The sequence below is a fragment of the Micromonospora sp. NPDC049257 genome, from assembly GCF_040678915.1.
Classification (GTDB): domain Bacteria; phylum Actinomycetota; class Actinomycetes; order Mycobacteriales; family Micromonosporaceae; genus Micromonospora; species Micromonospora antibiotica.
The window spans coordinates 81,308-138,978 of the sequence record NZ_JBFAQU010000013.1; the positions used below are offsets into that span (position 1 = coordinate 81,308).

53 protein-coding genes and 2 pseudogenes (2 of these 55 running past the window's edge) are annotated in these 57,671 nt (G+C 66.8%); 32 read left to right on the top strand and 23 right to left on the bottom strand.

Annotated features, from left to right (window positions below; all coding sequences use genetic code 11):
• A protein-coding gene (locus tag AB0K25_RS19880) for a DUF6545 domain-containing protein (protein WP_363821686.1) crosses the window boundary here: on the top strand, positions 1–543 show its 3' portion. Its footprint begins 312 nt before the window's first position; 543 of the gene's 855 nt are visible here — the last part of the coding sequence; its start codon lies beyond the left edge, outside the window; the stop codon is at positions 541–543.
• Between the two features lie 22 nt (positions 544–565).
• Here the strand turns inward: AB0K25_RS19880 and AB0K25_RS19885 are convergent, their stop codons facing one another.
• Positions 566–2,641 (bottom strand): bifunctional diguanylate cyclase/phosphodiesterase, encoded by a 2,076-nt coding sequence (locus tag AB0K25_RS19885; RefSeq protein ID WP_363821688.1) that lies wholly within the window; start codon positions 2,639–2,641, stop codon positions 566–568.
• Here AB0K25_RS19885 and AB0K25_RS19890 point away from each other — a divergent pair.
• Positions 2,634–2,882 carry a hypothetical protein gene (locus AB0K25_RS19890; protein ID WP_363821689.1) on the top strand — a complete coding sequence of 83 codons (249 nt, stop codon included), beginning with the start codon at positions 2,634–2,636 and terminating at the stop codon, positions 2,880–2,882. The genes AB0K25_RS19885 and AB0K25_RS19890 overlap by 8 nt on opposite strands.
• Before the next feature lie 751 nt (positions 2,883–3,633).
• Here the strand turns inward: AB0K25_RS19890 and AB0K25_RS19895 are convergent.
• The 13 genes from AB0K25_RS19895 to AB0K25_RS19955 all read right to left on the bottom strand — a co-directional run bounded on the left by AB0K25_RS19895 (position 3,634) and on the right by AB0K25_RS19955 (position 17,122).
• On the bottom strand, positions 3,634–4,758 hold the full coding sequence (locus tag AB0K25_RS19895; RefSeq protein WP_363821692.1) for a tetratricopeptide repeat protein: 1,125 nt from the start codon (positions 4,756–4,758) through the stop codon (positions 3,634–3,636).
• A gap of 133 nt (positions 4,759–4,891) precedes the next feature.
• The gene (locus AB0K25_RS19900) at positions 4,892–5,386 is read right to left on the bottom strand and encodes a hypothetical protein (protein ID WP_363821694.1); all 495 of its coding nucleotides are present in this window, start codon (positions 5,384–5,386) and stop codon (positions 4,892–4,894) included.
• Positions 5,387–5,560: 174 nt separating this feature from the next.
• Entirely contained in the window at positions 5,561–6,559 is a 999-nt protein-coding gene (locus tag AB0K25_RS19905) for a hypothetical protein (protein WP_363821696.1), read from the bottom strand.
• Positions 6,560–6,697: 138 nt separating this feature from the next.
• Positions 6,698–7,459: a class I SAM-dependent methyltransferase gene (locus tag AB0K25_RS19910; protein ID WP_363821698.1), complete on the bottom strand. Its 762-nt coding sequence runs from the start codon at positions 7,457–7,459 to the stop codon at positions 6,698–6,700.
• Between the two features lie 40 nt (positions 7,460–7,499).
• Positions 7,500–7,943 (bottom strand): hypothetical protein, encoded by a 444-nt coding sequence (locus AB0K25_RS19915; RefSeq protein WP_363821701.1) that lies wholly within the window; start codon positions 7,941–7,943, stop codon positions 7,500–7,502.
• A 131-nt stretch (positions 7,944–8,074) separates the two neighbouring features.
• The gene (locus AB0K25_RS19920) at positions 8,075–9,583 is read right to left on the bottom strand and encodes an ATP-binding cassette domain-containing protein (protein WP_363821704.1); all 1,509 of its coding nucleotides are present in this window, start codon (positions 9,581–9,583) and stop codon (positions 8,075–8,077) included.
• Entirely contained in the window at positions 9,580–10,473 is an 894-nt protein-coding gene (locus AB0K25_RS19925) for a branched-chain amino acid ABC transporter permease (protein WP_363821707.1), read from the bottom strand. Before AB0K25_RS19925 ends, AB0K25_RS19920 begins: the two co-directional genes overlap by 4 nt.
• Before the next feature lie 98 nt (positions 10,474–10,571).
• On the bottom strand, positions 10,572–11,450 hold the full coding sequence (locus tag AB0K25_RS19930) for a branched-chain amino acid ABC transporter permease (protein ID WP_363821710.1): 879 nt from the start codon (positions 11,448–11,450) through the stop codon (positions 10,572–10,574).
• A 28-nt stretch (positions 11,451–11,478) separates the two neighbouring features.
• Positions 11,479–12,294, bottom strand: a complete 816-nt coding sequence (locus tag AB0K25_RS19935) for a methyltransferase domain-containing protein (protein ID WP_363821712.1) — start codon at positions 12,292–12,294, stop codon at positions 11,479–11,481.
• 14 nt (positions 12,295–12,308) lie between these two features.
• The gene (locus tag AB0K25_RS19940) at positions 12,309–13,655 is read right to left on the bottom strand and encodes an ABC transporter substrate-binding protein (protein WP_363821714.1); all 1,347 of its coding nucleotides are present in this window, start codon (positions 13,653–13,655) and stop codon (positions 12,309–12,311) included.
• Positions 13,656–13,733: 78 nt separating this feature from the next.
• Positions 13,734–14,213, bottom strand: coding sequence for a hypothetical protein (locus AB0K25_RS19945; RefSeq protein WP_363821716.1), 480 nt, complete (start codon positions 14,211–14,213; stop codon positions 13,734–13,736).
• 21 nt (positions 14,214–14,234) lie between these two features.
• A complete protein-coding gene (locus AB0K25_RS19950) occupies positions 14,235–14,645 on the bottom strand; it encodes a roadblock/LC7 domain-containing protein (protein WP_363821719.1) in 411 nt (136 codons plus the stop codon).
• A complete protein-coding gene (locus tag AB0K25_RS19955; RefSeq protein WP_363821722.1) occupies positions 14,645–17,122 on the bottom strand; it encodes a nitrate- and nitrite sensing domain-containing protein in 2,478 nt (825 codons plus the stop codon). Before AB0K25_RS19955 ends, AB0K25_RS19950 begins: the two co-directional genes overlap by 1 nt.
• Positions 17,123–17,789: 667 nt before the next feature.
• On the opposite strand from AB0K25_RS19955, the gene AB0K25_RS19960 reads away from it, so the two are divergent.
• A complete protein-coding gene (locus tag AB0K25_RS19960) occupies positions 17,790–18,107 on the top strand; it encodes a hypothetical protein (RefSeq protein ID WP_363821931.1) in 318 nt (105 codons plus the stop codon).
• Positions 18,108–18,153: 46 nt separating this feature from the next.
• On the opposite strand, the gene AB0K25_RS19965 is transcribed toward AB0K25_RS19960, so the two are convergent.
• Entirely contained in the window at positions 18,154–18,636 is a 483-nt protein-coding gene (locus AB0K25_RS19965; RefSeq protein ID WP_363821725.1) for a hypothetical protein, read from the bottom strand.
• Between the two features lie 913 nt (positions 18,637–19,549).
• Between AB0K25_RS19965 and AB0K25_RS19970 the strand changes: the two genes are divergently transcribed.
• From AB0K25_RS19970 to AB0K25_RS19980, 3 genes and pseudogenes are all read left to right on the top strand, one after another.
• Positions 19,550–22,522, top strand: a complete 2,973-nt coding sequence (locus AB0K25_RS19970; protein WP_363821727.1) for a tetratricopeptide repeat protein — start codon at positions 19,550–19,552, stop codon at positions 22,520–22,522.
• Positions 22,523–22,650: 128 nt separating this feature from the next.
• Positions 22,651–22,901 (top strand): annotated as a pseudogene (locus AB0K25_RS19975) (transposase family protein); the annotation flags it as partial.
• Positions 22,901–23,328: pseudogene (locus AB0K25_RS19980) on the top strand (transposase); the annotation flags it as partial. The pseudogenes AB0K25_RS19975 and AB0K25_RS19980, both read left to right, overlap by 1 nt.
• Before the next feature lie 147 nt (positions 23,329–23,475).
• On the opposite strand, the gene AB0K25_RS19985 reads toward AB0K25_RS19980, so the two are convergent.
• Positions 23,476–23,772: a hypothetical protein gene (locus AB0K25_RS19985; protein ID WP_363821729.1), complete on the bottom strand. Its 297-nt coding sequence runs from the start codon at positions 23,770–23,772 to the stop codon at positions 23,476–23,478.
• Positions 23,773–23,889: 117 nt separating this feature from the next.
• Here AB0K25_RS19985 and AB0K25_RS19990 point away from each other — a divergent pair, with 117 nt between their 5' ends.
• Positions 23,890–25,107 carry a hypothetical protein gene (locus AB0K25_RS19990; RefSeq protein ID WP_363821732.1) on the top strand — a complete coding sequence of 406 codons (1,218 nt, stop codon included), beginning with the start codon at positions 23,890–23,892 and terminating at the stop codon, positions 25,105–25,107.
• Here AB0K25_RS19990 and AB0K25_RS19995 read toward each other — a convergent pair.
• Positions 25,104–25,748, bottom strand: a complete 645-nt coding sequence (locus AB0K25_RS19995) for an HAD family hydrolase (protein ID WP_363821735.1) — start codon at positions 25,746–25,748, stop codon at positions 25,104–25,106. The two genes, AB0K25_RS19990 and AB0K25_RS19995, sit on opposite strands and share 4 nt — an antisense overlap.
• A 373-nt stretch (positions 25,749–26,121) precedes the next feature.
• Between AB0K25_RS19995 and AB0K25_RS20000 the strand changes: the two genes are divergently transcribed.
• The 15 genes from AB0K25_RS20000 to AB0K25_RS20070 all read left to right on the top strand — a co-directional run bounded on the left by AB0K25_RS20000 (position 26,122) and on the right by AB0K25_RS20070 (position 38,359).
• Positions 26,122–26,379, top strand: a complete 258-nt coding sequence (locus AB0K25_RS20000) for a hypothetical protein (protein WP_363821738.1) — start codon at positions 26,122–26,124, stop codon at positions 26,377–26,379.
• A 958-nt stretch (positions 26,380–27,337) separates the two neighbouring features.
• Entirely contained in the window at positions 27,338–28,045 is a 708-nt protein-coding gene (locus AB0K25_RS20005; protein ID WP_363821741.1) for a GNAT family N-acetyltransferase, read from the top strand.
• Positions 28,046–28,143: 98 nt separating this feature from the next.
• Entirely contained in the window at positions 28,144–28,848 is a 705-nt protein-coding gene (locus AB0K25_RS20010; RefSeq protein ID WP_363821744.1) for an RNA polymerase sigma factor, read from the top strand.
• A gap of 199 nt (positions 28,849–29,047) precedes the next feature.
• Positions 29,048–29,458 (top strand): 6-carboxytetrahydropterin synthase, encoded by a 411-nt coding sequence (locus tag AB0K25_RS20015; RefSeq protein WP_363821747.1) that lies wholly within the window; start codon positions 29,048–29,050, stop codon positions 29,456–29,458.
• Positions 29,459–29,461: 3 nt separating this feature from the next.
• Positions 29,462–30,202, top strand: a complete 741-nt coding sequence (locus AB0K25_RS20020; protein ID WP_363821750.1) for a 7-carboxy-7-deazaguanine synthase QueE — start codon at positions 29,462–29,464, stop codon at positions 30,200–30,202.
• Positions 30,203–30,248: 46 nt separating this feature from the next.
• Positions 30,249–30,884 (top strand): GTP cyclohydrolase I FolE, encoded by a 636-nt coding sequence (gene folE / locus AB0K25_RS20025; protein ID WP_363821753.1) that lies wholly within the window; start codon positions 30,249–30,251, stop codon positions 30,882–30,884.
• Positions 30,885–30,898: 14 nt separating this feature from the next.
• Positions 30,899–31,555 (top strand): phosphoribosyltransferase domain-containing protein, encoded by a 657-nt coding sequence (locus tag AB0K25_RS20030; RefSeq protein WP_363821756.1) that lies wholly within the window; start codon positions 30,899–30,901, stop codon positions 31,553–31,555.
• Positions 31,552–32,373: a class I SAM-dependent methyltransferase gene (locus tag AB0K25_RS20035; RefSeq protein WP_363821759.1), complete on the top strand. Its 822-nt coding sequence runs from the start codon at positions 31,552–31,554 to the stop codon at positions 32,371–32,373. The genes AB0K25_RS20030 and AB0K25_RS20035 overlap by 4 nt, the downstream gene beginning before the upstream one ends.
• 35 nt (positions 32,374–32,408) lie before the next feature.
• Positions 32,409–33,062: a hypothetical protein gene (locus AB0K25_RS20040; protein WP_363821762.1), complete on the top strand. Its 654-nt coding sequence runs from the start codon at positions 32,409–32,411 to the stop codon at positions 33,060–33,062.
• Entirely contained in the window at positions 33,052–34,089 is a 1,038-nt protein-coding gene (locus AB0K25_RS20045) for a radical SAM protein (RefSeq protein WP_363821765.1), read from the top strand. The genes AB0K25_RS20040 and AB0K25_RS20045 overlap by 11 nt, the downstream gene beginning before the upstream one ends.
• The gene (locus tag AB0K25_RS20050; RefSeq protein ID WP_363821767.1) at positions 34,086–35,192 is read left to right on the top strand and encodes an aminotransferase class I/II-fold pyridoxal phosphate-dependent enzyme; all 1,107 of its coding nucleotides are present in this window, start codon (positions 34,086–34,088) and stop codon (positions 35,190–35,192) included. Before AB0K25_RS20045 ends, AB0K25_RS20050 begins: the two co-directional genes overlap by 4 nt.
• A 41-nt stretch (positions 35,193–35,233) precedes the next feature.
• The gene (locus AB0K25_RS20055) at positions 35,234–36,016 is read left to right on the top strand and encodes a hypothetical protein (RefSeq protein ID WP_363821770.1); all 783 of its coding nucleotides are present in this window, start codon (positions 35,234–35,236) and stop codon (positions 36,014–36,016) included.
• A complete protein-coding gene (locus AB0K25_RS20060) occupies positions 36,013–36,978 on the top strand; it encodes a phosphoribosylaminoimidazolesuccinocarboxamide synthase (protein ID WP_363821773.1) in 966 nt (321 codons plus the stop codon). The genes AB0K25_RS20055 and AB0K25_RS20060 overlap by 4 nt, the downstream gene beginning before the upstream one ends.
• Positions 36,979–37,043: 65 nt before the next feature.
• Complete coding sequence (locus AB0K25_RS20065; protein WP_363821776.1) at positions 37,044–37,703, top strand: 3'-5' exonuclease; 660 nt, start codon at positions 37,044–37,046, stop codon at positions 37,701–37,703.
• A gap of 38 nt (positions 37,704–37,741) precedes the next feature.
• Positions 37,742–38,359 (top strand): DsbA family protein, encoded by a 618-nt coding sequence (locus tag AB0K25_RS20070; RefSeq protein ID WP_363821933.1) that lies wholly within the window; start codon positions 37,742–37,744, stop codon positions 38,357–38,359.
• 53 nt (positions 38,360–38,412) lie between these two features.
• Here the strand turns inward: AB0K25_RS20070 and AB0K25_RS20075 are convergent, their stop codons facing one another.
• A complete protein-coding gene (locus AB0K25_RS20075; RefSeq protein WP_363821779.1) occupies positions 38,413–38,970 on the bottom strand; it encodes an NUDIX domain-containing protein in 558 nt (185 codons plus the stop codon).
• A gap of 737 nt (positions 38,971–39,707) precedes the next feature.
• Here AB0K25_RS20075 and lexA point away from each other — a divergent pair.
• On the top strand, positions 39,708–40,352 hold the full coding sequence (lexA, locus tag AB0K25_RS20080) for a transcriptional repressor LexA (RefSeq protein ID WP_363821782.1): 645 nt from the start codon (positions 39,708–39,710) through the stop codon (positions 40,350–40,352).
• 522 nt (positions 40,353–40,874) lie between these two features.
• Here the strand turns inward: lexA and AB0K25_RS20085 are convergent.
• The 4 genes from AB0K25_RS20085 to AB0K25_RS20100 form a co-directional block, all read right to left on the bottom strand.
• Positions 40,875–42,383: a hypothetical protein gene (locus tag AB0K25_RS20085; protein WP_363821785.1), complete on the bottom strand. Its 1,509-nt coding sequence runs from the start codon at positions 42,381–42,383 to the stop codon at positions 40,875–40,877.
• A 600-nt stretch (positions 42,384–42,983) separates the two neighbouring features.
• On the bottom strand, positions 42,984–43,184 hold the full coding sequence (locus AB0K25_RS20090) for a hypothetical protein (RefSeq protein WP_363821788.1): 201 nt from the start codon (positions 43,182–43,184) through the stop codon (positions 42,984–42,986).
• Between the two features lie 229 nt (positions 43,185–43,413).
• Positions 43,414–44,589, bottom strand: a complete 1,176-nt coding sequence (locus tag AB0K25_RS20095; RefSeq protein WP_363821791.1) for a hypothetical protein — start codon at positions 44,587–44,589, stop codon at positions 43,414–43,416.
• A gap of 2,455 nt (positions 44,590–47,044) precedes the next feature.
• Positions 47,045–47,416 (bottom strand): hypothetical protein, encoded by a 372-nt coding sequence (locus tag AB0K25_RS20100; RefSeq protein ID WP_363821794.1) that lies wholly within the window; start codon positions 47,414–47,416, stop codon positions 47,045–47,047.
• 323 nt (positions 47,417–47,739) lie between these two features.
• Here AB0K25_RS20100 and AB0K25_RS20105 point away from each other — a divergent pair, with 323 nt between their 5' ends.
• From AB0K25_RS20105 to AB0K25_RS20140, 8 genes are all read left to right on the top strand, one after another.
• Positions 47,740–49,440: a ParB N-terminal domain-containing protein gene (locus AB0K25_RS20105; RefSeq protein ID WP_363821797.1), complete on the top strand. Its 1,701-nt coding sequence runs from the start codon at positions 47,740–47,742 to the stop codon at positions 49,438–49,440.
• Positions 49,441–49,904: 464 nt separating this feature from the next.
• Positions 49,905–50,648, top strand: a complete 744-nt coding sequence (locus tag AB0K25_RS20110; protein ID WP_363821800.1) for a winged helix-turn-helix domain-containing protein — start codon at positions 49,905–49,907, stop codon at positions 50,646–50,648.
• A 656-nt stretch (positions 50,649–51,304) separates the two neighbouring features.
• Positions 51,305–52,519, top strand: coding sequence for a DUF932 domain-containing protein (locus tag AB0K25_RS20115; protein WP_363821803.1), 1,215 nt, complete (start codon positions 51,305–51,307; stop codon positions 52,517–52,519).
• A 134-nt stretch (positions 52,520–52,653) separates the two neighbouring features.
• Positions 52,654–53,157, top strand: a complete 504-nt coding sequence (locus tag AB0K25_RS20120; protein WP_363821805.1) for a hypothetical protein — start codon at positions 52,654–52,656, stop codon at positions 53,155–53,157.
• 83 nt (positions 53,158–53,240) lie between these two features.
• On the top strand, positions 53,241–53,465 hold the full coding sequence (locus AB0K25_RS20125) for a hypothetical protein (protein ID WP_363821808.1): 225 nt from the start codon (positions 53,241–53,243) through the stop codon (positions 53,463–53,465).
• Between the two features lie 341 nt (positions 53,466–53,806).
• The gene (locus AB0K25_RS20130) at positions 53,807–54,232 is read left to right on the top strand and encodes a hypothetical protein (protein ID WP_363821811.1); all 426 of its coding nucleotides are present in this window, start codon (positions 53,807–53,809) and stop codon (positions 54,230–54,232) included.
• Between the two features lie 123 nt (positions 54,233–54,355).
• Entirely contained in the window at positions 54,356–54,997 is a 642-nt protein-coding gene (locus AB0K25_RS20135) for a GGDEF domain-containing protein (RefSeq protein WP_363821814.1), read from the top strand.
• A 344-nt stretch (positions 54,998–55,341) separates the two neighbouring features.
• Positions 55,342–56,013: a hypothetical protein gene (locus AB0K25_RS20140; protein WP_363821817.1), complete on the top strand. Its 672-nt coding sequence runs from the start codon at positions 55,342–55,344 to the stop codon at positions 56,011–56,013.
• A gap of 60 nt (positions 56,014–56,073) precedes the next feature.
• Here the strand turns inward: AB0K25_RS20140 and AB0K25_RS20145 are convergent, their stop codons facing one another.
• Positions 56,074–56,502 carry a hypothetical protein gene (locus AB0K25_RS20145; RefSeq protein WP_363821820.1) on the bottom strand — a complete coding sequence of 143 codons (429 nt, stop codon included), beginning with the start codon at positions 56,500–56,502 and terminating at the stop codon, positions 56,074–56,076.
• A 234-nt stretch (positions 56,503–56,736) separates the two neighbouring features.
• Here AB0K25_RS20145 and mobF point away from each other — a divergent pair, with 234 nt between their 5' ends.
• Positions 56,737–57,671: the start of a MobF family relaxase gene (gene mobF / locus AB0K25_RS20150; RefSeq protein WP_363821823.1), read on the top strand. 3,334 nt of this gene lie beyond the right edge of the window; only the first 935 of its 4,269 coding nucleotides appear in the window; it begins with the start codon at positions 56,737–56,739; its stop codon lies off the right edge, out of view.

A 57,671-nucleotide genomic window follows, 5' to 3' on the forward strand; every position in this document is an offset into this window, starting at 1 on the left:
GCGTGGTGGGCGGATCGTCGTGCGGACTGGCACGTCAACCAGTTGTGGGTCAAACTGCGTACCGGAATGCCCGACGCGACGATCGTCAGCACGACCACGGGTGTCCCCCTCCCGGTAGAGGTCGGCGGTAGCCGGCACCGCCACCGCCGAGTCATCGAGGTTCACGACGCTCTGCGGCTACTACGTCCCTGGTGCAGCAGGCGGGTGCACGCCAGCGCGCAGCGACGAGCGCATCGCTATCGCCTGGACACCGCTACCGCCGCCGCGGTCGCGGGCGCCGTCACCTTCGCCGTCGCGCTGCGCCGGCGCCAAGCCGCGCTGCCCGTCGTCGATGACCCGCTCGATACGACACCACCTGTCGACATGTCTGATGTGCGAGGGGAGACCCGGCGCCTCGCACGCATCTCCTGCGCGTGGCACGACTCCCCCGTGGTGGCGGCCGAGGTCGCTCGCTGGGCCTCCCTGGTCGCGGCCATCCACCCGAACGACATGCCACGCCACCCGCATCTCGCGCCGGTACTGACGGGCGGCACTACTGCCTGAGGGCATCACCCCGCCCGGCCGGTCAGCCCGAACGGTGTAGCCGCAGCGCTCTCGCCTGGCCGGGTAGAACCTGCGGCTGCCACAGCCGCGCGTGGTTTCTCAACTGGCTGGGGAACATCGCGCCGCCGAACAGGGAGCCACTGCCCATAGCGCAGCCGAGGGCAGCCAACTCTTCCCGCTCGCCTTCTCTGGCGATTCCGGGAGCGATGACCGCGAAGCCCAGGTCCATGGAAAGGTCGACCGCCGCCCGGGTCACGGAGCGCGCCGGCCGCCAGCCGGCGTCCAACGCATAGGCCGGATGCAGGCGCAGGAAGCTCCAGTCAGCGGTGTTCAGTGCCTCGAAACTGTTCTGGTCGCTGCCGTAATTCGCCAGCAGGAGCCGTACTCCGTAGTGCCGCAACTGCTCGACGGTGTTCTGATCATGCATCGCGGTAGCCTCCGCGACTTCCAGCACGAGCGATGACGCGGCCACGCCATAGGCGCTCAGCATCTCGCGCAGAGAGTCAGCGAGGTGGGGGGTCAGCGCACGTGCCGGCACCGGCACGATCATCGTTGTCCGAGGCAGTGCCTCCCGCCACGTGGTCGCCGCCGACATCGAGCGCGAGATCATCTTGCGCGCGAGGTGCTGCAAGGCTTCCTCATCGTCGATGAGTTGGTAGATGTCCTCGTCGGCGGCGAATACGTCGTGTCGGGAGTAGAGGAAGCGCGGCGTGGACTGCACCATGACGATGCGGCCGGTGGTGAGGTCCACGATTGGCTCGCATGAGATCGACATGCGCGCGTCCAGCAGTTCTCGGGCCAGTGAGTTTCTGGGCACGGGGGGCGCCTGGTAGGACACCAACCGGTCCTGTCCCGCGCGAACCGCCCGCCACATCACCCGCTCTGCGGCATCCAGCAGGTCGTGTGCCTGAGCTGCCGGGCCCGACGTCATGCCGGCGCTCGCCCGCACGCTCAGCGGGCCCTGCTCGTCGGTGACCAGTCGACGCAGCGCCGCCACCGCCCAGCAGGCCCGCTGGTAGGCGGTGTCCTGGGACAGGTTCCACATAACCAGCGCGAATTCCGCGTCGCCGATGCGACCGACAACGGAAGCCGCGTCTCGCGCCGCCTGACGCAGCCGGATGGCGAGTTCGTTGAGGATCCTCAGCGCGCGATCCCTGCCGACCGCGTCGGCCAGGAACTGGTAGTTCTCCAAGCGGATGACCACTACGTGACATGTTCCGGTCGCCTTCGCCGTCACCTGAGACAGCAGCGCCGTCCGATTCGGCAGACGGGTGTCCGGATCCTGGGTGGCTGCCAGCTCGTGTCGGTGCGCATCTTCTGCCAGCAGCCGGTAGGCGTGGACGCCGTCCAAGCTGGTCGACAGGTTCGCGGCGAAAGCCCGCAGTGTTGCCTGCTCACGCACTGACAGCGCATCGCGCCGGCCCGTCAGGTACAGCCGCACCACGCCCTGCGACCCGGTCGCATCGCGTCGGATCTCATGCCGCACCACAGTCCGAGCGCCGGTCAAGGTGGGAACCTCGGACGCAGGGCCGTCGTACAGGACCCCCGCCTCCCCTGCTGCGCTGTCGGCGCGCACTAGCCGCTCGCCGCCGTGAATCTCAATATCGGCCGCCCGGGCGCCGAACAGTCCGACCGCTCCGACTGCGGCAGTAGTCAGGACGGTGTGCAAGTCGCGGGCCGACAGCGCGTCGGTCAGCGCCGCCAGGTGCTCCCAGGCGCGCCGCTCCTCGCGAATGCGCAGCCGGTACGTCACTGCCAGGTGCAGAACGAGCATCACCGCGGGCAGGGCGATCATGGCCCGCTGGTCGAGTCCGATAACGACCGCGAACAGGCCGGCAGTGACGATCTCGCCGACCGCGACGATCAGACGGGTGCGCCACAGGGTGCGCAGCACCAGCGTGAACGGCTTACTGGTCGCCAACATCACTGCGGTGCCCGTGATCAACTCCTCGATGGCGAACACGACGACCGCCGCCACCAGGAGACCTGCCCCGAGCCGTGCGAGACCTGACGTTTCCATCTCGGCCTCGACGAAGCCGGGCCGGACCCCGAAGACATACAAGACTGCCGCTGCGGCAGCAGCCGCAACGATGTCCATGCTGGTGTTCTGGATTGCCTTCTGCAGGCCCGACGCCCGGGGGTACCGCGTCACCATCCGTGCCACCGCCACGCCGACGGCCGCGGACAAGATCACCCAAGGCGCCGGCAACGCCGCGGCACAGACCAACGACGCGGTGGGCGTCAGAGTGATCCGAATTGGCATCCGTTGCGGCAGTGGCGCCGAGCAGATCGCGCCCACCGCCATCAGCGCCACACCCATCAGCGGATACACGAAGTAGTAACGCGCCGGTTGCCCCGCATGGGTTACCGCCCACAGGAGGCACGCCGACGCAAGAATACAAATTAAGGTTGTCAACGCGACCAGCGCCCATCTTCCGCGCTGGGTTGGCATCAGTCAGGCCCCCGTGATCATCAACCCTGCCCTCTCGTGCAAGTCGTCCACAGTAGCAGCTCATCGCCGGTTTTTTAGCCCCACTCGACGCCTTTGCGCATGCCCCCACCTCCCTAGGTTTGATCGAGATCAGTGGAAACGTATGCCATCACATAGGCTTCAATCAACGCCAAAAGGTCTTTTTGGTCACCACCCACGCACTACGGCGCTCTCCGACGGCAAGGCAAGAGCGAAGTGGGTGGATACGCACTACCGGCGCTAGAGAGAATCTGCCGGGCTAGTGCCGGTTCAAGGCACCAGAATGACCACAAGGGGTGTCCACACGCGGCGAGCAACCGACCCCCGCCTGCTGGTCACGGTTGACGGTTGAGGCGGCCGGGACATCGTCGGCAAGCCGGCGATGCGGCAACCCCGGCCGCCGCTCTTCAACCAACACCTCATCCGCGCCTGTACACCCCGCTAAGGCTTCGAGCGCGACCGAAGTGCCGGCGATTCTACCAGCGGCATCATTCCGGTCGTCCGGACGATCGCCTGCCCGCCTCCTGCTGCTACCCGCGTAGGAGCGGCTTTCCGGCCGAGGCGGATGTCGCGTCGTTGTCGGTCCACTCTCATGTCGTCTCCCGCCACGTCCGGGACCGTCATGCCTGCACTAGGGCAGGAAGGCCCATTGATGCTTCTGGACCGCTGTTGCGGCAGGTCGCGTGGTTCTGCAGTTGGTCGAGGTGCTCGGCCATGCGGTGGGTGGCGGGGTGTCCGGGGTGGGTGCGGCGGTGGTGGGTGATGGTGTCGGCGAGCAGGGTGCGGGCGGCGTCGTGGTGGCCGAGGTCGTTGAGGACGAGGGCGGTGGTGACTCTTACGGCGAGGGTGGGGTGCGCGTCGGGGCCGGCGGTGGTGGCCAGGTGGTCGGCGAGTTGCTGGTAGAGGCGCAGGGCGCGTTGGTGGTGGCCTGCTCTGCGGTGGGCGGTGGCGAGGGTGTGGGCGGCGGTGAGGGTGGTCGGTGCTGTGGGCCCGTGGAGGTGGGTGAGGCTGCGGTGGGCGTAGTCGGCCCAGCGGATCGCCGCCTTGCTGTGCAGGAGTGTGGCGAGCAGGTGGGCGGCTTCGGCGTGGAGGGTGTTGGTGGCGGTGGTGGTGGGATCGACGCCGGTGAGGATGCTGTGCAGGAGGTGGTGGGTGCGGGTGGGATCGGTGCTGGCGAACTGGCGGGCGAGGTGAAGATCCTCGGTCAGGGCGTGTCGGGGTTGGCCGGCGGTGGAGGGCCAGGTGATGCGTAGGTCGGTGGGGTAAGTGCCGGCGGTGATTCGGGCGATGAACCGGTGGGCGTGGGTGGCGGCGATGCTTGCGCGCTTGGGGTGGGTGTGGGCGGGTACGAGGTGCGCGGCGTGACGGAGCACCAGTTGGCCGACGGTGTGTGCGATGGCTGCCGCGTTCAGCGGAGGGCGGTGGCATGGTGGTGGGCAGTCGTAGACGAGCCCGGCGTAGGTGAAGAGCGGGGTCATGGGCTGTTGGCAGAACTGGCAGTGGAGCAGACCGTCGGGCAGCACGACCGTGTCATTGGTGACGTCGGTGCGCGGTGTGGCGTGCGGGGCGGCGGTGGCCGCTTCGGCGCGGGCCTTGCTGACCCAGGTCTGGAGTAGTCGGCGGTCAAGGTTCAGTTCCTGGGCGACGGTGCTGATCGGGCCGCGTCGTCCTGTCGCGCGGGCGCTCTCGACCTGGCGTACTGCGTCGGCGATGACGTCGGAGGTGTATTTGGGGGGCGTGGCCATCAGGGGGCTGTCCTCGACGGGCTGGGGAACGGGGGACGATGTGGTGTTGGCGCTGCCGGAGCGATCGTCTGGGCGGTCGGACGGGTGGACGCCGGCGTGGGTGGTCCCGCAACTGGCTGCGGGATGGCGGTGGTCATGGCCAGGTGAGCGGTCCGGCGAGCGAGTGCAGAGCTAGCCGGATCGGGCCCTGGAGTGTGGACAGGCCGGCGGTCAGTTCGGGGAGGACCGTCAGCGTGGCGGTCATGTACAGCCGTCGTGTGGCCGGCAGGTGCTCGTCTCGATGCACCAGGGCGCCATGTTTGCCGGGCCATCCCGCGGTGTGGTGCGCCTCGTCGACGACCAAACGACTCGCGGCGGTGCCGGCAGCGCGCTGCCCTTCACCGACAAACGCGGCAGAGACATGGGTGACCAGAATGAGCCGCAAACAACTGGCGGGAGTTCGCCGGACCCAGTCCGCGATCTCACCCGGCCGCGTGGTGACCGGACACTCAAGGTCCGCCGTACGCACCGCCGTATCGGCGACGGAGCCATCGCTGCACACCGCGAGGACCCGCGCCGCCATACCCGCAGCGGCCCACACCGCCAGGGCCTGCGCGAACAGAGGCAGCGACGGACAGGCCACCACCACCAGCCCGGACGGGCACAACCGGACGGGGCATGCACCGGGACCAGGACTTGCCGCTACCGCAAACCGCCCGGAACTGGCCGCGACCACCCTTCGCCTGGCCCTCCACGATCGCGTTGACGGCCTCCTGCGGGTAGTCCCGCAGCGGCGGCAGCGTCCCGACCGGCCGTGGGTCGCTCACCTTCGAGCCCTCCTGCGGCGAGGCCCGGCCGGCGGGTTGCGGGGACTGCGCCGCCCTCCCCTGGCCGGGTCGACGCCCTGCCCTGGATGCGGGGAGCCGCCGGGCCGGAGGGCGGGATGTTGGCAGCCGGCCGCCGGGGTGCGGGTGTTCGGGGTGCGGCGGCTGTCGACGTAGAGCCGGTAGTTGGCGGCCTCGGCGATGATCAGCCCCGGGAAGTGCGGTCCCAGGCGCGGGTCCAGGGGTGGGATGAGGCCGGTGATGGCGCTGCGGGCGGCGAGCAGGACGCCACTGTGCGCGTCGATGGTGAGGATGTCGCGCCGTGGCACGCCAGAGCGGTCGGTGTACGGGAGGATGAGGTCCATGCCGGGGCGCTGGACGCGGTCGGTGACGCCGGCCTGCACCAGGAGGCCGGGCTGCTGCGCGAGGAGCCGCAGGACCGCGGCCCGGACCGGACGGGTGGGCGCGTGGCGTTCGTAGAGCATCGCGATCCCGCCGACGATGTCCTGCGGACGGTCCTCCTCAGGGCGGCCCGCGATGAGCAGGTGGGTGCGCAGAGCGTCGGGTTGTCTCGGCGGTGGCTGGTCGAACCGGTCCCCGGTCGCGCCTGCCCAGTTGCTGTCGCCGCCGTCGGGGACGCAACCTCCATTGTCGACGTGCACACTGACCTGCCGCCCGTCGGCGGCGTCGTCGGTGCGCCACAACTGGTCGACGCGGACCCGTTCGGGCCATCCGGTGGGGCCGGACGGACCGATGAGCTGCTGGTACCAGGTGCGGCGCTCGATGTACTGGTAGGCGCCACGGGTGGTGTCAGCGGCCGCGTCGCCGAGGGTGGTGGCCAGGCGGGTCAGGACCGGTCCAGCCGGGACCGGTGGCGCGCTGGTTGGAGGCGACGTCGCCGGCGGCGGGTCGGGGTTCACGTCGGCGGGTGGTCCGGCGCAGGCCGCGAGAAGAAGCGACGCGGCGAGCAGCGTCGCGACGGTGCGGGTTCGGGTCATCGCGTCGCCCGCGTCGTGTCAACCATGGACCCCTGGGAGTAGCAGACGACGAGGACGGATGGACGCCGCTGTGGGGCCTTCTTGTCCAGGTCGGACGGCGAGCCGGGTCGGGACCCGTTGATCAGGTTCGTCATGGTCTCAGATGGCCTTGTTCGCGTGGATGAACTGGCGCTCATAGGACGTCAGGAGGACGCGGGGGTCGGCCATGAGCGCGCCGAACTGGTCGACGTCCCCGTCGCCGAGCCCGTTCAGGGTGGGGCGTAGGTGCGTGACGATGTCGGCGAGGAGACGGCATCCGGGGCCACCTCCGGTCCAGGTCTCGATGCCGGTGTGCGTGCAGTGGCCTGCCATGCCGCTGTCGATCAGCAGGGTGTCGATGTCGTGGGTCCACGTCTGCGCCCCGTCGCGACCCACGAGGGCGCAGCGCACCTGATGCATGACCTTGCCAAGGAGGTGGCCGTCCTCGGCGTCGGGTACGCGGTAGATCCGTGGCGGGGCGGACGTGATGTGGGCCAAGGTGAGCGAGCCGCCCGGCCGTATCCGGGCGATCATCTGCTGCACCACGTCGATCGGATCGCGGAGCGGGCCGTGCGGCCAACGGGCTAGGACGTGGTCGTAGCTGTCCGTCGTGCCGGGCAGGAGCTCCCGGTCCAGATCACGTCGTTGCACGTCGACAACGCTGGTCGGGGTGAGTTGGCCGGTGTTGGTGTCGACGGCGGTGACGGACCCGTAGGGGCCGACGAGCTGCGCAAGGCGGGTGGTGATCTCGCCGGTGCCGGCGCCGATCTCCAGCACCGCCTGGGACGGTGTGATGTCGAGCCGGTGCAGTTCTGTGCGGATGGTCGAGTCAAGGAGTTGATGTGCGGGCACCGGGTATGTGGGCAACTGTGTGGTGCTCATGAGTTTCCTCCAGGTGAGGGCGCGGGTGATGCCGGCGGCATCAGGGACGGCTGTGCCGGGGTGGCCTGCTGCCGCTGCTCGTGTGGTGCCGCCAACGCAGTTCGATGGCGTCGGGGTGCACGAGGACGTGGTCGATGAGGCGGGTCAGGTCCTGGCGTAGGTCGGCGCGGGTGGATTGGTGCCAGTGTCGGTAGGTGATCAGTGGTCGGGCTGTCGCGGTGCGGCGGTCGTGGGCGGCGGTGTGGCCGACGACGAGGGCTTCCAGGTGTTCGGCGGGGTGCAGGGTTAGGCAGAAGCAGACGTAGAAGCGGCGTCGCGGGGTGGCCGCGTAGGGCTGGAGGAGTTGCCAGCAGGTGGTGCAGCGGGTCAGGTCGGTGAGCAGCCATAGGATGGTGTCGTCGTCGGCTGTGGGGGGACCGCCGGGACGCGCTTGGTGGTGGGTGGGGTGGTTGGCGACGGTGTTCGGGTCATCGTCGCCAACCACCTGCCGCTGTCCGCCCTGACGGGGGTGGGACGGACGGCGGTGTCCACGGGGCCCGGTCGGGGTGGTGGGCCGGGTGAACCACGGCGAGGCATCAGGGATCATCTCGCCGCTGCGGGGATTGCGGGTCAGGTTCATGTGGTCACCGTCGTGGGGATGGTGAGCAGGTCGTGGAGCTGGTCGGGGTACTCATGCAGGTCGGCCGTGGCGACGTGGCGGGCGATGCGGGCACGGTCGAGGACAGCGATGTCGTCGGCGACCTGGACAGCGAAGGTGAGGTTCTGCTCGGCGAGGAGGACGGCGGTGCCGCAGTTGGCGAGGCCGGTGATGGTCGCCGCGATGTGGTTGAGGATGACGGGGGCGAGTCCTTCGGAGGGTTCGTCGAGCAGCAGCACCTCGGGGGCGGCGAGGAGAGCGCGGGCGAGGGCGAGCATCTGTTGCTCGCCGCCGGAGAGTTGATGGGGCCGGTGGTGGCGTCGGCTTGCGAGGGCGGGGAACAGGTCGAGTACCTGCGCCACGGTGTGGGTGCGGGGACTGGTGGGACGGGGCTTGGGCAGGGCGAGGTGTTCGTCGACGGTGAGTCCGGCGAATAGGCGGCGTCCCTGGGGGACAAGGCCGAGGCCGGCGCGGGCACGGGCACGGGCGTCGTGGCCGGTCAGGGGTTGCCCATGAAGGTGGATATCGGTGCCAGGTCGGGCAGGGTGCAGGCCGGCGATGGTGTTGATCAGGGTGGTCTTTCCGGCACCGTTGCGGCCGACAACCGCGCTCACCCGTCCGGCGCGGATGTCGAGGGTGATGTCGGTGAGCACAGAGGCACCGGTGTAGCTGGCGCGCAGGTTACGAACGCGCAGCACAGGGGCTCCGGTCGGGTGTGCGGACATGCTGCCGGGACTGGTGTCCGGTGGTGGTCCGGTGGGCTCGGTGCCGAGGTACACGCGGCGGACCTCGGGGTGTTCACGGATCTCGGTGGGGGCGCCGGTGGTGAGGTGCTGGCCGAGGTGCAGCACGGTGATGGTGTCGGCGACGGCAGCGACGAAGTCGAGGTTGTGGTCGACCAGCAGCACCGTGATGTCACCCGGCAGAGCACGGATCAGCTCGGTGAGGTGGGTGATCTCGGTGGTGGTGAGGCCGGCGGAGGGCTCGTCAAGCAGCAACAGCGGGGGCTTGGCCACGAGCGCGACGGCGATCTCCAAGCGCCGCTGGTCGCCGTAGGCGAGCTGCGCGGCGGGCCGGTCGGCGTACGGGGTGAGGTTGACCTGGGCCAGTGCCTCGTGGGCGGCGGTCACGAGGCGTGGCTGTGGCTGTAGGGAGGTGAGGCGTTGTCCGGGAACGGCGAGCAGCACGTTCTGCAGGGCGGTGAGCGGACGGGCGAGTGCCGGGTGTTGCCAGGTGCGGGAGATTCCGGCGCGGGCGCGGCGGTGCACCGGCCAGCGGTGGATGTCCTGCCCTCGGTAGTGAATGTGGCCTGAGGTGGGACGCAGGGTGCCGGCGATGAGATGCAGCAGGGTGGATTTGCCGGCGCCGTTGGGTCCGATGATCGCGTGCCGGGCCCCGGGGTGCAGTTCAAGGCTGACCTCGTTGACGGCGCGGCGGGCACCGTAGTCGAGGCTGACGGTGTCCAGGCGCAGCAGCGGCGTGGTCATGTGCGCTCCCGGGCGAGTCGGGTGGTGAGGCCGGCCAGCCGGTGTCGGGGCAGGTAGGCCAGGAGGAGGAAGCACAGGCCGAGCAGGGTGGGGCCGTGGCCGGCGAGTAGTCCACCGGCCCAGTCGCGGGCGGCGACGAGGAGGATCGCTGCGGCGCAGGCGCCGGTCATGCTGCCGGCGCCGATAAGTGCGGCGGCGAGGGCGAGTGCGGAGATACCCATGGCGGCGTCGGCGGGTGAGACGTATCGGGTGATCGCGACAGTCAGTGCGCCGGCTGCTCCGGCGATTCCGCCGGCGATCGTGTACGCGGCGAGGAACAGTCGGCTGGTGTGCTGGCCGGTGGCTTGCAGGCGCGGTTCGTGAGCGGCGGTGCCGCGTAGGATCAGGGCGAAGCGGGTCCGCACGAGGACCGCGACCGCGGCGCCGACGGCAAGGGTGCCCGCGAGGACGTACAGGTACACCCAGCCGGGACGGACCATCGGCGCCAGACCGGGCAGCGCCACGACGGGTGGGGTGTGGATGCCTTCGCTGCCGCCTGGTGCCCACACGTTCGCGGCGGCGTGGATCAGTTCGCCGAGGCCGAAGGTGACCATGAGGAACCTGGTGCCCCGGGCCCGTACGGCGAGCAGGCCGGTGACGGCGGCGGCGACAGCTCCGGCGGCGGTCGCCGCGAGGAGCTGGACCGGGCCGAGGCTGGTCAGGGTGGCGGCGGTGGCGGCGGTGTAGGCGCCGACGGTGAGGTAGGCGCCCTGGCCCAGCGGCGGAAGGTCGGCGAGTCCGACGAGGAGTTGGGTGCTCATGGCGAGCACGGCCATGACCAGCGCGGTGGTGGCGAGAGTTATGAGATAGGCGTCGACCAGCCACGGCAACCCGACCGCTACCACGAGCACGGTGGCTCCCACCGTGGGCGTCCACCACGATGGGAGCCGGCCGAGACGGCGGGCACGCGTGCCGCCGGTCGGGTCGCCGAGGGGGGTGAGGGTGGTGGTCACGCGGGTCGTCCGGGGAGCGCGGTGCGGTGGCGGACGGTCAGGGCGGCGAGCATGGCGGCGCCGAGGACGAACGCGGCGGCTGCGGGCGCGATGGCGACGCCGAGGGTGAGGGTCTGTCCGACGCCGAGTGCGGCGACCAGTGCGCCGCGGATGCTGCCGAGGCCACCGACGACGCAGATGATCAGCGAGTGGACCAGGATGGTGGTGTCCACCCCGGGTCCCGGGCCGATGACCGGGGCCCCGAGCACCCCGGCGGTCACGGCGAGGACTGCGCCGCCGACCAGCACTCCGGTGCGCACGGCGGTGGTGCGCAGGCCGTTGGCGGCGGCCATCCCCGGATCGGAGACCACCGCCCGGATGACCGCGCCGGTGCGGGAGCGTTCGATGATCCAGAACAACGCCACCACGATCAGCGCGGCGACGGCGATGAACCCCAGCCGGTATGTCGGGTACTGGTAGTCGCCGAGGCTGACCGACCCGGCGACCGCCCGGGGTGGGGCGACCGAGCGCGGTTCGGCCCCGAACATGGTGGCGAACCCGTCGGCGGCGATGTACGCCACGCCGAGGGTCGCCAGCACCTGGTCGAGCGGCCGGTTCGCGAGGGGACGCACGGCGGCGGCGAGTCCCGCACCCCCCGCCGCGCCCAGCGTGGCGGCGGCGGCCAGGGCGACGGCGAGGCCGGTCCAGCTGCCGTCGGTGAGGTGCCAGGCGAGGTAGGCGCCGGCGAGGTAGAGGGTGCCGTGGGCCATCGTGAACACCCCGGCCACGCCGAAGATCAGCGTGAGGCCGGCGGCGATGGTGAACAGCAGCAACCCGTACGCGACACCGTCGAGGGCGGTGATCGTGTAGGCGTTGACGAGCCCGTCCAGGCCCACGGCATTCCTCCTTCCGTTGCGGGGTTGGTCAGGCCTGGGTGGGGCGGCGGCCGACGGTGGTGTGCATCAGGTAGCCCGACAGCATCAGGTCGGGATCCATCAGCACCTGCCGCAACTCGGCCAGGTCCTCAGGCGTCATGCCGGCGGTGAGCAGTTCTGGTTCCCGTTGGATCGAGTTGGAGTGGTGCAGCAGACAGATGCCGGTGCCGCCGCGCCACGACCGGGACTCGATCCGGCTGTCGACGTTGTCCAGGCCGAGGCGGAGCATCGCCTCCGGTGCCCGTGTGGCCCAGCCCATGTCCGCACCCCGTGACTCGCCGAAGGACAGCAGTGCGTCCTGGAACTGTTCGATCAACTGGGTGGCGCGAGGGCTGGGGCTGCGGCGGATCATGTCGCGCCAGGTGCAGTCCCAGTCCGCGACGACGAGCGCCCCGCCCGGGGCGAGGGCCCGCACCAGGTCGGCGAGGACCTGTTCACGTTCGGGTAGGTGCATCAACACCAGCCGGGCCACGATGGCCTGCTGTGATCCCTCCAGCCGCAGGTGCCGGATGTCGCCGGCCCGTACGGTGATGTTGGGGCCCGTGGGGATGTGGCGGGGGTCGAGGTCCACGGCGGTGACGTGCCCGTCCGGGGCGACCTGGTCGGACAGCCAGGTGGTCAGGGTGCCTGCCCCGGCCCCGATGTCGGTGACCTTCCACCCGGGCCTGACACCCAACTCGTACAGGGTCCAGCGGGTGCCCGGGTCGAGGATCGCCCCGAGGTGACGCAGCTGGTGGGCGGCCTCGTCGGTGGCGTTGTCGAACATGTAACCGGTGCGGTGTTCGCCAGTGGGCGTGGTGGTCATGATGTTTCTCCGTCTCAGGAGCCGAGGGTGGTCAGGGTCTGCACGGTGCGGTTGACCCACACCTGCCCGTCCTGGGCGACCTCGCGCAGGTAGTACGCCTGCACCGGGGTGTGGTGCTGCGGTCCGAACTGCCAGGCGCCGCGGGGTGAGTCGATCGACCCGACCCGGGACAACGCCGCCGTCAACGACTGCGACGTCAACACCTCACCCCCCGCATCGGGCACGGCCAGCGTTGCCGAGGCGCTACCCGTCGCGGCGGCAGTGGGGCTGGTGGAGGCCGGTGCCGTCGCCGTCGCGGCGGTGGGGGTTGCCGGCGGGGTGCTCGGTGGGACAGCTGCTTCGGCGATGGCCTTGTCCAGCACCAACGCGGCGTCCCAGGCGCAGACGTGGTAGATGTTCGGTAAGCGCCCGTCGTTGGCTGCGGTGTAGCGGCGCACGAAGTCCCGGTTCGCCGCGTTGTCCAGGGTGCTGGAGTAGTTCAGCGCGGTGTAGATGCCCTTGGCCTGCTCCCCGAGCGCTACCAGAGGTGCGCCTTCGGTGAGGAACCCCGAGGCGTACAGCGGCACGTCGACGCCGTACTGCCGGTACTGCTTGACGAACTCGATCGCCGACGCCCCGGCGTAGAAGGTGTAGACCGCCGCCGCTCCGGACTCCTTGATCCTCGTCAGGTACGGGGAGAACTCGGTGGTCGGTGCCGGTGCCCACGGCGTCCACGTCGGCTCCCCACCCGGATTCGCCAACCGCCCGCCAGCGTTGCGGAACCCGGTGACGAACCCCCCGATCTGGTCACGCCCGCCGATGTAGTCGGGGCCGATCACCCACACCCGGCCGTCGCCCACCTTCTCGCGCAGGTATCCGGCGATCGACGCGCCGGTCTCCTGGCTCAGCCACGAGGTCGACCACAGGTAGGTGGGATCGGCGACCGTTGACGGCCGGCCGCCGATGCCGATCAGCGGCACCCGGGTCTCGTTCAGCAGCGGATACAGCGTCTGCACCGTGTCGGCGGTCGCCCCACCGACCAGCGCGAGAACCTTGTCCTGCTCGATGAGCTTGCGGGCCGCCGCGAGGGCGGTGGCCTTGCCGTCGCCCTCGTCGGCCTCGATCACCCTCACCGGCCGGCCGCCGAGCTTGCCGCCCAGCCTGTCCAGGGCCAGGCGCCATCCGGCGGCCTGGTCGTCGCCGATCGCCTTGTAGGGCCCGGACTTGGGCACGATCAACCCGATTCGGATCTCCTTGGCGTCGGTGTCCGGGTCGCCGAGGCTCGACCCGGAACATCCGGCCACCACGAACAGCACGGCGGTCACGGCGGCGGCGATCGCCAATCGCCACCGGGAACGGCGGGCACTGTCTTGAGGGGTCACGAGAGTGGAGTCCTTTCATCCATGCATATCGATCAAGAGGGAACGGATGGCGGTGGTGCGATCTGGTGGCCGGCCCGTTCAGAGGGTGATGAGGTGACGCAGAACGGCCATCACGGATTCGGGTTCCGTGGCGTCACAGGTCAGGACCGGCACCTGGGCGTCCACCCGCAGGGCACCGCGAATCTCCCGGCGGTTGCGCGCACCACCCAGAGGCCGGTTGATCGCCACCAGGAACGGCAGATGACGGGCCTCGACGTAATCCAGGACCGGATACGAGGCCGGAAGACAGGTGGTGTCGACCAGCACCACCATGCCGACCGCGTCGACCGCGAGCTGGTCCCACACCCACCACCAACGCCGCCGCTCCGGCATAGCGCGCAGCACGACGGTGACCCCGCCTGGCAGGGTGACGTGACTGACCTCCCACAGCCCGGCCAACGTGGTGTGACCGTGTCCGGCGGCCCGTAGGAAACAGGTCTTCCCCGCCCCCTGCCCACCGGCCACTACCACCGTGACCGCGGCGGATCGCTCCGGCGCCCCGCCGGGAAATGCGTTCATGGTCGTCACCGTCGGGGCGGTTCAGCCGGCGGCCCGTGGCCCCGGGCTGACCTGCTCGCCGATACGCGCCGCGAGCGCCGCCAACTCGTAGGCCACCAACGACGGGTCGCAGTCGGCGCGCGCCAACGCGGCCAGCGACGTCCCGTCAGGCACCTGCTGCACCACAAGGACGCCGTCGTGCATCAACAGCATCTGGAACTGCATTCCACCGGTCTCCAGCAGGTCGGTGGCGCCACGCGCCAGACTGACCAGACCCGACACGATCGCCGCGAGCTGATCACCCCGATCGACGTCCAAACCGGCGGTGCTAGCCAACAGGAGTCCGTCGCCGGACACCGCGACGACGTGCGCCACGGCGGGTATCTGCCTGGACAGGCCGTCCAGGACGACCGAAAGCTGGGGGTTGCGGGGCGTGGCGGTGATGACGCTCATCAGCGTTCTCCTGTCAGAAGGGGAGGGGTAGCAGACGCAGCACGCAGGCCGCGTAGCGTGCCGGCGACTTGCGCTCGGATCGCTGCGGGATCGATCGGCGCGGACGGCTCGGAGCCGGTGCGCTGCGTCGGCAACCCACCTGGCACCACGTGCGCCTGCGGGCGGCGCCGAGGCAACCCAGAGGCGGTGCGCCCATCGGTGGCAGGGTCAGCTGTGGACGCCGCCGCGTGCCAGCCCGTGTCGGCGGCGGTTCGGAACCCGCCGTCGTCACTGTTTTGCGGCCACAACCATGGCGATCGCGCCGCGACCTCCCGGAACATCGGTGTGTCCGGTGGCCGGGAGCTGCCCGGTGCCGGCGGAAGCACCGTGCGCTCTCGTCCCAGAAGCGGCAACTCCATGGTCACGTCCGGCGGCGATGGCGCCATGGTGGGAGACAGAGTCGTCGGGCCGACGCCTCCGGTTCCGGTCACGGGCGACGACGGGACCGCTGGCGGCACCGGGGCAGGTGCCGGGTTGGGTGGCAGCGCGGGGGCCGGCCGGATCCGTCGCCGGACCTGGCTCGGTACGACGATCTCGCGTACGTGCACGCGGGTCACGTACTCGGCCGGCACGGTCACCTCGGCCGTGATACCGGTCGGGCGGGTCCCGTTCAGGCGCACTCGCATCCCAAACTCACGCGCCAGGCGGGAAATCACGACCAGCCCCATCTGATCGGTGACCGCGACTTCCGCCTCCGGGCTCGCCAGCAGTGCGTTGGCGCGTTCCAACTGCTCGGGAGCCAACCCGAAGCCGGTATCCACGATCAGGACCTGAACATCACGCCCGGACCACATCGCGAACACGCGCACCTGTTCCGCAGAGAACCGGGTCGCGTTGTCCAGCAGCTCCGCCAAGATGGACTTGACCGCGTCGACAGCCCGGGCGTCGATCTCCACCTGGACCAGCCGCATCACATTGATCCGTGCGAAACCCTCGGTCTCCGACAACGCCGCGTTCACCAGATCACCGAGCTCTACCGCCTGCCGCTGCAACTGGCCCGGTCCACCGCCAGCCACGATCAACAGGTTCGCGCCATACCGTCGTAGCCGCGTCGCCTGCTGGTCAGCGGCGAACACCCTGGCCAGTCGGTCTGGATCCTCCTCATCGCGTTCGAGGTCGTCGATGCTTCCCAGCAGTTGCTCCGTGAGTGCCTGCACCCGCCGACCGATAGACGTGATCATGGCGCTTACCAGGGCACGACCTCGTGCCTGATCCACCGTCGCGGTCACCGCCGCCCGCAACACCAGGTTGAACGCATCCGCGACGCGGCCCACCTCATCTCGGCCGACCACCGGCACCGCTACCCCACCAACGTCCTCGATCAACCGTTGCGCCGCCGCAGGATCCGAGGTCGCCCGCAACCGCTCGACCAGTTGCGGCAGCTCGACGTCCGAGACCAGTCGTGCGCCCTGCTGCAAGGTGGAAAGTTGGCCAACCAGCGATCGCGCCACCCACAACGCGGTGAGCACCGCGACGGCCAGCATCACCGTCAGCACACCTGCCTGCACCACCGCGGCGCGAACCTGCTCCACCCATAGGTCATCAGCGGCGGCGCCGATGTCACCGTTCACCGACGTCTGCACCTGGGCCAGCAGGTGGGCCCGCGTCGTCATCACCCGGCCCCACTGCTCGGCACCGCCCGGCAGCCGTACCGGCTCATACACGCCAGTGCCCGACACCGCCCCGTCCAGCCGCACGCCGGCCAGCACGTCCGGGCCAACCAACGTCCGACCCAGTAGCGCCCGCCACGACGGCCGCGCGAGCCCATCGAACTCGCGCAACGCCTCGTCCTGCACAGACCGGGCAGCCACGATCTCGGCATGCAACGCGGGAGTCAACCGCCGTGCCGCCAACGCCTGCAACACCGCGACCTGTTGCCGCCCCACCGACTCCCGAGCCCGTGACAGCGCGGCCGACGCGCGCATCTCATCAGCGAGCTGCGGGGTGACCCCACTCTGCGCCACAGCAGGCAGCAGAGCGTCAAGCTCGGCGACGACCCCTCGGTAGCCGAAAGCAACGGCCGACAGCGACACCAGCCCATCGCCACGCACGCGCTGCCGCTGCCTGGCCACGTCCGCTAGACCGGCCTCCACCCTGGCCAGCACCACCCGCACGGACTCCGGGAGGGCATCAAGCCGGCGGCGCTGCTCGTGAAACCGCGATACCACCTGATCGGTGTCCTGAACCGCACGCTCGAAGTCGGCTTGAGTGACGTTCGAGCCGGGCAGAGGCAGACCCACCGCCGTGTTCCGCTCGACCTGCAACTGCTGAGTCACCTCTGCGGCAGCCACAGTCGCGATGAACATGTCACCGGAACGCTGCGCAACTCCAGCCTCTCTCACGGAGGCCCAGAGTCCGAACCCTGTCGAGAGCACCGCAGCCAGCACCGTTGGCACCACGATCAGCGCCGCCTTGAGCCGCACAGGAACATCCGCCAACGAACGCTTCCTCGCGACAATTCTTCGCTTCGCGGCACTTCCCAACCCCGTCACCTCAACCCCGGTCCTGCTCGAACTTCTTGCTGGTCTTCATGAATCAGCTGACCGCCGCCAGAAGCTGGTTTGCAGGCGACGCAGCTTAGGGAGCCGCCGCACCGGCCACACCACCTTCGGGAAGATCGATAGGTGACCATCCCGGCCAGCCAGCCGAAAGCCAGACTGACCAGGATGGCGATCATCAGTAGCAACATTGCGGGCACCACCTGTCTGAGTCACCGTCAATCCCGGTTGGCGGTCGAACGCTGAAGCTGAGCCAATTAGTGATCCAAGAGGATCATGCAGATCATCGGCTTGCGCTGGGAATACCGACCACCGGTCCGACCTCGGGTTCCGACCTTCGGTCCGACTGCCACCTGACCTGCTTACTCATTGCAGACCATCGGCGGCATCAAGATCATTGCGCTGACTGTCGGGGTTACATTGGATCCACCCAGCCGGCTGCGATCGTCGACTGGGCGTAGATGCATCAGTGGAGGCCGCCGGTGAACCGCCCCAGTCCGTATGTCCGTCGGCGATGGTTGGGCCGCGAGATCCGCCGCTTACGTGATGAGCACGGCGCATCGCAGGCGAGCCACTGGCACGCGCCGTCGGCTTTCCTCGGCAGCAGCTGAGTGCACTCGAGAACGGCCACGTTGGTCCGGATGTCGACCTGGTTAGCGCAATCTGCGACTACCTGGTCGTTGGCGTAAACCGTCGTACCGCCATCATGGACGCCGCGGCCGACGGCTGGGCGCGCGGCTGGTGGATGACGCCGTGTCGGCCGCGTACGCCAGCGCAAGGAGGCCACACTGGGCGCTGCGCCACGGTGAGGTGCTACTCGTCACCGAGAACCCGACGCGCAGCGGATCGAGGCGCACGCCGAGCACGAGGTGAGTTCGCCTCCGAGTGCCTGGTTAGGGCTGGCCAAATCAGCCGGTTAAGTTGACCGCGTTAGCTCGGTGATGAGGCGGAGTGGAAGATGGCGTCCGACGCTACGCCCGCCGCGTTGGCATTTCATCGGCCCCCGGGCCGGACGGTTCTGCGGGCGACGAAGCCGAGTAATTGATGATGTTACCGAACATCACCCCCTGGGCTGTAGCACCGGCTGCGGTAGCGTTGACGTACTGTTGTACCCACTGCTGCTGCGATGTGGGCAGCGCAGCCAGTAGTTCATCCCGCAAGGTGCGTACGGCGGCGCCCGCTGCCGGATCCTCCTCGATCAAATCGGCTAAACGGGTCTGCCAAACCGGCAGCAGTCGACAACGGACCTCGTCACGGTGCGCCGGTAGGGCCCTTTCGACCTCAGCAGCTAGAGCGTCGAGCCGCCGCCTCGCGACGGTTTCGCGCTTCAGGTCGCCGCGGCCTAAAAGTCTTGTAAATCCCAATCGGGCTGAATGCCAAGCATCTGTCGCAGCCGACTGGACCAACGCCGCACCGCCAGTCGCGGCCAACTGTGTCAACCAGGCGAAATCCACCGCATCCTCCTCACCTGGATCCAATAAGTAGCCGATCGGACGTGGCCGCGCAACATCTCTGACCGAAATACGACACGGGTAAAGACTATGCGGTCGCTGGCCTATCTTCTGGTCTCTGTGTTCTAGCCGGTCGGGGGGTCGACGGTTGCCCAACGCCTTACGGCTCAAGCTGCGAAGCCTCGCCGTGTCATAGCCGCAGCTACTTAGCCGCCGCCCTGCCTCAGCAGCACACGAACTCAGGAATCCTGGCCGCGAAGGACGTCGATAGCGAGGTTGTTCGGTGGAATATACCAATCCGTTCTCTTTGCCTCTTGATGGCGATCGCCTTCAGTCCAAAGACGCTTACGCCCAAATAGTGTATGCAGAACCCGGAAGTAGGGTTTACGCCGTACAATACGGCGACATGCACATTCGCAACGGGGAACCCCTTTATCGGTTTGAGCCTTTTCCGATCCAACCCCGGCCCGTGGTAGCGGAAAACGTGCATCCCAGTCAACTACTCTCCGCTGACAGCCGGATAGTCCCCTTTAGTGGTCGAGTGCAAGAGCTAACGCAGCTCGGGGCATGGCGCGATTCCCCTACGCCCGGCGTGTCGGCAATGCTAGTCCACGGTCCTGGGGGGCAGGGTAAAACGCGACTAGCGGCCGAGTTTGCCAAAGAGTCGGCAGCGGCGCATTGGACGGTGTGGGCCGGTTTTCATGTTAGCGAGCCCAGCGCCGAGCAAGTGGTCGTGCCCGGAGATCCCGGCGATGCGCTCATCGTAATTGTCGAATACGCTGAGCGTTGGCCGGTAGAGGATCTACAGCTGCTCTTGCAAAATCCTATACTATCTCGGCCTTTCAAGACTCGTGTCTTGCTCGTGAGCCGGCCAGCGGAAAGCTGGTGGCCCGCGCTAAGGCATCGTCTCCGCAAATTGCGTATCCAGGTCGCGGAGACCCTGGCTCTTCAACCTCTTGCCCAGACGGCCAGCAAGCGCCAAGAGATATTTGATGTGGCGTATCAACGGTTTGCGAGTATTTTGGGCATGGCTAAAGCTGAAGATGCGCCGACGGCAGCGCTCAATGCGGATGATTTTAACACGGTCCTTTCCATCCATATGGCCGCTCTGGCCGCTGCGGATTCCAGTAAGCATTCCAGACAAACACCGCAGGACCCAGTTGGGGTGACCTCTTACCTTTTGGATCGAGAATACGATTATTGGCAAGCATCATATGAGAACCAGCGGGTCGCGACCATGCCTCGCGCCATGGCTCGCACAGTTTACACCGCAACCTTAACTCGGTCGATGCAAACCGCCCAGGCATCGGCGTTTGTTGCGCGCCTCGGCATAGCGCTGACCGCAGAAGCCGATTTGGTTGTACAAGATCATTTGGCTTGCTATCCCGCTCAGCGTGCTGATGTTGCTTTCGAGCCACTTTACCCAGACCGGCTTGGTGAGGACTTTATCGCACTTCTGGCAGCTCGCGAAGGTGAATTCGACTATCCTGCCGACCCCTGGGCCGTCACTGCTCCAGGACGTTTATTACGGCCCGATGAAGCTATGGAGGACCCACCGAGCTGGGCGCGACACTCAGTGACGGTGTTGACTGAGGTGGCGCGACGGTGGCCCCACGTCGCTCACCAGCAACTCATCCCGTTGCTGCTTCGCGCCCCTCATTTAGCAATAGCAGGAGGCACCCCCGTCATCGCTGCTCTTACTGAAATCCCCGGCATTCCTCTCCAAGTGCTCGATTTAGTCGCTAACGCCCTGCCAGGCCGCGATATCAACATAGATGCGGGAGCTGCCGTCTTAGCAAGACATTTAACTGCGCTTCGTTTAGAGCTAGGAGTGGATCCTCAGTCCCGAACCGAACTTCAGGCTGCTCTCGCGATCCGCCTATCCAATGCGGGCCTACATGGTGAGGCCCTTGAGATTCTAGAGGAAGTGGTCAGAGCTTATAGGTCACTTGCCGAAATTGCACCGTGCGAGTTTAATCCCCTACTTGCAAGAGAACTTGCCCACCTTGGGAACACTCTCGCCGAACTGGGGCGTGAAGACGAAGGGCAGGCTTCAACTGCTGAATCCCTCGACATCTACCGCAGGCTTGCGGAAGTTGATCCCCAGACTTTCAAACCGTATGTCGGTTGGGTGTCATCTTTACTTTCCGGGTACCTGAGAAGCGAGCCAAGTGCGGCGCTATCTTTAGCAGAGGAAGCAACGGCACTACTCTTTCAAGGGGATTCCTCAGAGAAAACGTGGGTGGAAAGTGGATTTGCCGGCCACGCGCTTGCCGCGATGGCTACTAAGGGCAGGCGCCTGCGTGACGTCGGACGCTTGGAGGATGCTGTCAAAGCGCTAGAACTACCGGCACGAATTTATCGGCAGTTGCCAAGGATAGGACTCAGCATTCCGGAAATAGTTGCGATATTTACTGATCTCAGTGGTCTACTGTCGCGCCTCGGAAGAACCGAGTTGGCTCTTGCGGCATCACAAGACCAGGTTCGAGCATATCGAGAGCTTGCACGCCTCGATTTAAAGCAGTTTCAGTCCAGTCTTGCCATGTCGCTTGGTACTTGTGGCTTACGGGAAAGCGAGCTAGGTCATCATGATGCTGCGGCCGCACTATTTCAAGAAGCCGTTGACATATTTCGGCAACTTGTAGCCGAGAATTCCGGTCTTTATTCACCATACCTTGCCAGAGCGATGAGAGACCTGGCGCTGTGCCTGTCGGAACTAGGGGAACATGAAGTCGCCGCAGATTGGTTAATGCAAAGCGCTGGCCTATACGGAGAGATTCGAGCGAGCGGGAGAGTGGAGTACGATGTCGAGTTAGCGCGATCGTTAGATGGTTCCTCCGCAGTGCTATGTCGGCTAGAGCGCTGGGAAGACGCGCTTTCCTGGGCGCTACAGGCGGTCGAACTTCTGAGAGCCAAAGCTAGCGTTGAGCCAGATGACTTACCAAAAAAGCTTGTCGTGTTAACTAGGTGCGTAATGCTGCTTGCCAAGACCGAACGCTGGGAGGACGCAATCGAATGCGCCGCCGAAGCTACGGCTACTTACGAGGAGCTGCCAGCCGTTGAGCGACAGGCGGAATGGGAGAGGTTTGTGGTACTCCACGACATTCTTGGCGTGGCGTGCGGCAGAACGGCTCGGGTTGAGGAAGCGCGGGGTGCGCTTGAGGTGGCTGCGGAAATATACCGCAGGATGATTACCCACTCTCCTAAGTATCGTCACTCGCTTGCAACGACCCTCAGCAATCTCGGGCAGGCGTTGATGACGCTGGGCCGGTCGTTCGAAGCGGAAAGTCAGATGCTGAAGGCCGTAAGCATATTGCGAGAACTTTCCGCCACCGATCCCGCCCGCCACTTGCCAGATCTGCTTTTTGCCCTTATGGGTCTCAGCGAGATTCGGTACAATCTTGATCACCATACGTCTTGCCTTGAGAGCATGCAGGAGGTTGTCGATGTTTGCCGTCAGCTTGCGCTGTTAGATGCAGCAACATATCTCCCTAAGCTGGCTGTAAATTTGTATAATTTGTCGGTTCTTTTCGCCGATCTTGGATTAGTCGACGACGCAATCGCGCCCAATCTCGAAGCCGTGCAGATTGGGCGCCTCCTGGCGAGAGATTCCCCACGCGCTCACATGCGCTTTCTATCGAGCGCGGTATTCAACTTGGGGGTCCGAAATGTTGAAGCAGGCAGGTGGCCAGAGGCCTTGGAGCCGGCGATGGAAGCGGTTGAGATTAGGCGCCTGCTTTTCCGGCTCGATCAACCAGCGGCGAGCGACGAAGGTCTTGCTGTTGCACTACACAATGCCGCTGCGATTCTCATTCGACTAGGGCGTCATGAGGACGCAAGAAGAATAATTGCGGAAGAAAGAGCAGTAAGTCCCAGTCTTGAATCTTAATACAGAGCCCTTGTCACCTTGATTGTGCTGGTGACGGTGGGTGTGGGTAACCCGGAGATCGATGAGGGCGAGGCTCCAGGTAAGACAGCAGTCGACAAAGATCCGATGCCCCGACCGGGAGCCTTGCCGTGCTGTCTCACCCCGCCACGCTTCCGGTGTCCAGTCGAACCCTGAGCCACCTCGCCAAGCGCCTCCGCGGCCACCGTCGGGAGCGTCGATCCCGGTGGCGGCGTCTGGATCCCGGTCGGCAAGCCCTGCTCGCCCTCGCCCACCTGCGCACGGCGACACTTACACCCGCCTCGCAGCCGGGTTCGGCATTGGCGTCTCCACCGCCTGGCGCTACGTCCGCGAAGCTGTCGACCTGCTCGCTGCGGCGGCACCGACACCCTCGGCCTGCTCCTCGCCGTCACCGTCTGTGCCGCCAGTCCCAGCGACAACACCATCGGCATGGACCTACTCGACCAAGCCACCACCACCTACCCCACCCTGACCAAAACCTGGTCGACGCCGGCTTCAAGAACCGCGTCGTCGAACACGGCGCCCACCTCGGCGTCGAGATCGAGATCGTCACCAAAGACCCACAGATCAAAGGCTTCAGCGTGATCAAGCGCAGATGGGTCGTCGAACGCACCATCGGCTGGCTCATGCACCACCGCCGACTCGTCCGCGACTACGAAACCCGACCCGACAACTCCGCCAGCATGATCACCCTCGCCATGATCGACAACCTCGCCAAACGCCTCACCACCGAAACCACCCCAACCTGGCGAAAAACCCTAAAACCGCAACATGCCCAAAATACGTGAATCAGACGTCCTCTGAGCGGGCCTCCTGGCCCTTGGGTCGCGATCTTGACATGCTGGACATCGACCGCACTTTTCGTCCCGCGGATTCGAGTAGTCACAATCAGCAGCGAGGCGCCGTGCGGGCGGACTTGACTTTGAGAGGGGAAGTCATTGCGTCGGGATCCTGGTCACGGCGTCGTGTTCAACACGCAGCTCAGCGAAGCCCGCCGCAGAACGGGTTCGCCCTCGCGGTCCGTAGTGGGCATATCCCGTAGCGAACTGGCCGATCCGATCGATACGAGGCTCGGCGACCACGCTCCTGGACGCAACCAGGCCACCATCGCCGTCGATGCTCGCGGGTTCGACAAACTCGCACGTGGTGAGCGCCGTCGGCCCAGCGAGGAACGCCGCGCCGCTCTCCGCCACCTCCTCGGCGCCACCCCCGACGAGAATCTCGGCCTTCATCGACCGACCTATTGGGAGCAGTAGTTGCCTCGTCATCCGGATACGGTTATCACGCCGAACACCCTGCTCAGCGACGCCCGCCACCGACTGCCATCACCTCGGCGGGTAGGCCAGTGCATGTCGCGCAGCGAACTGGCCGACGGCGTCAACGCTGCCCTCGACCGGCTCTACCCCAGACGTAACCTCACCGCCCACTACGTCGACTCACGGTGGATCGGCAAGCTGGAGCGCGGCGAGCACCGCTGGCCCAGCGAAGAACGCCGCACTGCCCTCCGCCACGTCCTCGGCGCCACCACCGACACCCAACTCGACCTCTACAGCCCACGACGCACCTATACCAGTAGCGCCCTGGCAGAGCCAGCGGGATCACTTCACGATGCCGCCCCCAGCACCGAGGTCGACCTTACTGAGCTACGAATCAGCCTTGACGCGTTCGACATGCCTCCGGACGGTCCAGTCCGCACGGCAGCCAGCCTTCGCGCCGCTGTGGACCATGTCGTACGACTACGCCTCACGTCGAACTATCACCAGCTCTCCAAGGCCATCCCCGCTCTGCTCGATGAACTCCACCGCGCCCAGTTCTCCGCGACCGACGCACGGCGCGAGTTCACCTCTCTTCTCCTGATGCAGGCATACCGGGCCGCCGACGCCCTTGCCGACAAGTTCGGTCACCATGACCTGTCAGCCCTGATCATCAGGATGATGACTAACACGGCACAGGACACCTCCGACCCCGCTGTCGTCGCGACTGCCCAGTACGTGCGCGGGGAACTGTTCTTTCATAACGGGCGGCCAGAACTCGGACGGGCGATGCTTGAGCAGGCCGCAACCCACATCAGCTCCGGCACAAGCCCGACCGCGCGGGCGGCATACGGCGCCCTGCACATGCGGGCCGCCGTGCTCGCCGGCCTGGCACGCCGACCGTCCCACGCCCATGACCATCTCAGGGAGGCTACGGAATGCGCGCGAAGCTTGCCCGACGGTGAGTACCACGGCACCGCGTTCGGCCCTTCCTCCGTTCGTATCCACGAGGTGACACTCGCGCTCGACTCCGAGGACCCGGACGCCGCCCTACGTGCCGCTGGAAACTGGGTTCCGCCCGAGTCCGTTCCGAGGGAGCGGCAGTCCCATTTCTACATCGACCTGGCTCGCGCCCACACCCAAGCAGGCTCGCCCAGGCGAGCCGTCGATGCCCTGTTGCAAGCGAGAACAGTTGCGCCCGAACACACTCGCATCCATCCTCACGTCCGCGACATCGTCACCGCGCTGCGTCCCCAGGTATCGGTGAATATCCTGAACGAGTATGCGAGATGGGTATGGGGAACAGCCAACTAATGTGGCCGAACCAGATCCACCAACTGCTCCAACGACTCCAGCACCCACACTTCACTACCGGCAACAGTTGGGTCGTCGGCCCACAGATGACCCCACGGGCCGCGCTTGATCAAAGCCGGCCGCAGGCCCGCCGCCTGGGCAGCCCGGACGTCGTAGTCACGATGGTCACCGACGTAGAGGATATCGCTGCGCTCCCCCGGCGCGAAATCGGCAACTCGGTCAAAAAACCGCAAGTCTGGCTTAGCGACACCCCACTCGCCCGACGTAGCAATGGCATCAACGGGCAAATCCAGCTTTCGCAGAAGCTCAGCAGCCCGGACGGTCTGGTTACCAGCCACCCCAATCCACACCCCGCGCCTTCGCAACTCGACCAATGCAGGGCGGACATCCGGGTAAAGGTCCACCTCATCAATCTGCTCGCCGCGACCGGCACCCTCACGCCGCGCCCGCTCAGCGGCAAGGTCGATGCCAGGACGTAGGTACTGGAAAGCCTCAGCGTTGTTGCGGCCCTGCGCGACCACAATCCCCACGAGAGCCGACAGAGTGTGCCTCGGCACGTTCAGCCAGTCAGCCCATGCATGAAACTCACGCGTGTCGTCCAGCAGGGTCTCGCCAACGTCGAACACGACTGACCTGATCACGGCGACTCCAATGCCAAGCGCGTTACCCCACCCTGTGGAGCTGGGTACACCACAAGCACCTGTTGCGAGGCCAGCCAGAGGGCTACCTCGGTCTCTCGGCGGGGATCACCACCCGTCGCTCTCGGTACCACCCGGCCCATAACACCAGCGCTCGGCAGCAGGATCACGCCATTCTCGCCGATACGCACGACGGTAGCGTCGTCAGCCGGGATACCCGCTCCGGTGGCCGCCGACGTCACCGCGTCGATCGCCTCTTCCGCACGCACCCCATCATCCTCTCAGCGGCCGGAAGATTGACGCCCCAGGGACCCCGGGGGGAGGGTGGCACGGCCATGTCCCTGGGCAGGTCGCCGGGGAGACCCGCCCCGAGGCGATGGACATCATCCAGGCCCGCATCGCAGGACTGGTCGACCTTCTCCTCAACGCGCCACTGGACGTGCCGATCCTCGCCGACGCCGGCTACGAGGGGCTGGGGGCCGACACCGGCGGGGCGGTCATCACCCCCAGACCCACGCTACGCAACGTCAAACCTCCTACCACCGGGTGTCACCGCCGCCCACGAGGCGGCCCGCAAACGGCTTTCTACCCGCGCATCCGGGTCGAGCACGCCACCGGACACCTCAAGAACTAACGAATCCTCGGCCGCTACCACGGCCGGCGGGAGACCTTCGACACCACATCCGCGCGATCGCCGGCTTCCTATCCGACCACCAACACACCGACCGCAACGAGAACACCACCGACGGCATAGGGGGACTACCCGCCACACCTTACGTCCGGTGACAGGCCACTCATCTTCATGCCACCAACCGTGCAGGAGGACGTAAGTCGGACCGCAGGTCGGCATTCCCGAAGATGCGACCCGCGAGCGATCGTTGGTGACCGAGCTGTCGGACAGCTACCGAACCGGCGGCCCGATCATCTGCTGGAGGCGCTGATGCCCTTGCGCTTTGCCACCACAACATGCTCGACATGACGTTGCGCCCGACCGATGGGCCGGAGGCTAATCGGCAGCGCCGGTGGTGCAGATGATTGCGGCGATTGACCCGGACGTGAACGCGTTGCAGGAAGTGAAGTGTCCACCAGAGCAGGTCAGCGTGTTGATCGGAGAGTTGGCGGAGCGGACCGGTCTGACCAGCGTCGTGCGGGATATCGATGGTCGGGATGCGCCGCTGCCAGGCGATGGGTGTGCGGACAGCCGCGGTAGGCGGTTGAGGACCTGTCCCACCACCTTGGCGGGCGGCTTCTGCTGGAACAGGCGCGCATCCCTTACCCGGCACCCCATTCTTGAGTGAGAGAGGCATGGCTGTGGTGACCGATGCCCGGCAGCATGAGTCCCGCCGTCAAATGTTCTCCGGAAGGGTGTCGTCGCCATCTTCAGCGGGTCATTCACCACGGCGGAGTTCGACGCCCTTCTCGGTGTCACCCCGACTTCCCGCTGCGGTGGGTGTTCCCCGCCTGCTACGGCCTTGTCGCCCTGCTGCGTGTCAATTTGGCGATGATCCTGCGTCGCACCCGACCGGGCGTGTACGGGGCGACCGTGTCCTGGCGCTTACCCCCACCACTCACATGTAAGGACGACTCCCGAGATGATTGACACCGATGTGACCGTGCGTGCGGCGACACCCGACGACGCCGACTCCCTGATTCCGGTCCTGGCCGAGGCGTTCCTCGACGGCCCGGTCGCGGACTGGCTCGTCCCCGACCGCGCCGAACGCCGCCTCATCTACCGTGCCTACTTCACAGCGGTGTTAGGGCACGGCCTGGCGCACGGGCACGTCCACACGAACTCCGACTGCACCGGAGTAGCGATCTGGTACTCCCGCCTGCGCTCCCCGACCCCGCCAAGCCGGGAGCACCTAGATGCGTTGGGGAAGGCGACCGGCCGCTACGCGCCGGTGTTCGCCCTCCTGGACGCCGTGTTCGAGGTCCACCACCCCCACTTGCCGCTGCATCACCACCTCGCCTATCTCGCCGTGGCTCCCAATCGGCAGGGCTGTGGTGTCGGCACTGCGCTGCTCGCTGACCATCACCGCCGGCTCGACGCCGAGGGTTTGTCCGCCTACCTGGAGGCCATCAGCCTGCGAACCCGGGCCTTGTACGAGCGGGTCGGCTACCACGCCGGTACGCCGATCCGGATTCCGGACGGCCCCACGATCTGGAGGATGTGGCGACCCGGCGGCACCGCCGCGTTCCCGCCTGGGTTTTCCGCCACGGTCCCCCTGGATGGGCTGTGCCCTGACCGGCGCGGGACCTCCCTCTACCCACGTCGGTACCCGTACCCGTTGCTGGGGTGATGCCGCCGGTATCACCCCAGCAACCGGCCAGGAAACGTCGACTGCGGACACACCTGCCCCGGCATGCCCGCCCCTACCACGACCGAGACAAGGCCAGTATGACGACCAACTTCGACCGTCACGACGAAGAGAACCTGGTGCGACGCGCCCAGAACGGGGACCACCACGCCTTCGCCGCGCTCTACCACGCCAACAAGCCCCTGGTCGTGGGCTACCTACGCCAGCGGATTCCCCGCGGCGACCCTTGGCTCGTCGACGACATCACCGCCGAGACCTTTGCCCGAGCGTGGCGATCCCTGCACGCCTACACACCCCGCAGTCGCCTCAGTGCCTGGCTGTGCACCATCGCCCACAACTACCTCTTCGACCACTATCGAAAAGCCCGGCACGAGACGCCCGACGGACTGATCCCCATCAACTCCGCCACCATCGAACCGGCCGAGGAAACCGTGCTGCGCAAACACGACTTCCAACACACCCTCGCAGCCGTCCGCGCCCTCCCGCCCACCACACGCGAGTGCATCCTGCGGTCCGTCGCCGGCTACACCCCCACCGAAACCGCCCACGCCCTCGACATCGCCACCGTCACTATGCACAGACGGCGACGCGACGGGATACAACAAATCCACCAACTCCTGTCCTACAACATTCCACTCCGCCAGTGGTACCCCAAGCCACCCTCGCACGCCCACCAGAACCCGCCCCGACGCCAGCCGGGCCGCGCAGCTCGGAGCGAAGTCGGACCGCAGGTCGGTACGCCAGGTGGGACCACAAGTCGGCATTCCCAGAACCCCTCAGGCTGAGCAATCCTGGGCACATACATAAATGGCTCGGGGTTTAGCTTCCCCGACTACACGGCGAAACAGGCGACCTCAGCGATTTGCTCAATCCACCGCCTGTCATCCTGCCAGCCCAGCACGAGCAAGGTGAGACGGGCAACGTTTGTGGCGTGACTTTGCACATCGACCGAAGCGCTCCATCACAGACCTAAAGGAGAATCTTGTGGGCCTCGATGAAATCCCGATGCCGCCGGGCAGATTCACCATCGGCAAGCGGTTTGACTTCGAAGGAGGTCACCGTCTCCCGAGCCTGCCGGTGGAACACAAGTGCTCCCGCCAGCACGGACATAGCTACGAGGTCGAGGTCATCCTCACAGCTCCCGAACTGCAGAATCCAGGCTTCGTCACGGACTTTGGCGCACTCGCACCCTTCAAGGTCTTTCTGGCCACCCAGCTCGATCATCACAACCTGCACGAGGTTCTTCCCTTCGAGCCGACCTCGGAGCTCTTGGCCCAGTTCCTGGCCGGATGGTTGATCCAGAACCTTCAACCAGCCATCCCTGGCCGCTTGGTCGCTGTCTGTGTCCGCGAGACCGGGCGAAGCTGGGCACGATTCGACGTAGAGGGGCACTGAGCCGTGCCGGCGCCCAATTCGGTCGGACCACGGGCAAGCATCACCGGCGAGTCGCTGATCGTCGCGGAGTGCTTCGGCGTCCAGACTCCGACCTTTCAAGGCGAGGGCCCCAGCGCCGGGCACCCTGCGCTGTTCATCCGCCTCTCCCGGTGCAACCTGACGTGCACACGCTGCGACACGAAGTACACCTGGGACTGGTCCCAGTTCGACCCGCTTACGGAGTCGACGAAAAGGTCGGTGACGGAGCTGGTGCAGTGGGCGACGTCCTCTCCAGTCGAACTGGTCGTGATCACCGGCGGTGAGCCACTGATCCAGCAGCGGCACCTGGCGTCCCTCATCCGGCGTCTGCTGGCCGCCGGGAAGCGGATCGAGGTCGAGACCAACGGCACGATCGCCCCCGACCCGGCGCTGTTGATCGACGGAGTGCGGTTCAACGTCAGCCCCAAGCTGTCGAGCTTCGGGATGCAGGAGAACAAGAGCATCGTGCCTGCCGCCCTGGAAGCCTTCGTGGCGTCGCAACGAGCAATGTTCAAGATTGTCGCCTCCTCCGTCGCCGACCTCGACCGGATCGCCGAGGTCGCCGCCACCCACCAGCTCGCCCCGATTTGGGTGATGCCGGAGGGCACCACCGCCGAGGCCGTCATCGAGGCGACTCGTCGACTGGCAGACGCCGTCGCGGCTCGGCGGTGGTACTTCACCACGCGAATGCACGTGCTGGCCTTCGCCGACACGCGAGGCCGTTGACCAGAACCCTGCCCCTGCCGTATCCCGGAAGAAGCGAGAAGATGCCGTGACAAGCTCCTCCCTCGCCGGCCTCACCGCGACCGCCTGCAGCACCGAACGCGCTCTGCCCGAGCCGCGCGTCAACACCGATCGAGTGCGAGAGCTGATCTCTCAGCTTCTGGTCGCCTTGGGCGAGGACCCCACCCGCGATGGTCTGACCGGCACTCCGGCGCGCGTCGCCTCCTGGTGGAGCACCTTCCTCTCGGCAGAGGCTGCCGCGCCCGCAACGGTCTTCGCCGAGTCACACCTGAGCGGCCAACTGGTCGTCGTGGGTGGCATCAGCGTGTGGTCGCTGTGTGAGCACCACCTGCTGCCGATGCACCTGAGGGTCGCCGCCGGATACGTACCCGCCGGCGAGGTCCTGGGCCTGTCGAAGTTTGGTCGAATCGCTCAGCGGAACTCCGCCCGTCTCCAGGTTCAGGAGCGGTTCACCCGGCAGGTCGCCGAGGACCTCGCAGCGGTGATCGGCAGCGACGACGTGGCCGTCGCGGTCCGCGGCACGCACCTGTGCATGAGCATGCGGGGCGTCCGGATGGAGGCGGCACGCACCAGCTCGTTGCAGGCAGGCGGTCGGTTCCGCAGCGACTCGGTGCTCTCCCAGCAGTTCCTCACCCTCGCCCAGGACGAGGTCCGTCCCGACTGAGAGTAGGTAAGCCCGTGGACACCAGGGCCAAACACCCCACCAACCCGCAGCACACCCCGGTCGTCGTGCAGCGCGTCTTCGAGCACCGACGCGTCTGGCGTCTGACAGAGGGAGCTTTCACCTCGGCTACCGCGCTGATCGCCGCACACGAGCCGACACCGGACGTGGTCGTCGGTATCGCGCGCGGCGGGGTTCCGCTGGCCCGGATGCTCGCCGCCCACTACGGGGTACCGGTCGTCGAGTTCGTGGCGCGCCACAACCGCAGCGACGTTCTGCACCACCCTGCGACCGGACACGTCGAACTGCCGGCGGCACCCGACGCCGCGCTCACGGCGCACCGCGATGCTCACGTGCTCCTGGTCGACGACATCTGCGGTAGCGGCGCGACGTACCTCGCGGCGCTTCCCTGGCTGGCCACACACCTGCCCAGGTCGGTAGTCCGTACCGCTGCGCTCTGCCGGAGCAAGGCGGCGGCCTTCACCCCGGACACCTGGGTATGGGACACCCTCGACTGGGTCGTCTTCCCCTGGAATGACCGTGCGCAGACGACTGAAGACCTGATCGTGCCGACTTCGCCGCGAGTCCGCCCCGCAGGCAGCGCGGGCGGGGCCGTCGGAGCCGATCGGTCCCCCGCGCTCCGATCCGACGTACACCTGGGAGGCGAATCATGACCGCAGCACAGCTGCCGGAGCAGTACCGAACCCGTCCGGGTACCCCGATGGTGGGGCCGTACAGCACCAACCAGATGGATGACTTCTATGCGGCCTTGAGCTGTGGTGAGGTCAAACCGTCGGGCCTGATGAACCTCCTGCAGCACCTGCTCGTCGCCGAGCGGTGCGCACCGGGCTCCCGCGTAGTGGACGTCTGTTGCGGTCGCGGGTTGACGCTGCCGCTGCTTCACCGTTACGCCCCGACGATTGGAGGGTACGTCGGGCTGGATATCAGCACCGCCAACCTCGATGAGGCGTGGGAACGCATCGAAGGCCTACGCGCGACCTACGGTGAGCCGTTCCCGGTCGACCTGGTGGAGTGCGATGTCGCCCAGCCGTGGCCGGACCTGCCCGTCTTCGACGTCGCCATCTACACCTCGGCGCTGGAGCACCTGCCATTCGAGTTGGGCGCGGCGAGCCTGCGCAACACCGCTGCGGCGCTGGCGCCGGGTGGGGTGCTCTACCTGTCGACCCCCGCCGCTGTCGGTCCTCCACCGCGGCCGCTGCAGTACCGCGTCCATGTGTACGAGTGGTCGCGGGAGGAGATCGCGCAGGTGCTCACCGAGGTGGGCTTGGTCGTCGAGGACGTGATGGGTCTGCTGCCGCCCGATCCGGACGCCGTTGCCGCCGCGCTCACCCGCCAGTACGGCAACGCCGCCTCCGGTTGGTACCGCGACCTGGTCGCGCGCGTTCCCACCGCTCTACTGAACGTGGTTTCGGCGATCGCCGTGCCCGACGTGGCCACCGAGTTGCTGTACGTCTGCCGGCGTCCCGCATGATCAGCGCACCGGCGCAAGGTGCCGCACCGGTGTGGGTGAGTATCGAGGGCATCAACGGTGTGGGGAAGACGAGCGCGGCTCGCGCGGTCACCGCACAGCTCGGCGAGCGCTGTTTGCTCCTGGACGAACTCACCGACTCCCGCGGCACGGTGTTGCACGGGCGCATCATCACCGCACTGAGCGAGCACGGCGACCCCTTCTTGCGCGCCGGCCACCCGGTCGCGGAAACCCTCGCCCTGCTCGCCCTGCAGATCGGCAAAGCCGAGCGGCTATCGGAACGGGACTTGACCGGCGTCGAAGTGATCCTCGAAGACCGGGGCGTGGACTCCGTCGCGGTGTATCAGGCGGCGATTCTCCGCTCGGCGAACCCTGACTCGACGCCGGAGGCGGTGGCCAGCCACATCCGGTGTGGATTCCGGCGGTGGCGGCGACTCCCGGACATGACCATCCTTCTAACCGACGACCCGAAGGAGTGCGCACGACGCTTCGCCGACCGCATCGGCCGAGCTCTCACGCCGGCGGACCTGCACCTGCTCAACGAGATCGACACCCTGTACCGGAAGGTAGCGGCCGACGACCCCGACTACGTCCAGCTCGATGTGGCCGGCATGTCGCAGCAGTGGACGGCCGGCGCCGTCGGTGAGATCGTGGCCGCCCTGCTGGATCGGCGGACCGCCCGTGCCTCGTGACGTAACCCTGCTGTGGGGCCTGCGTTCCCCGTGCGCGTTCGCCTGCCCGCACTGCTACTTCGGCACGATCGAAGAGCACAAGGGCAACCTGCCCCAACAGGCAGGTGTCCTGTCGCACCTGTCCCGCGCCGACCTGACCGCGCCGACCCTGACGGCGTTCGCGCGCACGCTGACCGGCTCGCCCGTCGAGCGGGTGATCATCGCTGGCGGAGAACCGCTGGACTGGCCCGCCACGCTCGGGATCATCTCGCTCATCAAGGGCGCCGGCTGCCAGGTCGTCATCGCCACCAACGGCATCCCGCTCACCCGCCCGCACATCGTCGAGCAGCTCCTCGCCCTCGGCGTCGACGGCGTCTCGGTGTCGCTCGACAGCGCAGACGCCGACACCAACGACACGATGCGGCCGTCACGATCGGGCCGCTTCGGCTACCACGACGTCCTGGCCGGCATCAGCGCTCTGCTCAAGGCCCGCGGTGACCGGCCCGGACCTCGAGTCGGGATCTACACCGTCGTGACCCGATCGCGCCCGCAGGAGATCACCGACGTGGCGCGGTTAGCAGCCGACATCGGCGTGGACTACTACGTACCCCAGCCGGTGTCACTGCCCTCCGACCACCAACTCTTCGACGCCCTATCTCACACCCCCGCCGACGTCGCCAGCGTCGGCGCGCACCTCGAACGCCTCTACGCAGATCCCCACGGCCTGGCACTACCGGACCCGTCCTACCTGCAACGATTCGTCGCCGCAATTTCCACTCAGGACAGCGGACACGTGCCAGACTGCTTCGGCGGCGCACGCCTGTACTTCGTCCAACCCGACGGCTCCCTCTGGGACTGCCCGTCCGATCGCCGGATCGCCGCCACCGCACCCGAACACCAGCGCACCATCCGCGGCGGCGACGCGCGCACCCTGTTCGCCGCCAGGCCCACGTGCACGAACTGCTCGCTGTTCAGCCGCGACTGCGTCAACATGTGGCCGCTGGTGCTGGACATGCCGCGGCTGCTGAACACGGGAGTGCCGCGATGACGCCACCCACCGCCGGCACCGACGCAGCGTCGATCGCCGACCATCTCGTCGGGGTGCTCGATCAGATGCCAGACCCCAGCGGCGGCCCGGCCGCCGGGCAGCTGGAGCGCGACCTGGCCGAGGCGTTTGGCGTGCCGCATGCCGTCGCAGTCTCCTCCGGCACCGCGGCCCTGCACGGTGCGCTGTTCGCCTGCAGCATCGGCCCCGGCGACGAGGTCCTCGTGCCGGCGCTGACCGTCGTCATGACCGTCGCCCCGCTAGCCGCCCTCGGCGCCACACCGGTGTTCGTCGACAGCGACCCGAACACCCTGGACATCGACTACGACGACGCCGCCCGCAAGGTCACCTCACGTACTCGGGCGATCCTGCCCGTGCACCTGTGGGGCCGGGTGGGCGATCCGGCCGCGTTGACGGCGTTCGCGGCCGCGCACGACCTCGTCGTCATCGAAGACGCCGCCCAGGCTGCCGGCAGCACTCGCGCCGGGCAGCGGGCTGGCACGATCGGCACCGTCGGCTGCTTCTCCCTGAAAGACGGCAAGATCTTGTGGAGCGGCGAAGGCGGCTTCCTGCTCACCGCCCGCCGTGACCTGGCCGAGCACGCCGCGGCGTTTCGTAGCCACTGGCAGCCGGCCCCGCCCGGTCAACAGCCGCTGAGCCGACTGGCAACCAATTCCCGGCTCGCGGCTCCCCTCGCAGCGATCGCCCTGGCCAACGTTCACCGCTTTCAGGATCTGCTCGCGTGGCGCCAGGAGCAGACCCGCCGCCTGCTACACGCCCTGGAACAGGCACGCGGCCTGATCGCTCTCGAACCGGCGGCCGACGAGCAGTGGAACAGCTTCTCCCCGCTGCTGCGCGTCGACCTCCCCGGGGCCCGGGCGTTCACCGAGCACCTAGCGCAGCAGGGCGTGCCGAACTCCACCGGCAGCTTCCGGCTCGTCCCCTGCGACACCCGGCCGTTCGCCCAACCCAGTCGACCGTGCCGCGGTGCTGCTCAGATCCTCGACCACATGCTCGCGGTGCTAATCACCGACCGCGACACCGAGGCCACCCTCGACCATTACGCCGCCGTCATCACCCGGGAGGCCACGACATGGGCCGCATAGAGGACGATGCAGCACCCAGGCCCCGGGCATCGTTGCGGGACATGACCTGCCCGCGCGGCCCGCTGATCTCCGTCGACGGCGTCACCGGAATCGGCAAGACATATCTGACCCGGCGCGCTCTCGAAGGCGTCGACGACAAGCCGATGCTGCTGGAGGAATTCTCGCGGCGCACCGACGGAGGTCCAGGGCTCGGCAAAGCCCTACTACGGGCACTGATCGACGCCAGCGCGGGAGACCCCTTCCTGCGCGGAGGTAGCCCTCTGGCCGAGACAATGCTCTTACTGGCCATCAAACGCCACGACCTGGACACCGTACTCCCCGCTCTGTCCAGCGGACGCACCGTCATCGAGGGCCGCAGCGTCGATACCACCGCTGTGTGCCAGGCACTCCAGCTGCACCCCGACGACCGCGACGCCGCTCTGGATACGGCCATCGCCCTGCGGAACTTCGCGTCCACATACCGGCCGCTGCCCGACCTCACGATCCTCGTCACCGACCACCCATCCATGGCCGTGACGCGGACACAGCAGCGCGACGACTACGTCCTCACCAACGAGCAGGTCACGTTCATGGCGGACGCCTGCGCGCTCTTCGAAGAACTCGCCGCCACCGACCCCGACCGCCACCGGGTGCTGGACCGGCGCCTCTTCGACGAACACGAGGCAGCAGACCTGGCCCGGCTCTGGATCCAGAGTGCCGGCACCGGGCTGGGCTGCCTGCGCGAACCATGGCAGGGCCCGCAGGCACGCTGCATGTGCTGCGGAGCGCACCAGCGCCAGCCAGAACCAGACCGCCAGAGCCACAGCCTGATCAGGGGATCATGATGCCTGTCCTCCACTCGACCAAGAACGTCGAAATCGTTGTACCTCCCACGGCTGCCAAGACAGGCATCGGCGTCTTCGAGTACACCGACCACTACACGGTGTTCCACTACGGCCGGATGCCCGATCTGATCCCCGGCAAAGGCGAGGCCACCTGCCGGATGGCCGCATTCAACTTCGCCAGGCTGGAAGCGGCGGGCGTGCCCACCCACTTCCGCCGGTTCATCGCCCCTAACCGGATCGAGTTCGACCTCGCCCAGGTGCCGGATCCCGACTCCGGGCCGGCCCCTGCCAGCACCGGAAACCACCTCTTACCAGTACAGGTCCTCTTCCGCAACGAACTTCCCCAAGGCAGCTCCGTTCACCGTCGGCTCGCCGCCGGCACCCTCACCCAAGTCGAAGCCGGGCTCCGCCGCGCCCCGTCCATCGGTGAAAAGCTGACCCAACCGCTGATCGAGTACGCGACGATGCTGGAACCGGTGAACCGTTTCGTCGACCGCCCCGAGGCGCAACGCCTCGCCGGCGTGAGCGACTACCAGTTCCAGACCATGACCGACCTCTCCCTACAGGTAAACGAGATTCTGAGCCGGCGCGCCCGCGAAGTGGGGTTGAGCCACTGCGACGGCAAGGTCGAGTTCCTGACGACGAGTGACGGCCGCATCGTGGTCGCCGACAGCCCCGGCACACCCGACGAGAGCCGCCTCATGTTCCGCGGCGTGCACTGCGGCAAGCAGATCCTGCGCAACTGGTACGTGGCCCACCGACTCGACGTACCAGTGAACCAGCTGATCGCCGCCGGCGTACCGCGGAACCAATGGCCACAGCCGACGCCGCTGCCACCCGAGTTCCTGCCGGCGATGTCGGACCTCTACCGAGCCCTGAGCGAAGCCTGGATCGGCGAACGCCTCTGGAACGCACCCGACCTGCACACTGCCACACAGTCCGTCACCAAGCTCATATGGTGACAGCCTTCGACGCCGGCCCGGCGACTCCCGCACCCACCCCACGAAAGCGGTGAACCATGGGCTGGTTGACACAGGACGCCGACTTCCTGGCGACCACGTTCGTGGTCATCGACTTCGAGGCGACGACCCCCACGGGCTACCCGGCCCAGCCCGTCGAGGTTGCCGCGCTCGCACTACGCTACCGAGACAGCGCCTGGACGGCAGTCGGCAGGAGCACGTCGCTCATCAGACCACCCGCCTTCGCCCCGGTGACTCCCGCCTTCACTGACCAGACCGGGCTGACCGCAGAACAGCTGAAGCTGGCTCCCACCCCAGCCGACGCGCTGGGCGCGCTGGACCGACGATTCAGAACTAACAGGCGGTACCTGCTCGTCGCGCAGCACGCCGCGACGGAGGCCAACCTCATCCACAACCAGCGCCAGCACTGCCCGACACTCGCCCGCATCGATCTTCTGGACACGATCCCGCTGGCCAAGCACCTCATCCCGGGCCTGCCCAACTACAGGCTCGACACACTCTTGGCGCACTTCTCGATACAGCGTCCAGCGGACCGACACCGGGCCTACACCGACGTCGACATCACGGCCCAGGTGTTCATCCGGCTCATCAGCACCGCAGACGACAACGGCCGGGTCGCCGACCATGCGCAGCTGGTGAAGCTCGCGGGCCGCACGGCCAAATGCAACATGCCCACTCAGACCGATCTGTTCGACATCGACGACTGAGGAAACCAGGCGGCGAGAGGACGAAGCTCGTGGCGAAGATCGAGAAACAACCCGTTCCCTTCTGGTTCGATCCGCTCTGCCCCTGGGCGTGGATCACCTCCCGCTGGCTACTGGAGGTAGAGAAGGTCCGGCCGGTACGCGCCGACTGGCGCATCATGTCGCTGGCCTACCTAAATCTCGTTCAACGCGAGGGCAAGGGGCTCAGCGCGGACTATCGGGACCTGATGACCAAGGCATGGGGATCCGTGCGGGTCTGCGCAGCCGCAGCCGAGCACAGCGGGCCACGCATCCTCGGGCCGCTCTACACCGCGATCGGCACCCGCCTCCACAACCAGAGACGTCGCGAAGACCCCACCGTAATCATCGAAGCCCTCAGCGAGGCGGGCCTACCCCTCTCGCTAGCCGAGGCGGCGACCAGCACCAATTTCGATCAGCGCATCATCGACTCGCACAACCAGGCATTCGACGAGATCGGCCTCGACGTCGGGACGCCCGTCCTGCGCATCGGCGGCAAAGCACTGTTCGGCCCCGTGATCACACCGGCACCCCAGGGGGAGGCCGCTGGACGACTCTGGGACGGCCTGGTACTCGTCGCAGGAACGGATGGCTTCTACGAACTCAAGCGGAGCCGAGACCGCAAACCATCCTTCGAGTGAGCGCCGGAGTACGCCGCGCGGTAACAAGCAGACTTCACCCAGTCCGGTGACACCTATGCCGGCGTGGTCACTGCCCGCGCGATGCGGTGTCCGACGAGCTGCTCGGCGACCGAGAGCGGGTACCACCTCGCACCTCGCACCTCTGACTCCTGGATACGCCCCACATCCGTCCGCGCTGACGCCGCCACGAACGAGAATCCGAAGTCGAGATGAGCGTGCGCCGGTTCGTCCTTCGCCGGCCGCGCAGGAACCTCCCCGAACTCCACGTAGACCGGGATCGGCGACGCAAGGTAGAGCCCGTCGGGATCGACTCCCGTTTCCTCCACCAGCTCGCGCACCGCAGCGCTGATCAGCGTGTCGTCAGTCGGTTCGAGATGACCCCCAGGCTGCAAGGGGATCCCGTAGGCAAGGTGGTCGACTAGCAGCACCTCGGACCCTTCGCGGACCAGGAGCGCACCAACCGTCACGTGCATCTCGAAGTTCCGCCGCGAGGCGAAGTTTGCCCCCTGCGCCAGCAACCTCACCGGCTCTGCCAGCAAGTTCACTTCCTCCGGATAGCACTGGAGGTAGGCCGAAAGCGTACGAGATATTTCCGAATCAAGGATTGCCACGAGTAGCCCCTTCGGCTCGCGGGCCAACAGGACCGCCTGGTCCAGGGACAGCAAAACCCGACACCGCCGACTCCAAGATGTGAGGCACAGGAAGCCTTAGGACCATACAAGTGAGCCTCGATCGCTAGGCGCAGGGCACGCCGGAGTGCGACGGACGGAAGCGCCCAAGCCAGTTTCACGGGTTCCGGAACCGCCGCCTGCGCCGCCCCCGGGTGTGAGTTGGGCAAGTGGGCCGTCCTCGTCACCCCCGCTGCGCGGGGAGGTGTTGCGGTGCCGAGATTGCAGGGGACAGTGTTCGGGCGCTCTCACTGCCCCCGGACGTGAAGCGGCCCAGCCCCACGAGCCTGATGGTGGTCGGGGCCGTTCTGCCGGTCGACCCGGGGCTGGCCCGCATGCCGAGTGCCGTTTGCTTGGCGACGACGCGGAACGGCCATCGCGGGGGAACAACCGATGGGGTGGATTCGGATCGCATAGGCACCGGCGGCGGGCCGCCCAGGGGGTTGTCCTGCATTGGTGGCCAGGTCTACCGTGACGGCATCGTGGGGCAGGGCGGCTCCCCCCGTGGTCGCCCTGCCCCACGTAAGCAGGCCGGGAGCGCCAAGGTTTCTTCCGCGTCAAGGACGTCTCGTGACGCCTGGGGCGTCCCGCAGCGCCGGTTACGTCTCGAAGACACCCGCAGACCACACCCCACCCCCTCGTTTAGTACATTTGTTCCAAGTTCGCGGTATCGTCCTGGAGTGACCGCTCCTGACGCGCCACCCGAGCCGTTGACTGGCCGGCAACGGCAGATCCTCGACGTGATCCGTGGCTGGGTTCAGCGGCACGGCTACCCTCCGACGGTGCGGGAGATCGGGGCGGCCGTCGGGCTCGCCTCCCCCTCCTCTGTGGCGCACCACCTAAAGACCCTCACCCACCACGGCCTCATCCGACGGGCTCCCGGCGGACCGCGAGCGGTCGACGCCCGCCCCCTGCCCGGCGACGACCCGCCGGCGACGTCGGAAAGCCCACGCGGAACCGGCGTTCCCCTACTGGGAGCCATCGCCGCAGGAACACCGATCCTCGCCGAGGAACACATCGAGGAGACGCTGTCCCTACCCGCCGAGCTCGTCGGCCAGGGCACCCTGTTCGCGCTGCGGGTACGAGGCGACTCCATGACCGAAGCGGCCATCACCAACGGCGACATCATCGTGGTACGCCAGCAGGCGGTCGCCGACAACGGCGACATCGTCGCCGCCCTGCTCGACGGGGAAGCCACCGTCAAGCAGTACCGAACCCGCAACGGCCGCATCGAACTCGTCCCCCGCAACCCCCACTACCCGGTACTGCCCGGCGATCACGCGACGATCCTCGGCAAGGTCGTCTGCGTCCTGCACCGCCCGTGATCCCGACGATCGCCGCCACGTTCGTCACCCAGCAGGACCACCCCCGCCCTAACCGGCCACCGCAGCGCGATGACCCAGCCGGAAGCACAGGGCAGCCGGCGCCGAACCCAGCAGACGAGTCCGGTACCCCTCACGGAAGAGCCCCCGCGTCACCGCCCCTCGGCGGAAGGAGTCCGTGACCGCCGCCGACCCGCTACTCGCCAGCGTCCCCGAGCAGTTTGTCGGGGTACGAGTCCCAGTCCATAGCCATGTACGCCAGCACGTGCATGGCGGCCATCGACGTAAGAAAGTACGTACGGGTGGCCGGCAGTGAAGGCGACGACCGTGCCTGAAACTCACCAACTACGCAATGTGACGGTAGAGGTGACCCGGCGGCGCACGGATCGGCCGAGAACAGTGCAGCGGATCAAGAAGCCGAAGAGCGGGCGCTGGATCTGGCTGCTGCTGCTACCGTGCTGCCAGCGACCAAGCGAGCCCTCGACCTCCTGCTGAACTTCCGCTGGCGGGAGAATCGGATTCTGTTCAGGCTTCGGGCAGCGGGGCCGTGTCCGAGGAAACCTCCGCAGCAGGGGCGCTGGCTGTGCCGCCATTGGTTGCGATTTCGAGGGGGATCGGATCGGGGTGAGAATCCTCCCAAGGTTCAGCAACTGTTGACAGCATGCGAATTAGTGCATGCCGGGTACCGGCCTCACCGACGAGTTCGTCAGACAATTGTCGGATCGCGGTGCGTGTCTTGGTCTTCATGGTGCCGACTACTCCGCCTTTCGACTTAACCTTCACCTCAATAACCTCGTCAAGGTCGGCGACACCGAGGTGGTCGTAAAGAAAGCCACGCAGGAATACGTTCATAAAGTCCTGTCGAACGACTTTGATAATCTCGTCCCAAAACGTGTTGCGATCTGACATAAGCGTGGCTTCATCGGTCAAACCGGGCGCAGTAGTCCGATGAGTGGTAATCAACTGCATGGGCTGTGCAAGCGTTGCCCATACCGAGGGGAAAAACGGGGCGACTGCCTGCAAAGAGAGTCTGTCACCTTCGTCAAGAGTGAATCCGGCTTGCTGTTCCGAGAGCGTGTCGATAAGTCGCCGTACATATGGGTCGTGGCGTCGGCCCGTCATGAACGCAAGGTGTTTCACCGAGATGGTACTCTCGAACAAGCTTGTAAAGAATCGAGCGATGCCAAGCGCGTCAAGTTCGTTTGCAGGGACGAGTCTAAGCTGCCCGTTTTCGGTATGAGAGTACGGTTCATCGGCCAGTGACTCGAACGCCTCCCTTTCGTCCTCCTTGGTCGAGTCTCCGGCAGCAACCGTTCCACCCTGGAGCAAACGGCCAATGAGGCCAACCTTGATATTGTGACGCGCCTCCGCCTGCGCTCGGGCTTCGTCGGTGGCCACGAGTTTGCCGCTAATGGATCCTTCGAGCGACTTGCGGAGGTTCTCAACATCGTGTTCGAGTAGGCGACTTCCATAGGCGTTGACGACCGAGTACTCTTCGTCATTCCATCGAACTACCCAGAAGAAGCCACCGCCGTAGTACGCAGGCTCAACACCAAAAAAACCTCGACGGAATTGCTCCTGAACGGTCTGGATTACCTTGTCTTCGCTTGCGATCGCCCCGGCCTCACGCGCCCTGTCGAGTAAGTTCCTGCCGTCGAATACGAATAGGCTGCCGTCCTTTTTTCGGAGCGACTCGTAGCTACCGCGCACGTTGCCGTTCACACCACTGAGCGCCACCAGGATGCCGATCGCAACAGGCGTTTCGGATCGCTGAATGAAGAGCTTTCCGAGAAACTTCTGCCACGTGGGAAGGTTTACTGGATCCTGGTAAGCCTTTGCTTCGCACACAACCGGTGTGACATGTTCTGTGCCGATTACGGCAAACTTCCGCTTGGCGGTGACATCAAGCTCGTTCCCGCCGGATCCCACTACGTTGGAGTACACCTCCACGTAGCCTTGGCTTTCAAGTTCGGTGTGCACTAGCGCCTCAAGCTGCGTGCCCTTATCATCCGAACTAACTCCAAGGATAAGCATCGCGGCGCCTTCCGTCGAGTAGGGCTAGAAGAGCTAATCACCACGAGAGACTACCCACCCGAGCTGCAGCGACAGAAGCCGGGCGCGCTAACGTTCTGATCGAGTCCTGGAAGCACGCACACTTACGCCGTACTGCGAGCGATCTTGGCGTCCCGCTCATGGCGCCGTTTGGGCGTTCAGCTGGGAAAAGCGCGGGGGATGCATGCGCTGAAGAACTCCGAACGCCGGCAGGCACTCATCGAACGGCGCGACCTCATCGAAGCTCCGGAGGATCCTCCTGGACACCGCGCTCACCGAGAGCCAGGGTCTAGACGGAGGTGCTCGGCACGTCGCCGAAGGACGTCAAGACCGCCTCCACTTGGCGGTGCCCTTGCACGAACAGTCACAGCTTATTGAGACCGCTATGGCATCGCCGACAATACCGTGCTAGGTACGCAGGCTGGGAACGATGCGCAGAAGATCGGCGATGTCCGGGCGCACGCCGCTCTCGAACGAGCACGGAGCCTTCCAGACCAAACGGCAGGGAAAAGGAAGGCGCCCGCCGCACCGGAACCGAGCGGATCGGGCCGGCGTTGTGGCTGCGGCGGAGCTGAGCTACGCCTACTCGTCGCGTGTGGACGGCTGGATCATCCGCACGTTCGAGACGCCACCCTGGTTTACACAATCCTCGGCGAAGTCGTGGACGTGCCAGTAGAAGTCCAAGGCGGGCTCTACCGCGTTGACGGTCGTCTCGACAGGCGTGTAGCGGTGCAGGGGCGTCGAGACGCCGTCGTAGGTGAAGCCCATATTGTCACTCGTCATTATCGCTAGCGGCTGGTCACCATTCCAGTCGATCCCAAGGCGCACGTCATACTCGTCATTGTCGGTAGCCTCGGCGTTGATTCGAATCAACGCCATAAGGTCAGCGATCGCGCATTCGATCGCAGAGGACTCGACCTGCGTAGAGGTGGCCTACGACAGTGAGCTTTGATGCGGGAAGCCGGTCTATGGGTTGTCGCCGGTCGGTCATACGCTCGGTATGAGCGGGCAGCTATCCGCCGCTCGGCTCGGGCTCAGCGTCCGGCCATCCTCGCGCCTGCCCGAGCGGTAGGCCCTTCCGGCTCTCCCACAGCTCGACGTAACCAAAGAGTTCCTCGGTCGCCTTGGTCATCGCCTCCAGCAACTCCAACCAGAGCTTCCCGGGAACGACGTCGGGCCGAAGCGGAAGGCCAAAGTCAAACCGGTCGCCGGTGACCTGCCACGCGGCAGTCAGATGATTGGCGGAGAGGTGCACCCACCCTGACGTCTCCTTGTAGACCGGCGGAAGCCACGGGTGATGCGGCGTTGCTAGCTCGACCAGGCGCGCGTCGGTGAGCGACTTTCCGTCCACATCCTTCATCCTGCGGAACTCGGTGCCTTCCAACATCGCTGTGACCACTTCATCCGCCAACGGGTGGTATGCCACGTAGCAAGCGCGCACGAGGGTGTCGAGCTGAATCCGGAGTAGCGGAGCCGCCGCTGCCAAGTTGTACCCGTCGACGCAGTCAATGACCGCTTCCACCAGACCGTAGCTCCGCTGCATCATCGACAAGACCAAGAGGTCAGGCAAGTAGATTTTGCCGTCGTCGACCTCAATCACACGGCGCGCAAGGTCGAGATGGTGAACGCGGAGCCGGTCGAGGTACTCACGCGACCCGCGTAGCTCGGGGAAGCGATGGGCGGCGGTACCGGCGAAGATCGGGCGCGGTTCTCGTGGCGGTCGGAACACGAGCAACGCTTCATCTGTCACGGGTTCATTGTTCACCTGCACGGCCGTTCCCGCGAGTGAGTAATTAGAGCTTCTGTTGAACCCTCCCAGCGTGTGCACTGATCTGCCGCGATCCGAGCGCCGACCCGACTCTACTGGTAACCCGGCGTGAAGCGGGAAGCCGGGCACTGGATCGGCAGCCCTCCCGAGCCGAAGCGGCAGACCTCCCGGCGGGTGTACTTCTGGCGTACCTGGCTCTGCACCGAAGCGCCCGTACGCCGACAGCAGTTCTATGTCCACAACGAGGACCGTGGAGAGACCCCGCACCGCTCTCCACCCGAAGCCATCCGCCGTGACGTGATCGCCCTCAACGTGCGCGAAGGCCACCACGTGCTGGAGATCGGTACCGGCACTGGATGCTCCGGGAGCGCTACTCTCCGCCCGATCCGGCGTCACCGGGCGGGTGACGAGCGTCGACATCAGCGGCCACCTGATCGGATGGGCGGACCGCCTGCACCTTGTCCTCGGCGTCACCACCATCACCTGCCATACCGCCGACGGCATGACCGGCTACCCGCCACACGCCTCTGGACTGGCTGTCCTGGACGGCCTACTCCGTCATCCCCGGCGGACCACACCGCAGCATCGCCGCCCTCGATGACGGCCGACGCAGCATCGGGCACACCACCGCGACCACCGCCGCCGTCATCCTCACCGACGGCACCATCCTCGCCGACAACACACACTCCCCATCCCTGACCGCCCTACGGTCGTGGCTGCACCAATGGGAACAAGCCGGCCGGCCCCGACTGGTTCCACCCCGCCTCGTTCCCCGCAACGACGAAGCCCTTCCCGGGCTGGTACCTGCGAGTCACCGCCGACACCAGCCAGTGACCCTCTTCAAGGAGCAGCTCGCCCAGCTTGAGGAGGAGACGAACCGGATCAGGGTGGTCTCCGCGCCGGCCGAAGCAGCAGACCTCCTGGCGGAGCGCGTCGCCTTCACCCCCGCCCAGTTGAGGTTGAATCGGGAAAACCAGGCGTCCGCCTCGTACGTGCGGACCCGAGCTGGCCGCCACCAGTGGTGGCCTTTACGCCGAACAGCACGTCGCCGTAGTCCCTGCGGGGCCGTTCGGTCAGCCAGGCCCGCACCCGGTCCTCGGTCTGCGGGTAACCGGCACTCATCCAGCGCACGACCGTGGGGTCGTGGTTCCAGCGCCACAGCGCCGACGCGCCGTCCCGGTCCCATCATTCCCAGCATGACCAACGCGTCCCATACATGGACCTGCGTAAACTTCCGTCTTTGGTGGGACGGCTACTCCAGCAAAAGTCCAAGCGAACGCGGGGCAGGGCAGAGCGGTCCACTGTCACCCGCGCTGACCTATCTCCAGCGACCCTCGTCGTCTCAGTGGTGCTGCTTGCCGAGACCGGATAGACCACCAGTAACAGCACGGCCAATTAAATTTAGGTTAGTCGATCGCAATGTCGCCTGGAGGCGGCCCTCTCTCTGCCTCGACCGCGTTGCTATCGGACGCGACAGTTGACGACAGATGATGCGAACTCGTCCTTCTGCCTCTACGCTGCTCGGGTCTCTGGTATCCCTGATTGTCTGACGACGCATCGGGCACGAGAGCACTGCGCTCTGCCGGCGGGCTCACCGGATGGAGGCGAGGTGGTCGGGCGAGTATTTGCGCGGCCACGCTAGCAGCGTCAGATCCAGTGAGTTGCCACAATGCGCGACTGAGGTCGCCCACAAGGTCGTCGTCAGCCGTTGCTGGCCGCCAGCTGGGGGTGGCGCGGTAGACCAGCGAGCCTGCGGGGCGATCGAGGACTGCATCCCCTCGGACAAAGAGGTTCTTACGCTGCGTCGCCGACCGTAAACCACGGTACAGAGTGGCGGCGGTGAGCACCATTTCACTGCCGAGCCGCGCGGCAGCGCCTCGCATCTCAATCTTCTTGTATCGATGAGTTTCAGGGTCCGTCTGTGAGCGGGACCAACGTAGGGCTTCACGGAGCTCAGCGATGACATCCTGCGCAGGGCCAACCGCTGGTGTCGCACGAAGCTCGGCAGCTGCTATTGCTGCCTGACGCCAGCCTCCCGTCGTTGACGGCCTCTCGCCCATCCATGTGTGCACCGCCAAGCCGAGCTGTGTCCCAACCTGAATATGCGCACCAGTGACCTGATCGGGGTGAAGCCACAGCCAGGCCCGCGCGGCCCGGACCGCAGCGACGGCCGCTTCAACGGTGTCCACCGGCGTCACCGAGCTCCGAGGTGCGCGAGCGATGTCGAGCTCACGGAGGTTGGGATGAGCTTTCGCGGTCGTGATCAGCTCTCGGGCGATGGCACCCAGCCTGCTGCCGCTCGCCCATCTGGCTGCCTCAGCCACCGGCCGATACGTCTGCGCCAGCAGGCCGCCCCGGTCCAACCACGCGGGTAGCCGGCCATCGAGCCGCACGGCCTCCAAGGCAAGCCGGGCGATGTCACCTAGCCCGCCCTGAACACCTCCACCGGCACGGATAGCGGCCCCCTCCAGCGTGCCCGGGTGCCCGCCGGGCGGAATATGTCCAGCGATGATGTCACCCATCACGCCGACCGCGTCAGCTGCGCGGCGCATCGACTTGGCCGCGCCGTTGAGGATTGCAGGTGCAGGTGGCAGCCGTCGGTCCACCACCGCAGCGCCGCACAGCCCCGCGTAGAAACGGGTCAGGCTCTGACCCTCCCGCCCGAGAACCATCGTGGCAGCCGCTCTGCCCGACACCTCCGCGATGGGTCGACCGCCAACCAAAAGTTCCGTCACCCTGGCCAGTTGCTGATAGAGGTCAGTCCGCGCCTCCGCTAGGCCGTTGATCTCTCCAGCCGTCCCCGCGCGGCGCCCCGTGACCGCCGCAGCGGCTGCCCGTATCGCACGCTGAGCTTCCTCATACCAGAAGCCCACCGTCATATCAGGGCCGCTGCCGCTCGACGCAGTTGCTGCGCTGTCGCATCGTGGCTGAGCCGATGGGCCAGATCGTCGTGGTCCACGGCATGGCGCTCATGGTGCCGAGCGAGTTGCTCGACAAGGTCCCTCACTGCAGTCCTCAACTGGGGGCGGTCGGCGTCCGGAACATCTGCGGCCACGGCGACCTCGTCCGGATACATTCGGCTGCGGACGTCCAAGACCTCCAAGCCGAAGCGATCCCACGCAGGGTCAGACCCCCCGAGGTACCGCCAGGCGTCGATCATCAGTTGAAGGGCCCCGCCGGCGGCAAGGTCGTCATCGCCGTCGGCGAGGCGCGCGGCAAGAACCTCGGCTGCTTCCATGAACCTCATACGGGCAGCGTCCGTCAGAAGGCCACGCCTCGTCTAGGTCGCGCACTCCACCTCTGTGGATATCCCGCATCCGAGCAGATCAGCGGCTATGACTGCCGGTCGGTGTCCGAACGGGATCGAACGACTCGTCACGCCCCGGTCGACTCACGGCCAATGGTGGCCCCTCAGCCTGCGGCTGACCTTGGCGACGCGGCTGAGCGCCCGGTGCTTCCTCCCGAGCAAGCACCGAACTTGCAGCACACCCAGTAGTGCTGTATGATTAAAGTAGATTCGGACGGCAGCCCGGGTCTACGACCAATAACCTCACCGCAAGGAGTCATGTCGTGATAGAAGCCAAGGCCGAAGCGATGCGGCCGGAAGCACTCGGCCTGGATCAGCCGGTCGACATCCTCAACAACCCCGACCCGCAGAGCAACCCGGAGGCGGACAGCGCGGTGCGCCCGGTACGCCCACGCCTCGTGTGGGCGGATCCGCGAGACCTTCGGGTCCACCCGCGCCAGATCCGCAAGGATCTGGGCGACCTGAGCGAACTACGTGACGGCATCGCGCAGAGCGGGGTCTTCCAGGCACTGCTCGGAGTTCCGGGCGAGGATGGCATCTACATCACCCAGGGGCAGCGTCGCCGGGCCGCCGCCATCGAGGCCATCGAGCAGGGATCACCGATGGCGCTCGAAGTGCCAGTGCTGGTGCACGACGCGATGGCGGACCTGACCGCCGAGCAGATCGCGTCGATGTTGCAGGAGAACCTGCACCGGAAGCCGCTCACCGCCAGCGAAGAGGCCAGCGGCTACCGGCAGCTCACTCTGGAGGGCTGGACCGCCGAGCAGATCGTGGAACGAACTGGGCGCAAGAAGGCCTACGTCGAGCGGTCCCTGGCGCTGGCGAAGCAGAGCGCTCAGATTCAGAGCGCGGTCGACAAGGGCGACCTGACGTTGGAGGATGCTGCGGAAGTCGCTGCTTTCGATGGTGACAGCGCCGCACTCGGCCGAATCCTGAAGAAGAGCGGCACTGCATGGGGGCTGCGCCACCAGGTCGCCAGCGAGAAGCGCAAGCGGAGAGTCACAGAAACCGCGAAGAAGCTGCGCGCCGAGCTGGGCAAGGCCGGCGTTGTCATCGTCGGGAAGCCGAAGGGGTTTCCGCACAGCAGCCGCGAGGCGGCCGTCAAGGACCTGCGTGGCCCCGAGGGCGAGTCGTTGAAGGACACCGACGTTCGCGACAAGCCCGGATTCGCCGCGTTCATCGACACATCCGGCCACGACGCTGCGGTGGTGGTGATCTGCCTCAACCCCGACGCGCACGGCTTCAAGCGGCGCGGCGTGTACAGCACGTACGTCTCCCCCACCGAGATCGCCCGCAGGGAGAGCGAAGCGGCGAAGGCCGAAACCTTCCGCACGGCGCTGCAGACCGCAGGCGAGCTGCGCCGCAAGTTCGTGGTGGAGACCTACGGCAACGCCAAGGCCGCGAAGTCCCTCTACGTCCACGCTCTGCGCGCGACCCTGTCAGATCCGGCACTGACGAACGGCGGCCGGGATGAGCACGAACTACTTGCCGGGCTGGTTGGCATCGACCCCGAGAAGGTCGAAATCAACGACGCGGGCGAGGCTCGCCTCGTTCGTCTGCTGGTGGGTCGTTGGGTCGCCGGTAACGAGAGAAACCTCAACGATTTCCTCTCCGCACCTTACCGCTTCCGGCGCGAGCTGGCGCTGAGCTGGCTCGACCGCCTCAGTGACGCAGGCTACGGCCTGTCCGACACCGAGAGTGAACTGCGTGACTCGCTGACGCCGAAGCCCCCTGGCCAGTCCGATAGGGAACTCGATGAGGAGGAGGACGGGGACGACTCCGATGATGGCGACCCGGAAGACGCCACGCCGCCTCTACACGTCGTGCCGGACGGCGCACTGACCGAGGGCAGCGACGAGGCGACACCGACGACCGCTGTTCCCCGGCCGGGCGCGGTCGCCCACAGCGAGGATGGAAACGATCACCCGCTGGAACACGCGACGCAGGAAGACGTCGCCGCGTGATCGCGGTGAGGGTGCCCGGCGGGTCCGGGCACCCTCACCGCTTCGACTTGTCCGAGAGCGCGATGCCCACAGACACGGTTTCAGCGAGGCCGAGATGTAAGACTGTGGCCATCCTTGCCGGTCAACACGCTCAAGGACATGCTCTGGCCTCACGATCTGCACCAGACAATCCATAGCCCGATGCGCCGGTGACCGCCACTCCCCCAGCGGTCACCTTCCGTCATGTCATGCTCACGATCAAGACACCCGGGAGAATCAGAACCTCCGCGACATCACCATCGGACGTCCTCGACAGCAGGAGAATCCTGCGCCACGGCGCTGTTACACTCGACAGCGATCTCGCGGCGTGCATCCGCTCGTTGTCGAGGTTGTTGGTTGGTGGCCGGGGTGCTGCTGGCATCCGCTCGCGGGTGCAAATCCCCGGCCGCCGCGCACTCTGGCCCCCGATCCGAGCAGGAACAGACGTGAAGATTCGGGTCGTCGACGGACGGCGGATGACCGACCGCGCCGGCGCCGCCGAGTTCACCGGCCGCAGCGAACACACCATCACGATCCAGACCAGCCCGAAGCGTCGCGCCGAGGGCTCCAGGTGGCCCGCTCCGGTCCCCGGCCCCGAGGGCGTCCTGCTGTACCCGCTCGATGACCTGGCTGCCGCGATCGAAGAAATCGCTGAGGCGTCCCGGGCGCGTGTCCACTCCATCACCCTCGACGGCGACCCCGACGAGCTGATCCCCGCCCTGGAATTCCGGACACTCATCGACGCCAAGGCCAGCACATGGTCCAAGTACGTCGACATGAGCAAAGCGGCCTGGGAGCGCGGCGAAGACGGATACCTACCCCGCCCAGATCTGGAGGAGCCCGCGCCAAAGCGCGGCATCATCCGCTCCTGGAGACGCCAGCGTGTGGAACAGTGGATCAACAGCCGACCAGGCCGCGGTGCTGGAGCGGGCCCTCCAGTGCGCACTGAAGAAGCCGGCCCCACCGCAGCGAAGTACCGGCGCGTCATGGCCGCTATCCGAAAAGACATCTCGGAAGGCACCTTCACACCAGGCCAGCCTCTACCCTCCGAGGCAAAGCTGGGCACCAGATACGCAGTCAGCCTCACCACAGTCCGTCGCTCGCTGACCGAACTTCACCACGAAGGTGTCCTGATCCGCAGCTCCGACCGCACCATGGTCGCGCCGGACACTCCGCCCCACGACGGATGACCTCTGCCGGCTTCCGGGGTCGCCGACCCCGTCGACCACAGCTATGTCTCGCCTCTCACCAGCCGTCTTAACGAAACCGGAAGACATAGCCCTGGTGCGAGCCCGTCGCCACCCTGCGGTGCGCCTTCGCACGAGCGCCTCCGGCGGGGGCGCTCGGGCTCCGGAATGACCGCTGAGCAGCTGCGGGTTCGCGGGAGGAGGGGCTGTCGTCCCGTCCGCCATCGACCCAAGGCAAGCCGAGCGGGTCAGGGTCAGGGTGACAAGGTCGTTCGTCCAGTAGGGCGCTCCACCTTGTCACCCTGACCCTGACCCGCACCACAGGTGTTGGGTCGACGGCAGACGGAACGACAGCACAGGCGGTGGCAACCGCGCGGGCTGCGGAGGCGTGTCGCCAGAAGTAAGCCCCCCCTTCCCCACCTGACGCCCTAACGGAAGCGCGAGGCCTCGCGCTTCCGCCACCACACCGGACATCACCACGCCGAGCCAATCGCGGCTGGACACAGGCCGCCGGACGATCTTGGAAAACCATTCGCAGGGACTTGGATCTCGGGTGGACAGCTCAACCCTTAATAATGTATGATTATAAGCGTGAGGGAGGGGATAGCAGCCCCCAACCACACAACCAACAACCCCACAACGAAAGGCGGCCACCAGCCATGACCACTCTCGCACTGCCGGACGTCAACCAGGAGTTCACCGACGAGCGGGCCGCCCAGATCAGCCGGGCGGCCGACAAGCAGGCCGGCATCGACGCCCAGGTCGCCGACGGCAAGCTGCGCAACCTCGGCAACGGCCGCTACCTGGTCACCGACCCGAACAGCTGGGACAACGGCGAGGTCCTCACCATGAACCAGGGCGAGTTGATGCCCGAACACGGCTTGGACGAGACCACCGGGCAAGTCGCGCTTTACACCAGCACGCCCGCATGGCACCAGCTCGGCAGCGTCATCCCCGGCGGCACCACCGACATCGACCAGGTACTCGCCCTCGGCGGTATCAACTTCACTGTCAGCCGCCGCCCCGTGCTCTACCAGGCCAGCCCGACCGATCAACTCCGGATCCTGCCGGACCAGTTCGTCAACATCCGCGAAGACACCGACGCCGGTCTCGGCGTGGTCGGAGCCCGCTACGAGGTGCTCCAGAACCGGCAGGGCTTCGAATTCCTTCAGGACCTCGTGGACGACTATGCCGTGACGTGGGAGTCCGCCGGAGCACTGCGCGAAGGCCGCAAGGTCTTCATCTCCATGCGCCTGCCGCAGACGGTCACCATCGACGCCGCAGGCGTCAACGACGCGATCGTGCCGTTCATCGTCGCCCTCAACAGCCACGACGGATCGAGCCTGTTCCAGGTCGTGGTCACGCCATGGCGTCCGGTCTGCGGCAACACCGAGCGGTTCGCCGTCCGCGACGCCCTCACCCGCTGGGGCGTGCGCCACACCCGCAACGCCCGCGACCGAATCGAAGAGGCCCGCCGCACCCTGCGCCTGTCGGTCGACTACTTCGACCACTTCGCCGCCGAAGAGGAAGCTCTCGCCCGCACCGACCTCGCCATCGGTGAGTTCCACAAGGTCATCGGCGACCTGTGGAAGACCCCCGACGAGGACGCCCCCACCCGCACCCTCAACAAGCACACCCAGCGGCTGGAAATCCTGACCGACCTCTACGACACCAACGCCGCCCGCCTGGGCCGCACCGCCTACGCCGCAGAGCGCGCCATCACCGAGTTCGCCGACTGGAAGACCACCATCCGGCCAACCGGATCTCTTCGCGGCAAGAACCTCGCCGCCCGCGCCACCGCCATGGTCGAGGGCCGCGCCGACGAACTGAAGAGCAAGGCCCACCGCCGCCTGCTCACCCTCACCCACCGCTGACCCACCCCGGGGCGGGCACCGACACCAACCGGCGCCCGCCCCTCGCGGTCCTAGACCGCGCCGGCGCGCATCGAGCACGCCGACGCGGGCTGCCGCGCCGCGCCGAACGGCCGCACCCACGCCCAGGAGCGAACATGCCCAAGCCCATCGGACTGCCCCACGGCGTACGCCTACCCCGCACCTTCACCGAAACCGACGCCCGCGACGTGTTCGCCGCACTCGCCCGCGCCTACGGCTGGACCGGCTACCTCTTCGGCCGCACCGAAGCACAAGCCCGCATCAGCCCCCTCACCCTCACCGACGCCGAATGGCAACACCTGCACACCAGCGACGACTGGAACCGCGTCAACGCCACCGCACGCCGCGCCATCGACCACACCGACGCCATCGGACATGCCCTACGACAGGCCGGATTCGGCTGCCTCACCTGCACCGAATTCGTCACCGGCCCACCCGCCGCAACCTGGCGACGGTGCCCCCACTGCCTCACAACCACCACCCTGACCGAACTGCAGCACCAACCCTGCCCCGCCGCCACCGACCCACCCGCCGCGCACACCTGGCACGCAGGCCGGTGCAGCGCCTGCACCATGCCCGGCCCGACGTTCCACCTCACCGCCGTACCCGACGCCGCCTAACCCTGCGGGGACACCGGCCGAGCCGGTGTCCCCACCCGCCAGGCGATCACCCTGCCAAACGGCCCGACCATCCAGGAGACAAGATGCACAGCCATCCAGAGCAACCGACCGCCGGTGTCCTGGACGACCTCACCCACGCGCTACCACTCATCGGCCGACACCTGGCCACACCTGCCGCCGTGGCCATCGACGAAGAGACCACTCCCATCGTGGCTATCACCGGTCCACACACCACGATCACCGTCGAACGCAGCCCCCACGCCAGCCACCGCATCACCATCGACATCCACGCACCACGAGCCGCCTGAACGCTCTACCGGCCAGCCACCGACGGGATCTGCCATCCTGTGGTTCCCCGGCTCGTCGTATCGACCGTCATTCGCGCAAGCAGCAGCCGGGGCTGGACGACCGCCGCGCAGACCCATCGGGCCCGCCCTGCCGACTCCGCACACAGTCACCCTCGTGCCTCAAGGCCGGCGCAGGGCCAAGAACCTACAAGGAGCGGCCCACGGCCGCGCTGCCAAACCCCTTTTGGTCGCCAACTGCGAGTAGACAGCTCAACCCTTAATGCTGTATGATTATAAGCGTGAGGAAGGGGATGGCAGCCCCCAACCACACAACCAACAACCCCACAACGAAAGGCAACACGATGGGCGAATCTCCCGCCACCAACGAGCAGGTCGACCGGGTCGCCGCGCTCGTCCGCGTCGTCCGCGCCCGGCACCTCCAACACCTGCACTTGGCCACCGAGGCCATGCGCGACATCCTGACTGTGCAGGACATCCACGAGCGCAGCCGCCGCATGGTGGTCGTGTTCCTGCATCTCACGATGAGTACGACCCACCCCGTCACCGTCGACTGCGCCAACCAGATCATCACCGCCGCCGCCTACGAGGCCAACGGCATTGACTGGGCAGCCACCGAATTCACGGTCCGGTGGACCGAACACGGACGGTTCTACCTGGACAGCATCAGCGGTGGAGCGGGCTTCAGCATGCCCGTCAACCTCACCGCCGACCCGGTCAACATCGAGCGGCACCCGAACGTCTACCTCACCCCGGGCACCCAGAGCTGAAAGCTCCGACAGGCGGCCGGAACCGCCCCGCGTCCCGGCCGCCTCCGGCCCCGCCAGCCAAACCCTGCGCACACCGGCCCCCATGCCAACGACGCGCCAGGTGACCACCCCGGAGGCTCCCCCATGCTCGCGTACAGCCTTGCCGTGCTCAACCTCGTTATGGCGACCGCCATTACTTGGCTCGCTCATAAACAGCGACTAGCCATCACCAGGCTTAACAGCCTGTTGACGATAGCGAAGTACGACGCCAGCCACGACGACCTCACCGGACTACTCAACCGTCGCGCCATCCTCGCGCACCTGGAAAAGCAACTCAACGCCCTCCGCTCCGTTTCCATCGCACTGCTCGACCTTGATGACTTCAAGGGCATCAACGACACTCACGGCCACGACACGGGAGACGCCGCACTCACCGAGGCCGCCCGCCGACTCAAGACCCTGCCGGTGACAATCGGTCGTCTCGGTGGCGACGAGTTCCTCATGGTCGTCAACACCGACGAGCCGGCTGGATTCGCGCACGCCGCCGCCGCGCAAGCTGTAATCGCCAGCGTCCGCATCGACGCCGCCGGACAGACCGTCCAGCTGTCCGCCACCGCAGGCGTGGCCCACGCCGCCAGCAGCATCAACGCGCCGGAACTCCTGCGCCGCGCCGACCGCGCGATGTACGAAGCCAAGGCCGCAGGAGCAGCGATCCGGACCTACGACGATCGCCTCCCCGACGTGCCGGCCCCCAACCCCCAGCACCGCCGTACCTACCGCCCGTAAACCATGCCGGGCCGGTGGCCGGGCACCCACGCCCGCCCACCGGCCCCACCCGAGGAGTCCGCGTGAACGCGCTCACCACCGAACGCGCATCATGCCCACGCTGTCCGTCCCCGACCGCCGCCGGAACGTTCGCCCCCTGCTCGACACTGCTACCCGCGCCGTCGCCACCGCCCTAGATCGACTTGACCTGTGCGCCCACGTTCCCGCACGGCCGGCGGATCCCGCAACGGGGAACTTCCACCTGCCTGCCGTTCGTGCCGCCCCAGTCCGTCTCGCCCTACATGCCCGCGCACCAGCCCGCCGCGCCGGGCACCCAACGTCCCTAATTCGAGAGGACGCCCCCCGTGAACATGACCCGTCCCGAACTCGTCACGATCGCGCAGACCTGCGCCGACTGGGCACCCAACTATTTCCGCATCCCAGGCGGTAAGGACGCAGCTGTCCGCTACATCGCAGACGGCCACCTCGACGGACTTACCCTGAAGTACAGTCGCCCTGCGGTCTGGCGAGCCGTAGCCGCCCACCTCGATGCCCACCCCCACCTACTCACCGCACCACGCACCACGCAGGCCGAGCGCGACAACCGCCAAGCCGCCCGCAACGCCCGCGCCGCCGCGCACCTCACCGCCGCACTGCACCACCACAAGGCAGCCGAGCCGTACGAAACGCTCGCCCTGATCGACCGCGCGGAACTCGCCTCACCCAACCACAAAGACTTCGACCGGTACCGCCGCGCCCTACACGGCAACCTGCCGCCGCTCACCCCCACCGACCTCACCGGCACCAACCTGCGCCACCGCGCCACGCTCCCCCTGGCCCACCCACACCCCGGACCGCCCGTGAAGTACCACGGGAGCACCTCCCGCCGCTGGGTCTACCCCGGCCACCGCGTCATCGAAGGCAACTGGCCAGCAGCCATCCCCGAACACTGCACCGCCAGCGACGACGAACTCATGGAATGGAACGCCGAAGGAACCGTCCGCATCTGCACCGGCTGCGGACTCGACTACACCTAAAGGCAGCAGCCCCAACGCTGGCCGGTCCGGATCACACCCGGACCGGCCAGCCACCCCACCTCACGACCCGACGTCACGAGACACCGCACCAGCGGCACCCAAGGCCGCATCCTCCGACCCCGGTCCCGGTCGCGGAATAGCCGTACGCCGACGACGAGGCAGCACCTCGCCCAGTTCCGCAATCCGCGCCCGCACCGCCGCGCCATCCGCGCCACGCCGGTACGACCGCACCCGGGCAACGTCCACCCCGGTCAAGCTCGCCGCCAAGCCGTCATCGCGGAGCACCGTCGCCAGCACCGCCACGGCCAGGCCGTGCGTCGCCGCAGCCGCCCCGACCTCCTGATCGAGCCGCGCCACGGCTTCCTGCCGCCGCCGCTGCGCATCCTGCACCGTGCCGGCAGCCTGCTCCACCGCCCGCACGGCCCGCAGTTCCAGTTCCTGCCGCCGCCGCAGCGCCCGCGTCGCCTCATTCCCCGTTCTACTCGCCATTGCCCGACAGTAACCATTGCCGAAGTCCGCCCGCCAGACCACGCCCCACACCAATTACCGAACCGTTCGAACCTAGCCCCAATTCTCCACCTTCTCACCACACCTGTTCAGTTTTGGCCACACATGGCTGGCCTGCATAGACCCACTACCCCTCGCCTGCTGTTCAGTTACAGGGGATACACCCCCTTGCATTCTCGACTGCCGCTTCGGCAGTTGATCTTCTACTGTTCAGGCATGTTGACCGTCACGCGCATCTCGCCCGGCGACGGATACCGCTACGTCATGGAGCAGGTCGCCGCCGGTCGCCATGACCTGCGCCCTACCGGCCACAAGGGCCCGACGCCCTACTACATCAACCACACCGCACGGGGTGAAAGCCCCGGCTGGTGGGCGGGCAACGGCGCCGCTGTGCTCGGCGTGCGCGGCTGGGTCTTCGAGAAACAGATGCGTAATCTGATCGGTCAGGGACGACATCCCACGACTGGCTTCCAACTCGGCCAGAAATGGCGCATATACGCGCCGATGACCGACGAATACCGCGACGAAGCGGTACGACGCGCACTGACGCACCTGCCCGATGACGCCACCGTGGAACAACGCGACAAGGTGTGGCACGACATCATGAACGCCCCCGAACGGCGGGCGGTGTCCGCCTACGACGTCACCGTATCTCCGGTCAACAGCGTGTCGCTGCTGTGGGCCTTCGGCGACGACACCGTCAAGCGCGACGTCATGGCCGCCCACCACGCTGGCGTGCGCGCGCTGCTGGATCACCTCCAGCGGCACGGGGCCTTCACCCGAACCGGCGCGGGTGGGGTCCGCCAGCTCGACACCCAGGGGCTGGCCGCACTGGTCTTCGACCACCGGATGAGCCGCGAGCGCGACCCGCAGCTGCACTCACACATCGTCGTCTCCGCGAAGGTCAAGACAGTCGACGGGAACGGCAACCCGCAGTGGCTGGCGTTGGACGGGCGTGCCTTCTACCGCGCGACCGTTGGCGCTCGCGTCGCCTACGAACGCGCCGTGGAGCTCGAACTACGCCAGCGCCGTGGTGTCACGTTCGCCGCCCGCACCGACTCCGGGATCCGCGAGATCGTCGGCATCAGCGAGGCGTCGTTGCGCCACTACAGCAAGCGGCGCGCCGCCATCACGGAGGAGATGGACCGCCG

What these genes read in the sequence shown, in the direction of transcription:
- AB0K25_RS19890 (WP_363821689.1), top strand. Translation starts at nt 2,634, where the DNA reads ATGTCCATGCTGGTGTTCTGGATTGCCTTCTGCAGGCCCGACGCCCGG.
- AB0K25_RS19885 (WP_363821688.1), bottom strand. Translation starts at nt 2,641, where the DNA reads ATGGACATCGTTGCGGCTGCTGCCGCAGCGGCAGTCTTGTATGTCTTC.
- AB0K25_RS19895 (WP_363821692.1), bottom strand. Translation starts at nt 4,758, where the DNA reads ATGGCCACGCCCCCCAAATACACCTCCGACGTCATCGCCGACGCAGTA.
- AB0K25_RS19905 (WP_363821696.1), bottom strand. Translation starts at nt 6,559, where the DNA reads ATGACCCGAACCCGCACCGTCGCGACGCTGCTCGCCGCGTCGCTTCTT.
- AB0K25_RS19910 (WP_363821698.1), bottom strand. Translation starts at nt 7,459, where the DNA reads ATGAGCACCACACAGTTGCCCACATACCCGGTGCCCGCACATCAACTC.
- AB0K25_RS19920 (WP_363821704.1), bottom strand. Translation starts at nt 9,583, where the DNA reads ATGACCACGCCGCTGCTGCGCCTGGACACCGTCAGCCTCGACTACGGT.
- AB0K25_RS19935 (WP_363821712.1), bottom strand. Translation starts at nt 12,294, where the DNA reads ATGACCACCACGCCCACTGGCGAACACCGCACCGGTTACATGTTCGAC.
- AB0K25_RS19945 (WP_363821716.1), bottom strand. Translation starts at nt 14,213, where the DNA reads ATGAACGCATTTCCCGGCGGGGCGCCGGAGCGATCCGCCGCGGTCACG.
- AB0K25_RS19950 (WP_363821719.1), bottom strand. Translation starts at nt 14,645, where the DNA reads ATGAGCGTCATCACCGCCACGCCCCGCAACCCCCAGCTTTCGGTCGTC.
- AB0K25_RS19985 (WP_363821729.1), bottom strand. Translation starts at nt 23,772, where the DNA reads ATGAAGGCCGAGATTCTCGTCGGGGGTGGCGCCGAGGAGGTGGCGGAG.
- AB0K25_RS19990 (WP_363821732.1), top strand. Translation starts at nt 23,890, where the DNA reads ATGTCGCGCAGCGAACTGGCCGACGGCGTCAACGCTGCCCTCGACCGG.
- AB0K25_RS20000 (WP_363821738.1), top strand. Translation starts at nt 26,122, where the DNA reads ATGGACATCATCCAGGCCCGCATCGCAGGACTGGTCGACCTTCTCCTC.
- AB0K25_RS20005 (WP_363821741.1), top strand. Translation starts at nt 27,338, where the DNA reads ATGATTGACACCGATGTGACCGTGCGTGCGGCGACACCCGACGACGCC.
- AB0K25_RS20010 (WP_363821744.1), top strand. Translation starts at nt 28,144, where the DNA reads ATGACGACCAACTTCGACCGTCACGACGAAGAGAACCTGGTGCGACGC.
- AB0K25_RS20035 (WP_363821759.1), top strand. Translation starts at nt 31,552, where the DNA reads ATGACCGCAGCACAGCTGCCGGAGCAGTACCGAACCCGTCCGGGTACC.
- AB0K25_RS20050 (WP_363821767.1), top strand. Translation starts at nt 34,086, where the DNA reads ATGACGCCACCCACCGCCGGCACCGACGCAGCGTCGATCGCCGACCAT.
- AB0K25_RS20055 (WP_363821770.1), top strand. Translation starts at nt 35,234, where the DNA reads ATGACCTGCCCGCGCGGCCCGCTGATCTCCGTCGACGGCGTCACCGGA.
- AB0K25_RS20060 (WP_363821773.1), top strand. Translation starts at nt 36,013, where the DNA reads ATGATGCCTGTCCTCCACTCGACCAAGAACGTCGAAATCGTTGTACCT.
- AB0K25_RS20085 (WP_363821785.1), bottom strand. Translation starts at nt 42,383, where the DNA reads ATGCTTATCCTTGGAGTTAGTTCGGATGATAAGGGCACGCAGCTTGAG.
- AB0K25_RS20090 (WP_363821788.1), bottom strand. Translation starts at nt 43,184, where the DNA reads ATGACGAGTGACAATATGGGCTTCACCTACGACGGCGTCTCGACGCCC.
- AB0K25_RS20095 (WP_363821791.1), bottom strand. Translation starts at nt 44,589, where the DNA reads ATGTCGACGCTCGTCACCCGCCCGGTGACGCCGGATCGGGCGGAGAGT.
- AB0K25_RS20100 (WP_363821794.1), bottom strand. Translation starts at nt 47,416, where the DNA reads ATGAGGTTCATGGAAGCAGCCGAGGTTCTTGCCGCGCGCCTCGCCGAC.
- AB0K25_RS20115 (WP_363821803.1), top strand. Translation starts at nt 51,305, where the DNA reads ATGACCACTCTCGCACTGCCGGACGTCAACCAGGAGTTCACCGACGAG.
- AB0K25_RS20120 (WP_363821805.1), top strand. Translation starts at nt 52,654, where the DNA reads ATGCCCAAGCCCATCGGACTGCCCCACGGCGTACGCCTACCCCGCACC.
- AB0K25_RS20125 (WP_363821808.1), top strand. Translation starts at nt 53,241, where the DNA reads ATGCACAGCCATCCAGAGCAACCGACCGCCGGTGTCCTGGACGACCTC.
- AB0K25_RS20130 (WP_363821811.1), top strand. Translation starts at nt 53,807, where the DNA reads ATGGGCGAATCTCCCGCCACCAACGAGCAGGTCGACCGGGTCGCCGCG.
- AB0K25_RS20135 (WP_363821814.1), top strand. Translation starts at nt 54,356, where the DNA reads ATGCTCGCGTACAGCCTTGCCGTGCTCAACCTCGTTATGGCGACCGCC.
- AB0K25_RS20145 (WP_363821820.1), bottom strand. Translation starts at nt 56,502, where the DNA reads ATGGCGAGTAGAACGGGGAATGAGGCGACGCGGGCGCTGCGGCGGCGG.